At 67.8% G+C, this 55,092-nt stretch carries 61 protein-coding genes and 1 tRNA gene (1 of these 62 only partly in view); 32 read left to right on the forward strand and 30 right to left on the reverse strand.

The features are described 5' to 3' along the window. Window positions 1-707, forward strand: a 707-nt coding sequence (gene ypfJ, locus AX709_RS06390; RefSeq protein ID WP_066547999.1) for a KPN_02809 family neutral zinc metallopeptidase, incomplete at its 5' end; no start/stop codon positions are given. 132 nt (window positions 708-839) lie between these two features. Here ypfJ and AX709_RS06395 read toward each other — a convergent pair. Continuing rightward, window positions 840-1,829 carry an NADP-dependent oxidoreductase gene (locus AX709_RS06395; RefSeq protein WP_082731659.1) on the reverse strand — a complete coding sequence of 330 codons (990 nt, stop codon included), beginning with the start codon at window positions 1,827-1,829 and terminating at the stop codon, window positions 840-842. A 221-nt stretch (window positions 1,830-2,050) separates the two neighbouring features. On the opposite strand from AX709_RS06395, the gene AX709_RS06400 reads away from it, so the two are divergent. The 7 genes from AX709_RS06400 (at window position 2,051) to AX709_RS06430 (ending at window position 9,010) form a co-directional block, all read left to right on the forward strand. After that, window positions 2,051-2,126, forward strand: a tRNA-Ala gene (locus AX709_RS06400). Window positions 2,127-2,175: 49 nt separating this feature from the next. Continuing rightward, window positions 2,176-3,102, forward strand: a complete 927-nt coding sequence (locus AX709_RS06405; protein WP_066476692.1) for a hydrogen peroxide-inducible genes activator — start codon at window positions 2,176-2,178, stop codon at window positions 3,100-3,102. Window positions 3,103-3,239: 137 nt separating this feature from the next. Next, window positions 3,240-4,943: an ABC transporter ATP-binding protein gene (locus AX709_RS06410; RefSeq protein ID WP_066476689.1), complete on the forward strand. Its 1,704-nt coding sequence runs from the start codon at window positions 3,240-3,242 to the stop codon at window positions 4,941-4,943. Next, on the forward strand, window positions 4,927-6,003 hold the full coding sequence (locus tag AX709_RS06415; RefSeq protein ID WP_066476686.1) for an efflux RND transporter periplasmic adaptor subunit: 1,077 nt from the start codon (window positions 4,927-4,929) through the stop codon (window positions 6,001-6,003). Before AX709_RS06410 ends, AX709_RS06415 begins: the two co-directional genes overlap by 17 nt. After that, window positions 5,987-7,465 carry a TolC family protein gene (locus AX709_RS06420; protein ID WP_156437622.1) on the forward strand — a complete coding sequence of 493 codons (1,479 nt, stop codon included), beginning with the start codon at window positions 5,987-5,989 and terminating at the stop codon, window positions 7,463-7,465. The genes AX709_RS06415 and AX709_RS06420 overlap by 17 nt, the downstream gene beginning before the upstream one ends. Before the next feature lie 55 nt (window positions 7,466-7,520). Next, window positions 7,521-8,285 (forward strand): NUDIX hydrolase, encoded by a 765-nt coding sequence (locus AX709_RS06425; protein WP_066548002.1) that lies wholly within the window; start codon window positions 7,521-7,523, stop codon window positions 8,283-8,285. Continuing rightward, window positions 8,282-9,010, forward strand: a complete 729-nt coding sequence (locus AX709_RS06430; RefSeq protein WP_066548004.1) for an extensin-like domain-containing protein — start codon at window positions 8,282-8,284, stop codon at window positions 9,008-9,010. Before AX709_RS06425 ends, AX709_RS06430 begins: the two co-directional genes overlap by 4 nt. Before the next feature lie 24 nt (window positions 9,011-9,034). On the opposite strand, the gene AX709_RS06435 is transcribed toward AX709_RS06430, so the two are convergent. Then, a complete protein-coding gene (locus AX709_RS06435) occupies window positions 9,035-9,586 on the reverse strand; it encodes a hypothetical protein (protein WP_066476677.1) in 552 nt (183 codons plus the stop codon). A 362-nt stretch (window positions 9,587-9,948) separates the two neighbouring features. Here AX709_RS06435 and AX709_RS06440 point away from each other — a divergent pair, with 362 nt between their 5' ends. Next, window positions 9,949-10,476, forward strand: a complete 528-nt coding sequence (locus AX709_RS06440; protein ID WP_066548007.1) for a CHAP domain-containing protein — start codon at window positions 9,949-9,951, stop codon at window positions 10,474-10,476. 46 nt (window positions 10,477-10,522) lie between these two features. Here the strand turns inward: AX709_RS06440 and msrB are convergent, their stop codons facing one another. Continuing rightward, window positions 10,523-11,017, reverse strand: a complete 495-nt coding sequence (gene msrB / locus AX709_RS06445) for a peptide-methionine (R)-S-oxide reductase MsrB (RefSeq protein WP_066476711.1) — start codon at window positions 11,015-11,017, stop codon at window positions 10,523-10,525. A 137-nt stretch (window positions 11,018-11,154) separates the two neighbouring features. Between msrB and AX709_RS06450 the strand changes: the two genes are divergently transcribed. Beyond that, window positions 11,155-11,586, forward strand: coding sequence for a CoA-binding protein (locus AX709_RS06450; RefSeq protein WP_066476672.1), 432 nt, complete (start codon window positions 11,155-11,157; stop codon window positions 11,584-11,586). On the opposite strand, the gene AX709_RS06455 is transcribed toward AX709_RS06450, so the two are convergent. Further along, window positions 11,567-11,956 carry a PaaI family thioesterase gene (locus tag AX709_RS06455; RefSeq protein ID WP_066476669.1) on the reverse strand — a complete coding sequence of 130 codons (390 nt, stop codon included), beginning with the start codon at window positions 11,954-11,956 and terminating at the stop codon, window positions 11,567-11,569. The two genes, AX709_RS06450 and AX709_RS06455, sit on opposite strands and share 20 nt — an antisense overlap. Continuing rightward, the gene (locus AX709_RS06460; protein WP_231726047.1) at window positions 11,953-12,426 is read right to left on the reverse strand and encodes a PaaI family thioesterase; all 474 of its coding nucleotides are present in this window, start codon (window positions 12,424-12,426) and stop codon (window positions 11,953-11,955) included. The genes AX709_RS06455 and AX709_RS06460 overlap by 4 nt, the downstream gene beginning before the upstream one ends. A 130-nt stretch (window positions 12,427-12,556) precedes the next feature. Between AX709_RS06460 and AX709_RS18560 the strand changes: the two genes are divergently transcribed. Genes AX709_RS18560 through AX709_RS06475 form a run of 4 tightly spaced genes read left to right on the forward strand, consistent with a single transcriptional unit; the run spans window position 12,557 to window position 15,342 of the window. Then, a complete protein-coding gene (locus AX709_RS18560; RefSeq protein ID WP_156437621.1) occupies window positions 12,557-12,724 on the forward strand; it encodes a hypothetical protein in 168 nt (55 codons plus the stop codon). Beyond that, window positions 12,705-13,613, forward strand: a complete 909-nt coding sequence (locus AX709_RS06465; RefSeq protein WP_066548010.1) for a hypothetical protein — start codon at window positions 12,705-12,707, stop codon at window positions 13,611-13,613. Before AX709_RS18560 ends, AX709_RS06465 begins: the two co-directional genes overlap by 20 nt. Next, window positions 13,613-14,518, forward strand: a complete 906-nt coding sequence (locus AX709_RS06470; RefSeq protein ID WP_066548013.1) for a hypothetical protein — start codon at window positions 13,613-13,615, stop codon at window positions 14,516-14,518. The genes AX709_RS06465 and AX709_RS06470 overlap by 1 nt, the downstream gene beginning before the upstream one ends. Before the next feature lie 35 nt (window positions 14,519-14,553). Next, entirely contained in the window at window positions 14,554-15,342 is a 789-nt protein-coding gene (locus AX709_RS06475) for a crotonase/enoyl-CoA hydratase family protein (protein WP_443026153.1), read from the forward strand. Window positions 15,343-15,364: 22 nt separating this feature from the next. Here AX709_RS06475 and AX709_RS06480 read toward each other — a convergent pair whose 3' ends face one another. The 3 genes from AX709_RS06480 to AX709_RS06490 are packed head-to-tail and all read right to left on the reverse strand — an operon-like array spanning window position 15,365 to window position 18,789. Beyond that, window positions 15,365-16,600 carry a cytochrome P450 gene (locus tag AX709_RS06480; protein WP_066548015.1) on the reverse strand — a complete coding sequence of 412 codons (1,236 nt, stop codon included), beginning with the start codon at window positions 16,598-16,600 and terminating at the stop codon, window positions 15,365-15,367. A 45-nt stretch (window positions 16,601-16,645) separates the two neighbouring features. Further along, complete coding sequence (locus AX709_RS06485) at window positions 16,646-17,875, reverse strand: ABC transporter permease (RefSeq protein ID WP_066548017.1); 1,230 nt, start codon at window positions 17,873-17,875, stop codon at window positions 16,646-16,648. Then, window positions 17,872-18,789, reverse strand: a complete 918-nt coding sequence (locus tag AX709_RS06490; protein WP_066548018.1) for an ABC transporter ATP-binding protein — start codon at window positions 18,787-18,789, stop codon at window positions 17,872-17,874. The genes AX709_RS06485 and AX709_RS06490 overlap by 4 nt, the downstream gene beginning before the upstream one ends. 41 nt (window positions 18,790-18,830) lie before the next feature. On the opposite strand from AX709_RS06490, the gene queG reads away from it, so the two are divergent. Next, window positions 18,831-19,958 (forward strand): tRNA epoxyqueuosine(34) reductase QueG, encoded by a 1,128-nt coding sequence (gene queG, locus AX709_RS06495; RefSeq protein WP_066476651.1) that lies wholly within the window; start codon window positions 18,831-18,833, stop codon window positions 19,956-19,958. 125 nt (window positions 19,959-20,083) lie between these two features. On the opposite strand, the gene AX709_RS06500 is transcribed toward queG, so the two are convergent. Both AX709_RS06500 and AX709_RS06505 read right to left on the reverse strand, forming a co-directional pair. Then, on the reverse strand, window positions 20,084-20,455 hold the full coding sequence (locus tag AX709_RS06500; RefSeq protein ID WP_231727444.1) for a hypothetical protein: 372 nt from the start codon (window positions 20,453-20,455) through the stop codon (window positions 20,084-20,086). Beyond that, window positions 20,452-21,129, reverse strand: coding sequence for an EI24 domain-containing protein (locus tag AX709_RS06505; protein ID WP_066548020.1), 678 nt, complete (start codon window positions 21,127-21,129; stop codon window positions 20,452-20,454). The genes AX709_RS06500 and AX709_RS06505 overlap by 4 nt, the downstream gene beginning before the upstream one ends. 101 nt (window positions 21,130-21,230) lie before the next feature. Between AX709_RS06505 and AX709_RS06510 the strand changes: the two genes are divergently transcribed. After that, on the forward strand, window positions 21,231-22,229 hold the full coding sequence (locus AX709_RS06510; protein WP_066476647.1) for an adenosine kinase: 999 nt from the start codon (window positions 21,231-21,233) through the stop codon (window positions 22,227-22,229). A 221-nt stretch (window positions 22,230-22,450) separates the two neighbouring features. Here AX709_RS06510 and AX709_RS06515 read toward each other — a convergent pair whose 3' ends face one another. From AX709_RS06515 to hisB, 9 genes are all read right to left on the reverse strand, one after another. Beyond that, window positions 22,451-24,007 carry an amino acid permease gene (locus AX709_RS06515; RefSeq protein ID WP_066476645.1) on the reverse strand — a complete coding sequence of 519 codons (1,557 nt, stop codon included), beginning with the start codon at window positions 24,005-24,007 and terminating at the stop codon, window positions 22,451-22,453. A 105-nt stretch (window positions 24,008-24,112) separates the two neighbouring features. Then, entirely contained in the window at window positions 24,113-24,490 is a 378-nt protein-coding gene (locus AX709_RS06520) for an HIT domain-containing protein (protein ID WP_066476642.1), read from the reverse strand. A gap of 43 nt (window positions 24,491-24,533) precedes the next feature. Continuing rightward, a complete protein-coding gene (locus AX709_RS06525) occupies window positions 24,534-24,848 on the reverse strand; it encodes a phosphoribosyl-ATP diphosphatase (protein WP_066476639.1) in 315 nt (104 codons plus the stop codon). A gap of 33 nt (window positions 24,849-24,881) precedes the next feature. Beyond that, entirely contained in the window at window positions 24,882-25,076 is a 195-nt protein-coding gene (locus AX709_RS06530; protein ID WP_156454179.1) for a hypothetical protein, read from the reverse strand. A 36-nt stretch (window positions 25,077-25,112) separates the two neighbouring features. Next, window positions 25,113-25,361 carry a PEP-CTERM sorting domain-containing protein gene (locus AX709_RS06535; protein WP_066476636.1) on the reverse strand — a complete coding sequence of 83 codons (249 nt, stop codon included), beginning with the start codon at window positions 25,359-25,361 and terminating at the stop codon, window positions 25,113-25,115. 128 nt (window positions 25,362-25,489) lie between these two features. Then, window positions 25,490-26,260 (reverse strand): imidazole glycerol phosphate synthase subunit HisF, encoded by a 771-nt coding sequence (hisF, locus tag AX709_RS06540; protein ID WP_066548030.1) that lies wholly within the window; start codon window positions 26,258-26,260, stop codon window positions 25,490-25,492. Between the two features lie 67 nt (window positions 26,261-26,327). Further along, on the reverse strand, window positions 26,328-27,071 hold the full coding sequence (hisA, locus tag AX709_RS06545) for a 1-(5-phosphoribosyl)-5-[(5-phosphoribosylamino)methylideneamino]imidazole-4-carboxamide isomerase (RefSeq protein ID WP_066548031.1): 744 nt from the start codon (window positions 27,069-27,071) through the stop codon (window positions 26,328-26,330). Window positions 27,072-27,216: 145 nt separating this feature from the next. Further along, entirely contained in the window at window positions 27,217-27,819 is a 603-nt protein-coding gene (gene hisH / locus AX709_RS06550; protein ID WP_066548032.1) for an imidazole glycerol phosphate synthase subunit HisH, read from the reverse strand. Further along, complete coding sequence (hisB, locus tag AX709_RS06555) at window positions 27,816-28,403, reverse strand: imidazoleglycerol-phosphate dehydratase HisB (RefSeq protein WP_066476586.1); 588 nt, start codon at window positions 28,401-28,403, stop codon at window positions 27,816-27,818. Before hisB ends, hisH begins: the two co-directional genes overlap by 4 nt. Window positions 28,404-28,473: 70 nt before the next feature. On the opposite strand from hisB, the gene AX709_RS06560 reads away from it, so the two are divergent. From AX709_RS06560 to AX709_RS06575, 4 genes are all read left to right on the forward strand, one after another. Continuing rightward, entirely contained in the window at window positions 28,474-28,956 is a 483-nt protein-coding gene (locus AX709_RS06560) for an SspB family protein (protein ID WP_066476583.1), read from the forward strand. A 108-nt stretch (window positions 28,957-29,064) separates the two neighbouring features. Continuing rightward, window positions 29,065-30,555 (forward strand): circularly permuted type 2 ATP-grasp protein, encoded by a 1,491-nt coding sequence (locus AX709_RS06565; RefSeq protein WP_066476580.1) that lies wholly within the window; start codon window positions 29,065-29,067, stop codon window positions 30,553-30,555. A 22-nt stretch (window positions 30,556-30,577) separates the two neighbouring features. Beyond that, entirely contained in the window at window positions 30,578-31,513 is a 936-nt protein-coding gene (locus tag AX709_RS06570; RefSeq protein ID WP_197417088.1) for an alpha-E domain-containing protein, read from the forward strand. Continuing rightward, on the forward strand, window positions 31,513-32,328 hold the full coding sequence (locus AX709_RS06575; protein WP_066548034.1) for a transglutaminase family protein: 816 nt from the start codon (window positions 31,513-31,515) through the stop codon (window positions 32,326-32,328). Before AX709_RS06570 ends, AX709_RS06575 begins: the two co-directional genes overlap by 1 nt. A gap of 26 nt (window positions 32,329-32,354) precedes the next feature. On the opposite strand, the gene AX709_RS06580 is transcribed toward AX709_RS06575, so the two are convergent. Beyond that, window positions 32,355-33,131: an arginyltransferase gene (locus AX709_RS06580; protein ID WP_066548038.1), complete on the reverse strand. Its 777-nt coding sequence runs from the start codon at window positions 33,129-33,131 to the stop codon at window positions 32,355-32,357. Window positions 33,132-33,525: 394 nt separating this feature from the next. Here AX709_RS06580 and AX709_RS06585 point away from each other — a divergent pair, with 394 nt between their 5' ends. Further along, complete coding sequence (locus tag AX709_RS06585; RefSeq protein ID WP_156454180.1) at window positions 33,526-35,232, forward strand: hypothetical protein; 1,707 nt, start codon at window positions 33,526-33,528, stop codon at window positions 35,230-35,232. A gap of 6 nt (window positions 35,233-35,238) precedes the next feature. Here the strand turns inward: AX709_RS06585 and AX709_RS06590 are convergent, their stop codons facing one another. Beyond that, the gene (locus tag AX709_RS06590) at window positions 35,239-36,489 is read right to left on the reverse strand and encodes a threonine ammonia-lyase (RefSeq protein ID WP_066476567.1); all 1,251 of its coding nucleotides are present in this window, start codon (window positions 36,487-36,489) and stop codon (window positions 35,239-35,241) included. Window positions 36,490-36,548: 59 nt separating this feature from the next. Between AX709_RS06590 and AX709_RS06595 the strand changes: the two genes are divergently transcribed. Further along, complete coding sequence (locus AX709_RS06595) at window positions 36,549-37,415, forward strand: NAD(P)-dependent oxidoreductase (RefSeq protein ID WP_066548043.1); 867 nt, start codon at window positions 36,549-36,551, stop codon at window positions 37,413-37,415. Continuing rightward, entirely contained in the window at window positions 37,412-39,103 is a 1,692-nt protein-coding gene (locus AX709_RS06600) for an amidohydrolase (protein ID WP_066548046.1), read from the forward strand. The genes AX709_RS06595 and AX709_RS06600 overlap by 4 nt, the downstream gene beginning before the upstream one ends. Window positions 39,104-39,109: 6 nt before the next feature. Here AX709_RS06600 and AX709_RS06605 read toward each other — a convergent pair whose 3' ends face one another. Continuing rightward, on the reverse strand, window positions 39,110-39,667 hold the full coding sequence (locus AX709_RS06605) for a TetR/AcrR family transcriptional regulator (protein ID WP_066476561.1): 558 nt from the start codon (window positions 39,665-39,667) through the stop codon (window positions 39,110-39,112). A gap of 111 nt (window positions 39,668-39,778) precedes the next feature. Here AX709_RS06605 and AX709_RS06610 point away from each other — a divergent pair, with 111 nt between their 5' ends. The 9 genes from AX709_RS06610 to AX709_RS06650 all read left to right on the forward strand — a co-directional run bounded on the left by AX709_RS06610 (window position 39,779) and on the right by AX709_RS06650 (window position 46,281). After that, entirely contained in the window at window positions 39,779-40,261 is a 483-nt protein-coding gene (locus tag AX709_RS06610; RefSeq protein ID WP_066476559.1) for a hypothetical protein, read from the forward strand. A 36-nt stretch (window positions 40,262-40,297) separates the two neighbouring features. Further along, a complete protein-coding gene (locus AX709_RS06615) occupies window positions 40,298-40,642 on the forward strand; it encodes an ArsC family reductase (RefSeq protein WP_066548048.1) in 345 nt (114 codons plus the stop codon). Between the two features lie 46 nt (window positions 40,643-40,688). Then, window positions 40,689-41,129 carry a hypothetical protein gene (locus AX709_RS06620; protein ID WP_066548050.1) on the forward strand — a complete coding sequence of 147 codons (441 nt, stop codon included), beginning with the start codon at window positions 40,689-40,691 and terminating at the stop codon, window positions 41,127-41,129. Window positions 41,130-41,184: 55 nt separating this feature from the next. Further along, window positions 41,185-42,057 (forward strand): 3-methyl-2-oxobutanoate hydroxymethyltransferase, encoded by an 873-nt coding sequence (gene panB, locus AX709_RS06625; protein ID WP_066476546.1) that lies wholly within the window; start codon window positions 41,185-41,187, stop codon window positions 42,055-42,057. A gap of 89 nt (window positions 42,058-42,146) precedes the next feature. Beyond that, window positions 42,147-42,881, forward strand: a complete 735-nt coding sequence (locus tag AX709_RS06630; protein WP_066476545.1) for a tetratricopeptide repeat protein — start codon at window positions 42,147-42,149, stop codon at window positions 42,879-42,881. After that, window positions 42,878-44,200, forward strand: a complete 1,323-nt coding sequence (locus AX709_RS06635; protein WP_066476544.1) for an outer membrane protein assembly factor BamB family protein — start codon at window positions 42,878-42,880, stop codon at window positions 44,198-44,200. Before AX709_RS06630 ends, AX709_RS06635 begins: the two co-directional genes overlap by 4 nt. Before the next feature lie 26 nt (window positions 44,201-44,226). Beyond that, window positions 44,227-45,594, forward strand: coding sequence for a ribosome biogenesis GTPase Der (der, locus tag AX709_RS06640; protein WP_066548201.1), 1,368 nt, complete (start codon window positions 44,227-44,229; stop codon window positions 45,592-45,594). Beyond that, entirely contained in the window at window positions 45,591-45,797 is a 207-nt protein-coding gene (locus AX709_RS06645) for a sulfurtransferase TusA family protein (RefSeq protein WP_066476536.1), read from the forward strand. Before der ends, AX709_RS06645 begins: the two co-directional genes overlap by 4 nt. Before the next feature lie 70 nt (window positions 45,798-45,867). Further along, complete coding sequence (locus AX709_RS06650; RefSeq protein WP_066476534.1) at window positions 45,868-46,281, forward strand: Hpt domain-containing protein; 414 nt, start codon at window positions 45,868-45,870, stop codon at window positions 46,279-46,281. Window positions 46,282-46,464: 183 nt separating this feature from the next. Here the strand turns inward: AX709_RS06650 and bfr are convergent, their stop codons facing one another. The 8 genes from bfr to AX709_RS06690 all read right to left on the reverse strand — a co-directional run. Then, a complete protein-coding gene (gene bfr, locus AX709_RS06655) occupies window positions 46,465-46,950 on the reverse strand; it encodes a bacterioferritin (protein WP_066548052.1) in 486 nt (161 codons plus the stop codon). Window positions 46,951-47,053: 103 nt separating this feature from the next. Then, on the reverse strand, window positions 47,054-47,224 hold the full coding sequence (locus AX709_RS06660; RefSeq protein ID WP_066476532.1) for a (2Fe-2S)-binding protein: 171 nt from the start codon (window positions 47,222-47,224) through the stop codon (window positions 47,054-47,056). An 85-nt stretch (window positions 47,225-47,309) separates the two neighbouring features. After that, window positions 47,310-48,545 (reverse strand): DUF418 domain-containing protein, encoded by a 1,236-nt coding sequence (locus AX709_RS06665; protein ID WP_066548054.1) that lies wholly within the window; start codon window positions 48,543-48,545, stop codon window positions 47,310-47,312. A gap of 70 nt (window positions 48,546-48,615) precedes the next feature. Then, window positions 48,616-49,290, reverse strand: coding sequence for a nitroreductase family protein (locus AX709_RS06670; RefSeq protein ID WP_066476527.1), 675 nt, complete (start codon window positions 49,288-49,290; stop codon window positions 48,616-48,618). A gap of 150 nt (window positions 49,291-49,440) precedes the next feature. Further along, window positions 49,441-50,028: a peroxiredoxin family protein gene (locus AX709_RS06675; protein WP_066476525.1), complete on the reverse strand. Its 588-nt coding sequence runs from the start codon at window positions 50,026-50,028 to the stop codon at window positions 49,441-49,443. A 58-nt stretch (window positions 50,029-50,086) separates the two neighbouring features. Then, window positions 50,087-52,318: a phosphoribosylformylglycinamidine synthase subunit PurL gene (gene purL, locus AX709_RS06680; protein ID WP_066548056.1), complete on the reverse strand. Its 2,232-nt coding sequence runs from the start codon at window positions 52,316-52,318 to the stop codon at window positions 50,087-50,089. A 373-nt stretch (window positions 52,319-52,691) separates the two neighbouring features. After that, window positions 52,692-54,161 (reverse strand): phospholipase D-like domain-containing protein, encoded by a 1,470-nt coding sequence (locus AX709_RS06685; RefSeq protein WP_066548203.1) that lies wholly within the window; start codon window positions 54,159-54,161, stop codon window positions 52,692-52,694. A 22-nt stretch (window positions 54,162-54,183) separates the two neighbouring features. Next, on the reverse strand, window positions 54,184-55,092 hold the 3' portion of the coding sequence (locus AX709_RS06690) for an alpha/beta fold hydrolase (protein ID WP_231727445.1). It continues 54 nt past the right edge of the window; only the last 909 of its 963 coding nucleotides appear in the window; the start codon falls outside the window, past its right edge — the gene reads right to left on this strand; it ends in the stop codon at window positions 54,184-54,186.

Consider the following 55,092-nt stretch of genomic DNA (forward strand, 5'->3'; position numbering starts at 1 on the left):
TCCCCGCACAGAATGTCGGGCAGGGCGCCCGCCAGCCACAGGTCGCGCAGGGCGGCGCGGGCGGCGCGGTGTGCAACACGGCCGAGCGGCTGTTCGCGTGCCGCGTGCTCGAATCGACCGAACAGACCTGGGAACCGATCTTCGCCGCACAGGGATCGCGCTATCAGGCGCCGACGCTCAATTTCTATCAGGGCGGGGCGCAATCGGGCTGCGGTGCCGCGTCATCGGCGGCGGGGCCCTTCTACTGCCCGCCCGATCAGGGGATCTATCTCGACACCAGCTTTTTCGACGAGCTCGCCAGCCGCTTCGGCGCGCGCGGCGACTTTGCCCAGGCCTATGTGATCGCGCATGAGGTCGGCCACCACATTCAGAACCTGACGGGCCAGGCGGCCGAAGTCAGCCGCGCGCAGGCGCGGCTCGGCCGCGCGGAGGGCAACGCCATGTCGGTACGGCTCGAGCTCCAGGCCGACTGCTATGCGGGCGTATGGGCGGCGCGCAACCGGTCGCGACTGGAACAGGGCGATATCGAGGAGGGTCTGACCGCGGCCAATGCGATCGGCGACGACACGCTGCAACGCCAGAGCCAGGGGACCGTAGTGCCCGACAGCTTCACCCACGGCAGCTCGGCGCAACGCGTGAAATGGCTGCGCATCGGCCTGCAATCGGGCGATCCGGCGGCGTGCGATACGTTCAGCGGCGCGATTTGAGCTGAGCGTCCTTGGTTTGGTCTGACCGAGCACCCGGTCGTCACCCCAGCGAAGGCTGGGGTCTCACGCCACTGGTGCGCTCGGTCGGCCCGAGGTGCCAGCTTTCGCTGGCACGACGGCACGCTGGAACGCCTAGACCCTGACCAGCATCTTGCCCATGTTCTGGCCGCTGAACAGGCCCAGGAACGCGTCGGGCATGTGTTCCAGTCCTTCGACCACCGTTTCCTCGCGCTGCAGCTTGCCCGCGGCGTGCCAGCCGGCCATGTCGCGGTAGAATTCGCCGGCGCGCGGCAGGAAGTCGCTGACCAGAAACCCCTGAATGCGGATGCGCGCCGCGATGGTGCGGGCGATGTAGCGCAGCTCGGTCGCCGCGCCGCTGTTGTAGATGTCGATCATCCCGCAGATCGCGAAGCGCGCGTTCAGCCGCGCATGGGCGAATGCGGCGTCGAGATGTTCGCCGCCGACATTGTCGAAATACACGTCGATGCCGTCGGGCGCGGCCTGGCCGAGCGCCTTTGCGACCGGCACGCCGGCCTTGTAATCGATGACGTGATCCGCGCCGAGTTCGCGCACCCACGCGCACTTGTCGGCGCCACCGGCCGACCCGATCACCGTCATGCCGCGCGCCTTGGCGATCTGGACGACGGTCGATCCGACCGCGCCGGCGGCCGCGGAAACGAACACCGTGTCGCTCGGCTCCGCGCTCGCCACCGCAAGCAGGCCGAAATAGGCGGTCAGCCCGGGCATGCCGAACTGGCCGAGAAACGCCTGCGGCGGAACGTCGATCGCCGGCAGCTTCTGGACCTCGCGCGCGTCGAGCACCGCTTCGTCGCGCCAGCCCGCCATGTGCTGAACCCAGTCGCCGACCGCGATGCCGTCGGCCGCGGACTCGACGACTTCGCCCACCGCGCCGCCCGTCATCGGCTCGCCCAGCGCATAGGGCGCGGCATAGCTCTTCACGTCGTTCATCCGCCCGCGCATGTACGGATCGACCGACAGCCAGCGATTGGCAACGCGGACCTGGCCCGGCGCGAGCGCGGGCAGCGTCACGTCGCGCAGGGCGAAATCCGCCATGACCGGCATTCCGGCGGGGCGGCGTTCAAGGTGCCAGGCTTGCGCCATTTCATTCTCTCCCAGTTCCGATGATCTTGTTCCCGCGGCTTTGGCCGTGGCCCGTCCGAAAAGCAATGCGATGCGGCATTCGCGATACGGTTCCGGGTCGCCATCTCGGGGGAAAAGCGAGGGAAACGGATCGCGCGGCGGGACGACGCGAAACCCCGTTGCGCGGCGGTCAAACTGTCGCTAGAGGGTGCGGCCTTCCGGCGTACCGGAAGGCGAGGGGCGGGGCTGTAGCTCAGATGGGAGAGCGCTGCAATCGCACTGCAGAGGTCAGGGGTTCGATTCCCCTCAGCTCCACCACCCCGCCGCACCGCGCGCCGACGTGCCCGCATTTCGATCCGGTGCGCGGGTGAGTGAATCGCCGCGCATCACGCTGCGGCAGCTCCGTTATTTCGTCACGCTGGCCGAAACGCTGCACTTCCGCCGTGCTGCCGAGCGGGAGAGCATTTCACAACCGTCGCTGTCGCTCCAGATCCAGCGGCTGGAAAGCGTCCTCGGGACGACGCTGGTCGAACGGGGCAACGGCCCCGTCGTGCTGACTCCCGTGGGGCGCGAGGTGCTCGAGCGCGCGCGCCGCGTCCTCGCCGATGCCAGCGAGATCGAGCAATTGCCGATGCAGTCCGACGACGGGCTCGGCGGGGTGCTGCGCCTGGGCGTCTCGCCGACCCTCGGCGCCTACCTTATGCCCCAGACGGTGGCTCAGCTTCACCGCGAGCATCGCAGCCTGCGCCTGCACGTCCGCGAGGGGCTGCCCGAAGACCTGATCGCGGCGCTGGTCGTCGGCGATCACGACATGGTGCTGGCGCAGCTCCCCGTCGCGGATGCGCGCGTCCAGGTCGAGCGGCTGTTCCGCGAACCGCTGCTCGTCGCGATGGCCGCTGACGATCCGCTGGCGCGCGCCGACCGGCTGGAGCCGTCAGACCTGGCGGGGCGCGGGCTGCTCACGCTTTCGCCGCAATACCGGCTGAGCGATCAGGTCCGCGCGATCGCCAACGCCGCGGGCGCGATCGTGCTGCGCGATTATGAAGGCACCAGCCTGGACGCGATCCGCCAGATGGCGGGCATGGGCATGGGGCTGGCGCTGCTGCCCGAGCTCTATGTCCGCCAGGAAATCCGGGGCGGGGAAGGGGAGGATGTCGTCGTGCGCCCGATCCGCGGCGGGCGATGGTATCGCGAGATCGGGCTGATCTGGCGTGTCGGCTCGGGACGCGCGCCAGCCTATCGGCGGATCGGCGCGGTCATTCAGCAGATCGTCGCGAATGCAGGGGTGCGGTGATGCGGATCGGCCTCGATAAGGGGACTGCGCAATAGGTTAATCCTATCGACAGGATAGTGGTATCGTGGTTGTCCCAATCATATAATGCGCGCATGTGCTGACGAGAGCGCAATATTTCACCAACCCGGGGAGACGGCATGGCGGCAAATGATGCACCCAAGCGCACGCTCGGCCTGAACGAGGTCTTTCGCTGGACCAACGAGATTCTGGCGCCCGACGGTGCCTATTTCCGGCTGGCGCTCATCTATGGCCTGGCGATCAGTCTCCTGACGCTTGCGACGCCAATCTCGGTCCAGCTGCTGATCAACAGTGTCGCGAACACCGCGCTGCCCGCACCGCTGTTCACGCTGGCGGGCGTCCTGCTGCTGCTGCTGTTGATCTCGGGCATCCTGTCGGCGTTCCGCACGCATCTGATGGCGCTGTTCGAGCGCCGGCTGTTCGCGCGGCTCGTGGCAGAGATCACCGTGCGCGCGGTTCACGCCCAGAACCCGTTCTTTGGTGACTCGCGTCGCGCCGATCTGTTCAACCGCTATTTCGACCTGGTCGTCATCCAGAAATCGGTGCCCAGCCTGCTGATCGGCGGCTTCACGATCATCCTGCAATCGGGCGTGGGGCTGGCGGTGACGTCGTTCTACCACCCGTTCTTCCTCGCCTTCAACGTCCTGCTGGTGTTCCTGGTCTTCGCGATTTTCCAGCTCTGGTCGGGCCGCGCGATGCGGACGGCGGTCAATCTCAGCCATTCCAAGCACAATACCGCCAAGTGGCTGGAAAGCGTCGGCGCCTCCAACGGCTTCTATAAATCCAGCCGGCACCTGTCGTTCGCGATGGACCGTTCGGAAAGCTTCACCGCGACGTGGATCGCCGACCATCGCCGGCATTTCCGCTACAGCTTCATTCAGACGGTCGCGCTGCTGCTGCTCTATGCGTTCGCCAGCGCGACGCTGCTCGCGCTCGGCGGCTGGCTGATCATCCAGGGGCAGTTGTCGATCGGCCAGCTGGTCGCGGCCGAACTCATCCTTTCGGGCGTGTTCTACGGGATCAGCCAGCTCGGCACCTATCTCGAGACCTTTTACGACCTCGTGGCGGGTCTTGAGGAAGTCTCGCTGCTCTACGCGATCCCGCAGGAAAAGATCATCGCCAACGCCGCAGCGCCCGAAAGCGGGGCGATCCGCCTGCGCGACGTCGAATTTGGCGGTGCGCGCTTCGACCTGGCCGTCGAAAGCGGCCAGCGGCTGGTGGTCATCGCCGAAGCGGGGGCCGACCATGCGATCGCGCGCCTGCTCAAGCGCCACGTCCAGCCCGATCGCGGCATCGTGTCGGTCGGCGGTGCCGACCTCGCCGCGCTCGACATGTACCTGCTGCGCTCCGACATCGTCGTTTATGAGCGCCCCACCATCGTCGAGGTCAGCATCCGCGAATATCTCAACCTCGCTTCGGCGACGGCGAGCGCCAGCGACACACTGGATGCGCTGGCGGTGGTCGGGCTCGACCAGCGGGTCGCGCAGCTGCCCGACGGGCTCGACACCGTGCTGTCCAGCTCCGGCTGGCCGCTGTCGATCAGCGAGGTGATGGCGCTCAAGCTCGCGGCGGGGCTGTTGATTCAGCCCAAGCTGATGATGCTGTCGTCGCTCTACGACGTGTTGCCGCCCGATCGCCTCGCGCGCGCGCTCGACCTGTTGCGCCCGGCCGGCACGACCGTGCTGCTGTTCACCAAGCGGCCCGAGGCGGTGAAGCTCGACGGTTATCTGTGGCTGGGCAACGAGCGCCAGCTGCGCTTCGCCACGCTTGACGATCTCCAGGAATATCTCGCTTCGGAGGCGGCCCATGCCCTTCCGCTCTGAACATATCGTCCATTTCAAGACGCTGGCGTCGCTCCATCCGCCACGCGTCACCCGCGCGCTGGCGATCATGATCGTGACGACGATTATCGTCACCACGCTGATCCTATGGCTCGTGCCGTGGGTCCAGACCGCGCCGGGGACGGGGCAGGTGATCGCGCTCGACCCGCGCGATCGTGTCCAGTCGATCACCGCCTTTGTCGGCGGCCGGGTCGATCGCTGGTATGTCCAGGACGGCAGCCAGGTGAAGGAAGGCGATCCCGTCGCGCGCGTCGTCGATCTCGATCCATTGCTGCTCAGCCGGCTGGCGGCCGAGCGCGCGCAGGTCGAGGCAGAGATCGCGGCGGCGGAACAGGCGATGAAGGTCGCGCAGCTCGACGTCGCCCGGTCGCGCGAACTGTTGGGCGAGGGCCTGATCGCGCGGCGCGACTATGAACTCGCGCAGATCAAGGTTGCCGAGATGCGCGCCAAGATCGCCAGCGTCAGCGCCAAGCTCAATCAGATCGACGTGTCGATCAACCGGCAGTCGGCCCAGATCGTCCGCGCCCCGCGCGCCGGCCGCATCCAGCAGATCAATCCGGCGGCGGGCGCGACGCTGGTCAAATCGGGCGACGTCCTCGCGACTTTCGCGGCGGAAACGCCTGACCGGGTGATCGAGCTGTATGTCGATGGTCGCGACATCGCGCTCATCCACCCGGGCCGGAATGTCCGTATCGAGTTCGAGGGCTTCCCCGCCTTTCAATTCTCCGGCTGGCCGACGCTCGCCCAGGGGTTGTTCGAGGGCCGCGTGCGCTCGATCGACCCTTCCGCTTCCGTCAACGGGCTGTTCCGCATCCTGATCGAGCAAAAGCCTGGCGCGGTGCGCTGGCCCGACGCGCGCTATATCCGCTTGGGCGCGAAGGTGCAGGGCTGGGTCCAGATGGAAACCGTGCCGGTCGGCTACGAGCTGTGGCGCCAGCTCAACGACTTCCCGCTCGAATTCCGCCGCCCGGCCGACGAACCGACCGGGAGCGCGGCCAAGGGCGATGCGGCGACAAAGAGTGGCAATGCCCCGGCTTATTGAGGCGAGCGGGCGCGGCGCGCTGGCGGCGGCGGCGGCGACGGCGCTGCTCCTCGCGACATCCGCCGCGCTGGCCCAGACGATCGCCCCGCTCCCCGCCACCGTCGCGCCCGCCGCGCCATTGCCGCCGGTGGCGGGCGTGCTGACGCTCGACCGCGTACTCGCCGGCTCCGCGCGCTTCGCCCCGCAGATCGTCGAGGCGTTGCAGCGCGCACGCGCCGCCGACGGGCGCTCGCTCGCGGCCGAAGGCGCGTTCGACACGGTGTTCTCCGCCGAAGGGCGAAGCCGCGTCGCGGGCTTTTATGACGGCACCTTTGTCGAAGGGAAGGTCTATCGCCCGCTGACCAGCAATGGCGGCCAGCTCTATGGCAGCTATCGCCTCTCCCAGGGCGATTTCCCGATCTATGAGGATCAATATTACACCAATAGCCTCGGCGAGGTGAAGGTCGGGGCGCTGTTCGCGCTGATGCGCGACCGGTTCATCGACGACCGCCGTTTCGGTGTCGATGTCGCCCGGCGCGAGGCTGACGCCGTGGCGCTGGAAGGGCGGATGGTCGCGATCGGCGTGCAGCGCCGGGCCATCGCCGCCTATCAGAACTGGGTGGCCGCCGGGCTGCGTCTCGCGGTCTATCGCGAGCTGCTGGCAGTCGCGAGCGAGCGGCAGGAAAATCTGGAGGGCCAGGTCGCGCGTGGGCTCCGCCCGGCGATCCTCGCGGTGGAAAACCGCCAGAACATCGTCCGCCGCCGGACGCTGGTGACGCAGACCGAGCAGCAGCTCGCCAACGCCGCCAACGCGCTGTCGCTCTACGTCCGCGATGCCGAGGGCAAGGCGGTGGTGCCGACCGCGGCGCAGCTGCCGTCCACGCTTCCCGCCATCCCCGCGACCCCGGCGATGACCGCGATCAGCGATCGTCCCGACATCCAGGCATTGGAGAACCGGCTGCAGCAGGCCGAACGCAAGCTGGCGCTCGAACGCAACAGTCTGCGTCCGCGCCTCGACGTTCGGGTCGAAGCGGGCAAGGACCTGGGCAACGTGGCCGAGGGTGGCCGGTCGCGCACCGCGGCGGAGGGGATTGTCGGCGTCACCTTCTCGGTCCCGCTCGAACAGCGCGGCGCGCGCGGCCGCATTGCCCAGGCCGAGGCCGAGATCGAGGCGGTTCGCGCCCGGCGACAACTGCTCGAGGATCAGATTCGCATCGAATTGAACGGGTTGGGCATCGATGTTCGCGGTGCGGGCGAACTGCTGTCGCTCGCGACGCAGGAAGCCGAGCTCGCCGAGCGGCTGGCGGCTGCGGAACGGCGCCGCTTTGCGCTGGGGGCGAGCGACCTGTTCCTGGTCAATCAGCGCGAGGAAACCGCCAACGACGCGCGGCTGCGGCGGGTGGAGGCCGAGTTCCGGCTGGCGGCTGCGCGCGCCGAGCTGGCGGCGGCGAGCGCCGACCTCGACGTGCTGGGGCTGCGCTGAGCCTTTGGCCGGATCACGGTTTTCGCTTCGCGTGGAGTGACGCTATGTCGCCACGATGACGTCGCCCGTTGCCCAGCCTCCGATTCCCGCCGCGACGCTGATCCTGTTTCGCGATCGCGCCGGCGCGCCGCCCGAACTGCTGTTCGTCGAACGATCGCCGGCGATGCGCTTTGCCGGCGGGGCGATCGTCTTTCCCGGCGGCCGGATCGACGCGGCGGACTATGCGCTCGCGCGCCTGCAGACAGACGACCATGCCGCGATGGTCGAGCGCGCCGCGCGCATCGCCGCGATCCGGGAGACGGCGGAAGAGGCGGGCGTCGCGGTCGGACTGACCGGCGAGGGCGATTTGTCGCGACTGCGCCGCGACCTGGCGGGCGGCATGGCGACGGGTGCGGCGCTGCATGACGCGGGATATGCGCTGGCGACCGACCGTCTGACCCCATTCGCGCGCTGGTGCCCCGATTTTCCGCATGCGCGCGTCTTCGACACCCGCTTCTACCTGGCGCGCGCACCCGATGACATGGCGATGCCGGAGGTCGACGGCACGGAAAATGTCCGCGTTTTCTGGGCGAGCGCGGCCGACATTCTGGACCAGGCCGACCGGGACGAGGTCCGTCTGATCTTCCCGACGCGCCGGACGCTGGAGCGACTGGCCGGCTATGCGTGCTTCGCCGATGCGTTGGCCGACGCCGCCGCATGGCCGATCCGCAAGATCACGCCCTGGGTCGAGCGGCGCGACGGGGTCGACATGCTCTGCATCCCCGACGATCTGGGCTACCCGGTGACCGCGTCGCCCGCCGATGCGGCGTTCCGGGCATGAAGGCGCTGCGCCGCGCCGCGCAGGCGGCGGTGGTCGCGGCGATCGTGCTGGGCGTGTTGTTCGCCGCCTATGCCTGGCTGCGCAGCCGGCCGCAGGACCTGCCATGGACGCCGCTCGACCTGGCGCAGCCGATCGGCATCGCGACCGGCGGCAAGCTGACCGCGCTCACGCGTGATTTCGCGCAATGCCGCGCGTTGCTCGACCAGGCAGGGGTGCGCTTTCAGCCGCTCGCTGCGGTGATGGAGGGTGCGTGCGGCTATGCCGACGGGGTCGAGCTGAAGCCGGGGGGCGCCCGCCGCATCGCTTTTCGCCCCGCGCGGCTGGGTATGGCTTGCCCCGTCGCCGCGTCGCTGGCGTTGTGGGAATGGCAGGTCGTTCAGCCCGCCGCCGAGCGCCACTTCGGAAGCAAGGTGACCGAGTTTCTTCACCTGGGCAGCTATAATTGCCGGCGGATGTACAGTCGGGAGACGGGACCGCTCAGCGAACACGCCACCGCAGACGCGGTCGACATCGCGGGTTTCGTCCTGGCCGATGGGCGCAGGATCACCCTGCTGGCGGACTGGGGTGATGCGGGGCCGGCGGGCGCATTTCTGCGCGATGTGCGGGATGGCGCGTGCGACCTGTTCGCGACGACGCTGTCACCCGAATACAATGCGGCGCATCGCGACCATTTCCACCTCGATCACGCCGATCGTGGCGCGATGCGCTGGCGGGCGTGCCGCTGACGACCGGCGGCAGGGTACCCGCGCTCAGTTCGGCAATGCGGTCGCGTCGATCTTTTCGACCCAGGCGGGATAAAAGGACGGCTGGCGCGTCGACCAGCCCGATGCAGTCGCCGCCGCTTCGCTGATCGACTGCAGCAGCCGCCGGCGAAGGTCGGGATGCAGGTGCGGCAGCGCCGCCGCCGAGCAGAAGGCCGCCGGCAGCCACGGACGCACTTCCGCACCGATCAGCCGTTCATAGAGGAAGCGATAGGCCGAGAAGTTGGTCAGGCGACCTTGGCCCAGATCGAAGGCCGAAATCGTGACCAAAGGCGCCATGAAGCTTTCGACCGCGTCGAGGCCACTGTCATCGGGCACCATCGCGCGAATGTCGGGAAGGCGTTCGTAAACGCGCGCCTGTGCGCGGATGCTTGCCGCCTCAACGACGTCGCGCGACCACAGGGTCATCGCATCGTCGCGATCGAGCCCGATGTCGAGCGAACGCCGCACGTAACGCTGCGTCCCCGCCGCGAACCCGGCAAATTCCTTCATTTCCGCCAGCGTCATTGCGCCTTGTGCTGGCTTGGACCGTGCACCCATTGCCTGCTCCACCCGCTCAAAATCCAACGGCATCAACATGCGCCCGAATGGTTAACCATGTCCTTAACCACTCTGACAGCCGTCATTCACTATCGAATCATACAAACTGCTGCGTTGCAACAAAATTTGCCCGTTGCGATGACGGGCGATCCAAAATGTCTGTGGATATTCGTGCTGCGCAACAAATTCGCAGGGGGTCGAACGGCTGGTCTTTCAACTCGGCGCGGGTCCGCGCGGGGTTCCATCCGGTCGTCGCCGGTTTCACACCGCTCGCCCGATAAGCAGGCCGCGCCCCCTTTTCCGGGGCCGCGCCGCCTGCTCAGATCGCGACGTCCAGGGATGGAACAGGCCGGGGGGTTTGAATGCAGCCGACGAAGATCCTTTCGCGCATGGTTCTGGTCGTGATGTGCACGATCGGCACGATCAGTCCCGCGGCCGCCCAGTTCTGGCAGTGCGCACCCTATGCGCGCGAGATTTCCGGCATCGAGATTTACGGCAACGCCGAAAGCTGGTGGGATCAGGCCGCCGGGCGCTACGATCGCGGCAACCGGCCGGTCGAAGGCGCGGTGCTCAGCTTTGCGCCGACGAAGCGGATGCGGCTGGGGCATGTGGCGATGGTCTCGCGCGTGATCAGCGACCGCGAAGTGCTGCTCACCCATGCCAACTGGTCGCGTCGCGGCGGTATCGAACGTGACGTGCGCGCGATCGACGTCTCGGCGGCGGGCGACTGGAGCGAGGTGCGCGTCTGGTATGCTCCGATGGGTGATCTGGGCATCAGCGCCTATCCGACCAATGGCTTCATCTACGCCCGGGCGCCGGGCGCGGATGCGATCCCGCAGGGCCTGGCGTCGGGCGGCGCGGAACGCGGTCAGGTACTCACTTTCGACTGAACGCACGCCGCGCCAGCGCGCTGCGTGCGTCCGGCGACCTCCGGTCTCAGGCTGCCTTGCCGGGCGCGAAGTTCAACGCCACGCCGTTCATGCAATAGCGCTGGCCCGTCGGGGCCGGCCCGTCGTTGAACACATGGCCGAGGTGCCCGCCGCACCGGCGGCAGACCACTTCGGTCCGCGGAAAGCCGAGCGAGAAGTCGCGCCGCGTCTTCACCGCATTGTTGAGCGGCGCCCAGAAGCTCGGCCACCCGGTGCCGCTCTCGAACTTGGTCGAGGAGGAGAAGAGCGGCAGCGCGCAGCCGGCGCAAGTGAACACGCCGGCGCGCTTTTCCTTGTTCAGCGGGCTGGTGAACGGACGTTCGGTGCCTTCCTGGCGCAGCACATAGAATTGCTGCGGGGTCAGCCGCTTCTTCCACTCGCCCTCGGTCAGGCTGACCTCGAAACGCTCGGTGCCCGAGCCCTCCGCCGCGGTGCAGCCCACCGCGAGCGCGGCTGCGCTGGTCCCGGTGATCTTCAGAAACTGGCGACGCAGAAAATTCATCATGGGTGTCCCTAACCGGATTGATGCCTCATATTCGTCGGGCGACGCAAAAAGGTTTCACGGCGTCGGATGCAACGCGTCGCGTTCGGCCGCGTTGGCGGGGCAGGGCGAAAATCGAACATCGGAAAGGCGGCACCATGCCACTGACACGCGACGAGGACATCCGCGCATTGCTCGAATCGGCACGCACCATCGCCATGGTCGGCGCCTCCGACCGGCCTGAGCGTGCATCGAACGGCGTGATGAAATTCCTCCAGGACCAGGGCTATCGCGTGATCCCGGTAAATCCGCAGATCACCGGCGAGCATGTCCATGGCGAGTTCGTATTTCGCGAGCTTGCCCAGATCGGCGTGCCGATCGACATCGTCGACATTTTTCGCAACTCGGCGGCGGCGGGCGAGGCGGTCGATGACGCGATCGCTGTCGGCGCGAAGGCGGTGTGGATGCAGCTTGGCGTCGTCAACGCGGATGCGGCGCAGCGTGCCGAGGCGGCCGGGTTGAAGGTCGTGATGGACCGCTGCCCGATGCAGGAGATTCCGAGGCTCGACGTCAGGCCGGTCGCTGGATGAGATAGTTCATCCGCGCGGATGCGATCGGACGGTCGCGATCGTCCTGCCACGCGATCGCCTCGACATTGGCGATTCGGGTGCCGACCCGGGTGACGATGCCGATTGCACGAGTCGGCTTGTCGCGGCCGCCGCGCATGAAATCGACGGTTACGTTGATCGGCTTCACCCGCGCGGGGTCGTCGCCGAGCGCGTGATAGAGTGCGACAATCGCCGCCATCTCGAGCAGGCCGCCAATTGCTCCACCATGGAGGAAACCCGGACGCCCGATCACGTCGCGGGTGAACGGCATGACGAGCACGGGCGCGCCGTCCGCAGCGACCGGCGCGTCGAACGTCAGGCCGAGCAGGTCGGCATAGGGCGGCAGCTTCATGACGGCATGTCCAGCAGCATGAAGGTGCCGGCGACATGCGCGATCGGATCGGCGCTGTCGCCGTCATGCGCCTGGCCGCGGACGAACGCGATCGACCGCGTCAGCCGATAGCATTCGCCGCGTCCGATCACGCTGTGGCCGGGGCGCGCGGCGCGCAGATAGTCGATGCGCAGGTCCATCGTCGCCTGCGGCGCGAACCTGCCCTGCTTCAACCACGCACCGATGCTCGTCGCCATGTCCATCAGCGTCAGGATCGGCCCCGATGCGATCACGCCCGTCGCGACATCGCCGATCAGCCGCGGATCATAGGGCAATGCCAGCTCGCACCAGTCGGCGCCGTGCGCGCGATATTCGATGCCGAGCGTGCGCCCGTGCCCGTCCGAACGCGCGGCAAAGAACCGGGCGGGGTCGAAATGGCGATCGGCGAGCGGCGGCGTTTCCATCATCCGGGCTGCTAGTGCGCCGGGCATTTGCGATCAAGCGGCGCGCACACCGTTCCGAAACGGACCAGTCGGCTGTGGCGGTGGGATGGCCGCAACGGCAGCGTCCCGCACGCCGCAGCCGGCTGCTGCGGCAGGCTGAAATCAAGGGGGAAATATCATGACCGACGCCGGAACTCGCCGGATCATCCGGGCGTGCGACATCGCCGACCTGGCGATGCCCGTCGCGACGCTGGGGGCGATCCGCACGTGCGAACGGATCGGCGACGACGTGTTCGAATCGACGATCAGCATTGCCGAGATCGTCTATGAGCTTCACCCGGACTGAGCCGAGCGCGACCCAGTGGCGCGACGGCGCGGCGCGTTCGCGCGAATGGGCCGCGTCCTGGGCGGCGGACGCTGAATGGCGGCAGCTGATCGCGCCCATCGACGCCGCTGGCACGCTGGCCGACCTTATGCCGGCGGCGCTGGCGCTGCTGCATGAACCTGGCTGGTTCGAGGCAATGGTCGCGCAATGGCTGGCGATCATCGTCGCCACGCCGCTCGCCGAGCCGCCGGTGCGATCGAGCCGCGACGCCGCGCGCCGAACGCTGCTGCTCCACGATGGCGCGACCGCCACGATCACCGCGACCGTGCTGCCCGACGGGGTCGCGCCGCCCGCCCGAGCGGGCGCGGGGCGCGTGGTGCGATCGGGGCGCTGGTCGGCGACCTGCTATCTGCGCGCTGGCGGCGTGCGCATCGAACGCTGGCGGCTTCGCTCCGATGTCCCGTGCCTCGTGCGAGAACCCGACCTGTTGCCCGCCGATCGTTCGGTCGTCGTCACCGACGGTCGAACCATGGCGCAACGCCTGGTGCAGCCGGTGCCGCAACCGACCGTCATGCTGTCGGTCAGCGCGCGTTTGGGGGCGGCGGCCAGTGTCCACGAGCATGATGCCGGTGACGGCAGCCTGATCCGCGTCGCGACCGCCGACGACGGGGCTGCGCGCAGCCAGATGCTGCTTCGGCTGCTGCGCGCGCTCGATCATCGTGGTGCGGCGGCGCAGTTCGACGCCGCCAGCCGAGGCGGGACCGCGTTTCTGCGGTGGGAGGCGATGCGCGAATGGCTGATGCTGGGTGATGCGACTGCGGTGACGCGCCTGGGCGAGGTGGCGGCTGACGACCCTGACCCCGATGTCCGCGCTGCCGCCGCCGCTACGCTGGCCCGCCTGCACGCCTGATGCCGCTCGTTCTGCCCCCGGGCGCGGGCGATCCGATCGGCCTGGAGGCGCTGGGCGACGCGCTGGCGACCGCGCGCCTCGACCCCCGCGACGACGATGCATTCGCGTCGCTCGGCCCCTTGCTTGCGCAGCTGGGGCGCAACCGCACCTTTATGGGCGATCTGGCGGTTGCCGAGCTGTCGGCGCGCGGCCGGGCGGCGGTGCCGCGCGGTGCGGGCTACGGCCCCCAGGTCATGATACTCCGTCCGTCCGATGGCCGCTTCCTGGTCCGCGCCAATTTCTGGCCCGCCGCCGAGGACGCGGTGCTGCGCGCCAGCGGCCCCGAAGCGTTCTTCTACGGCTTTCCCCATGATCACGACTTCGCGTTCCTGACCTATGGCTATCTGGGCCCGGGCTATTGGAGCGACTATTACGAGGCCGATCCGGCGCGGATCACGGGCGTCCCCGGCGCACCGGCGCACCTGCGCTTTGTCGAGCGTGCCCGGCTCGAACCGGGGCGGCTGATGCTTTATCGCGCGCACCGCGACGTGCATGTTCAGGCGCCGCCGGATGCATTCTCGCTCTCGCTCAACATCCTGCGCCACGATCCCGGCCAGCCCTGGCGCGACCAGTACCGCTTCGACATCGCCGGCAATCGGGTCGCCGCCAATCTGAGCATGACGAGTGCCGAGGCGCTGGTTGCGATCGCCGCACAGCTGGGCGGTAATGGCACCGATATCGCGGCGTATCTGTTCCGCACGCATCCATGCGCGCGGATGCGGGTGACCGCGCTCGACGCGCTGATCGCGGCGTCGGGCGGTGAGGACGCGCTCGCCTGGGCCGAAGCCGGCGCGCGCGCGACCGACGCCCGCGTCGCCGGCCACGCCGAACGATGGATCGCGCGGGCCTTGCAACGCAACGGTTGACGACGCATCGTCGGCCCGGCTGCACGGGGAGCGGGATGATGAGCGAACAGCGCGTGACGATCGATCTGGTGGACGGCGTCGCCGATGTGCGGCTGGCCCGGCCCGACAAGATGAACGCGATCGATCCGGCGATGTTCACCGGCATTTGCGACGCGATCGACCGGCTGGGGACGATGGCGGGCGTGCGCGCGGTGGTGCTGTCGGGCGAGGGGCGCGCGTTCTGCGCGGGGCTCGACATGGCCAGCATGGCGACCGGCGGCTCGGGCATCGACCTGGATCGTCGCCCCTGGGGCGATGCCAATATCGTGCAGCAGGTCGCGTGGGGGTGGCGGACGCTGGCCGTGCCGGTGATCGCTGCCGTCCACGGCCTTGCGTTCGGCGGCGGGTTCCAGATCCTGTCGGGTGCCGATATCCGCATCGCGGCGCCGGGCACGCGGCTGTCGATCATGGAGATGAAATGGGGGATCGTGCCCGACATGGCGGGCTTCGCGCTGTGGCGCACCACCGTCGCCGACGATGTCCTGCGCGAGCTTACCTACACCGCGCGTGAATTCAGCGCGGAGGAAGCGGTGGCCATGCGTTTCGTTACCCGCATCGCCGATGATCCGCATGGCGAGGCGATGGCGCTGGCACGGGCGATTGCGGCGCGCAATCCGCTGGCGATCCGCGCGGCCAAGCGGCTCGCCAATCTGGCCGCGGATGCCGATGCTCCGACGATCCTGAAGGCCGAAAGCGACGAACAGCGCCGGCTGATGCGCTCACCCAATCAGGTCGAGGCGGTGATGGCCAACATGCAGAAGCGCGCGCCGGTGTTCGCCGACTGACCCTGGCGCTGGCGGATCGGGCTCAGTAGCGGCTGAGCTCGACCGGCAGCTTGCGATAGCCGTGGACGAAGCAGGCACCGATCCGTTCGGGCGCGCCGACGACGTTGACGCGCAGCCGGCGCTTGGCCATTTCCTCCATCAAAATGCCGATCTGCAGCTCGGCCAGCCGCGCACCGACGCAGCGATGGATGCCGTGCCCGAACGCCAGATGCCGGCGCGCATTGGGGCGATCGACGCGGATCGAATCGGCGTCCTCGAACACGCTTTCGTCGCGATTGGCCGAGACGTACCACAGCGCGATCTTGTCCCCGGCCTTGATCTGTTGCCCTGCCAGCACCGTGTCCTGCGTCGCGGTGCGGCGCATGTGGCTGAGCGGCGTCTGCCAGCGGATGATTTCCTGCACCGCGTTGGGGATCAGCGCCGGATCGGCCTCCAGCTTGGCGCGCTCGTCGGGGAATTGATCGAGACCATAGGCAAAGGCAGTCATCGAGTTGCGCGTCGTGTCGTTGCCGCCGACGATCAGCAGGATCAGGTTGCCCAGAAACTCGTTGGGCTCCATTTCCGCCATCGCGTCGGAATGCAGCATCATCGAAATCAGGTCGGGCGTCGGATCCTTGCCGATCTTCGATTGCCACAGCTGGCCGAAATAGGCGGCGCATTCATACAGGTGCTTCAGTCGCTCCTGGCGCTTTTCCGCATCCTTGACGATTTCGATGTCGCCTGCCCAATCGGACCAGAAGGTCAGCTTGCGCCGGTCCTCCCACGGAAAGTCGAACAGGATCGCCAGCATTTGGGTGGTGAGCTCGATCGAGACGTTGTCGACCCAGTCGAACGTCTCGCCCACCGGCAGCGCGTCGAGGATCTCGGCGGTGCGCTGGCGGACGTTGGGATTGAGGCGGATCATCTCGCTCGGGGTGAAGGCCGGGGCCACCGTGCGCCGCTGGCCGGTATGCTTGGGCCGATCCATGGCGATGAACATCGGCATCCGCACGTCACCCTCCTGCAGGTCGGCGACGGTGATCCCGGCGACCTCGGAGGAATAAAGGTCGGGCAGCGATTCCACCTCGACGATATATTTGTAGTTCGACACCGACCAGTAGGGCCCGAAGTCGCTGCTCGCGCAATAATGGACGGGCGCATCAGCGCGCAGCTTGCGGAACGGTGCATGCCAGGTGTCGTCGCGATACAGCTCGGGCCGCGTCACGTCGAACGGGTCCGCCGCTGTCCCGGCTTCAGTCTCGGTCGCAATCGTCGCCATGCTGCCTCTCCTCTGTGCGAAGAGAAGGGCTAGCTGACACGAATGTCAATAGCGCCGCTTCCCGAACCAGCGGATTTTCGGCCCGGCCGACTGCAATACCCCGCGACGGAACAGCGACGCGCCCAGCCAGATCGTCAGCGACACCCACAGCAGCTGCCATGCCAGCGCGGCGAAATGCGGCCACAATTGCGCCGACGCCGCTGCCTTGCCGGCCATGGCAAAGGGCGAGCTGAACGGGAACACCTCCGCCAGGGTAGCGAACCACGCGTCGGGATTGGAAACCGCCGCCGCCGACAGTCCGAACATCGCGACCTGGAAAATCGTGATCGGCAGCGACAGCATCTGGATTTCCCGCTGCGTCGACGCCTGCGCGCCGATGCTCAGGAACACCGCGCCCAGCAGCATATAGGCCATGGTGAAATAGCCGAAGAACAGCAATGCGAACGGGACGATGCCGATCGCCGGGGTCAGGTCGGCGATCCGTCGCGCCGCATCGGGCGGAACGAAACCGACGATATTCGCGCCGATCACGCCCCAGAAGCCCAGAAAGAGCACCGCCACGCCGAACATGCCGATCAGCTTGCCCAGGAACACACTCTCCAGCGGCACCGCGGCCGCCAGCACCTCGATCACCTTGTTCGACCGCTCCTCCGCCATCGTCCCGACCGCCTGGCCGGCGAGCAGCAGGGTGATGAAGAACAGCCCGAACACCGCAAAGAATGCACTGCCGTTGCGCCCGACCAGCGACGGCGTGTCGCGTTCGACCGCGCGGATCACCGGCCGCGACAGCGCGGCCTGCGTGCCGAGCCGCCGGGCGGACAGCACTTCGTCGGCCAGCCGCGCGAGATACCGGCCGTGGCGGATACTGGGCGGATTATAGAACACCGTCGGCCGCGCGAGCGGGCCGCTCATCGTCGCGGTGACGGCGGAGTTCTTCGCGCGGAACATGGCGGTTGCCTGAGCGACCGGATCGCGCGCGGGCGTCGCAAAGGTCAGCTCGGGCGGCAGCTCGTCGGTGCGGAACAGCGTGCGCAACGCCCGGTCGGCGGCGCGCAGCTCGGCCTGGTCGGCCGGGCTGACGATCGCGACGAGCCGCAATTTGCTGCCCGCCGAATCGGCGACCGTCGCCGCACCCAGCCCGCCGATCGCGGCAAAGCCGGTCATGATAAGCGGCGCCATCAGAAAGAGCAGGAAGGTGGGGGTGACGACGGTGGCGACGAAGTCGCGCCGCGCGACGGTCAGCGTCTGGCGGGCCAGCCGGCGAAACTTGCTCATCGCACGTCTCCCGCGGCTTCGGCCCCGACGATGCGGACGAACGCCTCATGCAGGCCGGGCCGTTCGATCGACAACCCGGAAATGCCGAAGCCCGCATCGATCAGCCTGACCAGCGGTGCCTCGATCCCCTCGTCGGGCAAGGTGAAGCGCCATCCCTCGCCCTCGCGCTCGGCATCGGCGGGCAGCAGCGCGGCGATCGCATCGGACGGGCGGTGGGGCACATAATGCGCGCGCATCGGCAACATGCCGCGTGCCTCGGCGACGGTGCCCTCGAAACGCCGCTTGCCGCCGGCGATGATCGCCAGCCGATCGCACAGCCGTTCGGCATGTGCCATGACATGCGTCGAGAACAGGACGGTCGCGCCGCGGTCGCGCTCGGCAAGGATCAGCTTTTCCAGCCGTTCCTGGTTGACGGGATCGAGACCGGAAAAGGGTTCGTCGAGCACCAGGAACCGGGGCCGGTGCACCACCGCCCCCAGCAGTTGGACGAATTGGGCCATGCCCTTGGACAGCTTGCGGATCTTGCTGTCGACGGCGTGGCCCAGCCCCGCACCCTCCATCAGCTCGACCGCGCGCTTGCGCCCCGTGGCCCAGTCGAGCCCGCGCAGCGCGCCCATGAACGCGATCGCCTCCTTGGCCTTCATGCCGGGATACAGCCCGCGCTCCTCGGGCAGGTAGCCGATCAGGTCGCTGGCATCGCGCGGGCTGTCATGGCCCAGCAGCGTGCGGTGCCCCTCGTCCGGCTCGATGATGCCCAGCAGCATGCGCAGCGTCGTGGTCTTGCCCGCGCCGTTGGGCCCCAGCACGCCATAAATGGAGCCGAGCGGCACCTGGATGTCGACCCCGTCGACCACCCGCCGGCCCGCGAAACGCTTCACCAGCCCCGATGCGCTGAGCGCAAGATGATCGTTCAAGCCATTCCCCCTTCACGCCAAGGCTGTGGTAGCGGGGGGATGTGTCCGAACACAAGCCACTGGAAGCACGAATCAGGGCGAAAGCCGCCGAACTGGGCTTTGTCGCGTGCGGAATCGCGCCGGCCGACGCCGCACCGCGCGCCGGCGAACGCCTGCGCCGCTGGCTGACGGACGGTTGTCACGGGTCGATGATCTGGATGGAGGAACGCGCCGACCAGCGCTCCAGCCCCGCGGGCCTATGGCCGGACGTCCGATCGGTCATCGCGCTTGGCATGAGCTATGCCCCGGCGACCGATCCGCTGGCATTGGCGGGGGCGGGGGATCGCGGCCGGATCTCGGTCTATGCCCAGGGCGCGGACTATCACGACGTGGTCAAGCGCGCGCTCAAGGCGCTGGGCCGCTGGCTGGCGGATACGGCGGGCGCACCGCTCAAGATATTCGTCGACACCGCGCCCGTCATGGAAAAGCCGCTCGCCGAAGCCGCGGGCCTGGGATGGCAGGGCAAGCATACCAATCTGGTCAGCCGCGACCATGGCAGCTGGCTGTTCCTGGGCGCAATCTACACGACGCTCGATCTTGCGCCCGACTCGCCGGGCGCCGACCGCTGCGGCTCGTGCAGCGCCTGTCACGCGGCCTGTCCGACGGATGCGTTTCCCGCCTCCTATCGCCTCGATGCGCGACGTTGCATCTCCTATTTAACCATCGAGCATAAGGGACCGATTCCCCACGAATTTCGTGCCGCGATCGGCAATCGTATCTATGGCTGCGACGATTGTCTGGCGGTGTGCCCGTGGAACAAGTTCGCGCACGCCGCCGCCGCCAACCGCGCCTTTGCGCCGCGTGCCGAGCTTGCCGCGCCCATGCTCGGCGACCTGCTCGCGCTCGACGACGCCGGCTTTCGCCAGGTGTTCGCCGGGTCGCCGATCAAGCGGATCGGCCGCGACCGCATGGCGCGCAACTGTCTGATCGCGCTGGGCAACAGCGGCGATGCGGCATCCCAGGGGGTGGCGGTGGCGCTGCTCGACGATCCCGCGCCGGTCGTACGCGGTGCGGCCGTGTGGGCGTTGGCGCAGCTCGATCCGGCGCGCGCGGCGGCGGAGCGTGCGGTCCGAGCGGGGGCGGAGATGGATGCGGATGTGTTGGCGGAGTGGAATGCACTTGGTTCCTGAAACCAATCGGCGTCATGCCAGCGAAGGCTGGCATCTCGCGCGAACGACAGTGCGCCGGCGCGGCGGGAAGCCCCAGCCTTCGCTGGGGCGACGGGATTGGGGCGAAGGATGCGCCGAATATACCCCTACCGCCGGGTCAGTGCCGCGACGCAACTTGCCCGGTCGATCGGGCCGCCGCTGCGCTGGCGCGCGTCGATGTGCTTGACCACCGGTACGCCGCTGCCGTCGGCGTTGGGGGGATAGAGATAGGTGTCGAGCACGCACAGCCCGCTGCCGAACTGCAGCTTGCGGCCCACGCCCTCGCTCGTCTCCAGGATCGGCTTGCCGAACGCGCGGACCAGCGCGGCTTCGTTCTGGCCCAGCACCCGCTCAAGCCCGGCGGTGCGGTAGGTCGGCGGCGGGACCGCGCGCGGCGCAGTGGCGGGCGGGGGCACCGCCGCGCATCCGCTCATCAGCAACGCGGTGGCGATCAGGACGGAGCGGGGCGGATAATTCACGATTTCCTCCGGTGAAACAGATGCGTGGCCATCGCCGCGCCCAGGATCGGCGCTGCGAGATTGAGAATCGGGACGAGGAACAGCGCGGTGCCGATTGCGCCCAGGACCAGCCGCTCCCCGCGGGTGCGCGCCCGCCAGTCGGGCAATGCATCGAGGGGCAGGTGACGTGCCGCGACCATGTCGCCCAGGTCGCGGCCAAGCAGCCAGCTGTTGACCGCGAAGAACGCGATGGCCGGGCCGATCGCGGTGAACAGCAGGATCAGATAGACTGGCGCGAGCAACAGGTTGACGCCGATCGCGCGCGCCGCGGATGCGATCGCCATGCGCAGCGAGGGCAGGAACGCGACGTCGCGGGCGCTCGCCAGCCGGTCGGGATAATGCCGGGCCTCGACCGCGCGCACGATCTGGTCGCCGAACATGCCGATGACCGCGACCGCAACCGCCCGGAACAGCAACCACGCACCCAGCACCACCGCCAGCACCGCGACGGCGCCGGCCAGCTCCTGCCACCACCCGGTGCCGCCCGCCCAGCCGGCCGCGCGCCGTGCAAGCCACCAGCATAGCGGACCGAGTGCCGCGAACAGCGCGACCGTTACCGCGAACGACTTGAGCATCACGCTCCACACGGGACGATCGTCGAGCTGGCGCAGCGACAGGATGAGTGCGTTCAGCATCGCGCACCGTTTGGACTGGGCCGGCGGCGCGCGTCAACGCGGTTGCGCGACGCCGGCCCACTGGCTACGGCGCCGCCAACCCGAACCGACCGGAGACCCGAGTGACCGAAGCCGCCTATGATGTTGTCGCCATCGGCAATGCGATCGTCGACATCCTTGCCCAGGCCGATGACGCCTTCATCGTCCAGGAGGGGATGACCAAGGGATCCATGCAACTGGTGTTCTCGCCGGAGGAGGCCGACGCGCTCTATGCCAAGATGGGCCCCGGTCGCGAGGTATCGGGCGGTTCGGCCGCGAACACCATCGCCGGCATCGCGACGCTCGGCGGCAAGTGCGGTTTCATCGGCCAGGTCGCCGACGACCAGCTCGGCCAGGTCTTTGCCCATGACATCCGCGCGTCGGGCATCCGCTACGACACCCCGGTCCGGTCCGGCGCGCCGACCACCGCGCGCTGCCTGATCTTCGTCACTCCCGATGGCCAGCGGACGATGAACACGTTTCTGGGCGCGTCCCAATTCCTGCCCGAGGCGGCATTGGACCGCGACCTGATCGCCAACGCGGCGATCCTGTATCTTGAGGGCTATTTGTGGGACCCCGAAGAGCCGCGCCGGGCGATGCGTGCCGGGATCGACATTGCCCGAACCGCGGGGCGCCGCGTCGCGTTCACGCTTTCGGACGTGTTCTGCATCAGCCGCCACGGCGACGATTTCCGCGCGCTGATGGCCGACGGGTTGATCGACATCCTGTTCGCCAATGAAAACGAGCTGCTCGCACTGTGTCGGACCGACGATTTCGACGCCGCCGTTGCCAGCGCGGCGGCGCAGGTGCCTACCCTGGTCGTGACCCGTAGCGAGAAGGGCGCGATCGCGGTCCAGGACGGCGCGCGCGTGGAGGTTGCTGCCGAGCCGATCGACCGGGTCGTCGACACGACGGGCGCGGGCGACCTGTTCGCGGCGGGCTTCCTTCATGGTCAGGCCCAGGGGCGCGATGTGGCCACGTCGCTGCGCATGGGCGCGATCTGCGCGGCAGAGATCATCAGCCACTATGGCGCCCGGCCCGAGGTCGATTTGAAGGCGCTGGTGGCGCAGAAGCTGGGCTGAACTGGCAGGCGCGTTTTGTCACCAACTTGGCCCGGTTAAGCCCCTCCCCTGAAGGGGAGGGGTGAGCCAGGGTGATCTGGTTCTCAACAACCAAAAAGGCCGGGGGGCGCTCCCCGGCCTTTTCGCTGTCTAGAAAATTTCGTCCTTAGTCCCAACCCGCTCCTCCTGAGTAGGGGTTGAGCCTGGCGAAGACCCGTATCGAAGGACTGCAACTGCCAGCATCACACGTTGGGCACATGCTCCTTCACGTCGTCCAGGTCGACGACGGTGATGATCCCCTTGCCGACATGGCTCGCCTTGTAGCTGTACGCGTAATAGATCACGAGACCGATCGCGCCCCAGGCGGGCAGCACGAGCATCGCTTCGAACGGGAGGTTGAGGAACAGGAAGATGCAGCCGGCGATCGTCAGCGGTCCGATCAGCCACAGCATCGGCGTCTTGAACCGGCGCTCGCGATTGGGTTCGGTCCGGCGCAGCATCATCACCGCGATCGCGACCATCATGAAGGCATAGAGCGTGCCGGCATTGGCGATGTCGGCAAGCTGGCCGACCGGCAGAAACGCCGCGGCGAATGCGACCACGCCGCCGGTCAGCGCGGTGACGACATAGGGCGTCTTCCACTTGGGGTGAATCTTCGACAGCCCCTCCGGCAGAAGACCGTCGCGCGACATGACGAAGAAGATGCGCGTCTGGCCGAACAGCAGGATCAGGATGACCGACGGCAGCGCGACGAAGGCGGCAATGCCCAGCATGTTGCCGATCGACGAGAAGCCGATCTGGCGCAGCACATGCGCCAGCGCTTCGTTCGAGCAGACCAGCGCCTCGGCATATTGCGGGAGTGCACATTGGCGCGCCAGTTCCTCCGAACCGGCGGGGAAGGGGATGCCGTTGGGCCCGACGATCGGCTGGCCGCCGATGGTGCCGATCGCCCCGGCCGCGACCAGAATGTAGAAAACGGTGCAGAAGCCGAGCGACCCGATCAGCCCGATCGGTACGTTGCGCTGCGGGTTCTTGGTTTCCTCGGCCGCGGTCGACACCGCGTCGAAGCCGACATAGGCGAAGAAGATCGTCGCCGCCGCACCCACGGCACCGATGCCGGAGCCAAAGCCGCCGAACACGCCGGCGGGCAGGAACGGGTTGAAATTGGCCATTTCCGACTTGGGCAGCGTCAGGATGATGAACACGGTCAGCGCGGTCACCTTGATCGCGACCAGGATCGCGTTGACGCGCGCCGATTCATTGGTGCCGATCATCAGCAGCCAGGTGACGAGCAGCGCGATGACGACGGCCGGCAGGTTGATCAAACCGCCCTCGACACCACCCAGCGCGAGCGGTCCGCCCGCCAGCCAGGCCGGCAGCTGTATCCCGAAAAACTGGTTCAATATCGTCCCGGTGAAATAGCCCGACCAGCCGACCGACACCGCGCTGGCCGCCACCGCATATTCAAGCACCAGCGCCCAGCCGACCGTCCAGGCGAGCAATTCGCCCATCACCGAATAGGTATAGGTATAGGCGGAACCCGCCACCGGGATCATGGCGGCAATTTCCGCGTAGCAGAGCGCGGCGACGATGCAGATCGCGCCGGCAATGGCGAAGGCGAGCATCAGGCCGGGTCCCGCCTTCTGCGCACCGGCGGAGGTGAGCACGAAAATCCCGGTCCCGATGACGCAGCCGATGCCGAACAGGGTCAGCTGGAACCAGCCCAGTGTCGGCTCGAGCGATTTCGCCTTGGCGGTCGCCAGGATGGCGTCGAGTGGCTTGACGCGCGCAAACTTCATTCAGTCAAATCCCCTTGGGTCGCGGGCGGCTCTTGCCGTCCCGTGAAATGTTGAATTGGCGAAGCCTAGACGCAAACCGCGCCCGTGCAATCCTTTTCGCGCCATTTACCGCGCCAGCATCGGCCCAAGCGGTTGCCCGGCAAAGATGTGGACGTGCAGGTGCGGGACTTCCTGATGCGCATCGCGCCCGATATTGGCGAGCAGGCGATAGCCCGGCGCAACCAGCCCGGCGGCGCGCGCCACCGCGCCGACCGCGCGGATGAACCCGGCGATCTCCGCGTCGCTCGCCCGGGCGCTGAAATCGTCCCAGCTGACGTACCGGCCCTTGGGGATCACCAGCACATGCGTCGGCGCCTGCGGGTTGATGTCGTTGAAGGCGAGCGCGTGGTCGTCCTCGTACACCCGCGTGGCCGGTATCTCGCCGCGCAGGATGCGCGCAAAGATGTTGGCGTCGTCATAGGGCTGGGTGGCATCGATCGGCATGGGCGGCGAGTCCTCGAACTTTACGCGCTGGAGCAGGCGGCGGTCACGTTCGCGCGGCCTTTTCGACCAGGCCCGACACGCCCTCGCGCCGGGCGAGCTCGGCGCGGACATCGTCGAGGCCGAGCCCCGCATCGGCAAGCAGCACGATCAGGTGGAACATCAGGTCGGCGGCTTCGGACGTCAGGGCCGCGCGATCGTCGGCAATCGCTGCGATCACGGTCTCGACCGCTTCCTCGCCGACCTTCTGCGCGATCTTCGCCCGGCCCGCGGCGTGCAGGCGCGCGACATAGGACGTCGCCGGATCACCGCTCATCCGGCTGCGGATCATCGATTCCAACAGGTTCAGGCGATCGTCCATGCGCGCGGCTTTGCCCGCTGCGCCGCGCCGGCGTCAATCCCGCTCGGTTTCCGACGCCCTGTCGCGACGAAAGCGATGCCGCAGCGCCCGGCGCGCGACCCAAAGGCCGATCGCCACGAAGCCGAACGTCGCCGCGTCCGAGGCCTCGAAGCCGTCTGCCGGGGTGGCGGCGTTCAGCGCGAACCAGAGCGCGAGCACCGGAATGGGGTGGCGAACCATGCTTGGCATGCCCGCCACCCTGCAACGCGGGCAGTTAAGGAAGCGTCAGCCCTGCGCCTTGCGGCGCCGCCCGATCCAGCGACCGGCGACCAGGCCGGCGATGCCCATGCCGAACAGCGCCATCTCCGCCGGCTCCGGCACGGCTACGGGCTTGCCGCCCGAGGACCCTCCGGTCGATCCGCCCGATGATCCGGTGCGGGGAGGATGCGAGGGCGGCTTGTCATAGGCGCTCGCGAGTCCCGCGGGCAGCGCCAGCGCGGCGACGATGATGGCGGTTTGAACGAGTGGCTTCATTGATCTCTCCCTGGTCAACGGTCCATCCGCATCATGCTTAATCAAGAACGGTGCCGATTCTCGCAAAGTCGCCGAAGCCGGGCGAAGCATTGGTTAATCGCTGCGGCTTGATTGCGTGAAGTGTAAGCTCAGCCGACAATCGGCCGTCGCACGGCGATGCCTGCGGCCGCGAGCGCGGCATGGGCGTCGCCCACCGTCGCCTCGCCGAAATGGAAGATCGACGCGGCAAGCACCGCGCTCGCATGGCCGTCGCGAATGCCGGCGACCAGATCGTCGAGCTTGCCGACCCCGCCGCTGGCGATCACCGGCACCGTCACCGCATCGGCGATCGCGCGGGTCAGCGCCAAGTCATAGCCGTCACGGGTGCCGTCGCGGTCCATCGACGTGACCAGCAGCTCGCCCGCGCCCAGGCTGGCGAGGCGCACGGCATGTTCGACCACATCGATGCCCGTCGGCTTGCGTCCGCCATGAGTGAAGACCTCCCACCCGTCGCCATTCCTTCGCGCGTCGATCGCGCCGACGACGCATTGCGCGCCGAACCGGTCGGCGATGTCGGCAACCAGTTCGGGCCTGGCAACCGCGGCGGAATTGACCGCGACCTTGTCTGCGCCCGCGAGCAGCAGGGCGCGCGCGTCCTCGGGCGCGCGCACGCCGCCGCCGACCGTCACCGGCATGAAGCAGACCTGCGCCACCCGGCGCACGACGTCGACCATCGTGCCGCGCGCCTCGTGGCTGGCGGTGATGTCGAGGAAGCAGAGCTCGTCCGCACCCGCTGCGTCATAGGCGCGCGCCTGCTCGACCGGATCGCCCGCGTCGCGCAACGCGACGAAATTGACGCCCTTGACCACGCGCCCGCCGGCGACGTCGAGACAGGGGATGACGCGCGCCCGGACGGTCATCCGGGGAACTCGACGCGTAGCAAGATCGACGAACGGATGTGGGAGCCGAAGTCAGTTGCAGTGCCGCTCATGCTCCCTGCCCCCGCGCCACCGCAATCGCCTCGGCCAGATCGAGCCGGCCGTCATAGAGCGCGCGGCCGGTGATGACGCCTTCGACGCCGTTGCCGACATGGCGGACCAGCGCGTGGATGTCGGCCATTCCCGCAACGCCGCCGCTGGCGATCACCGGAATCGACACCGCGCGGGCGAGCGCCACCGTCGCCTCGACATTGCACCCCTTGAGCAGCCCGTCGCGACCGACATCGGTGAACAGCAGGGCCGCGACGCCCGCATCCTCGAACCGCCGGGCCAGGTCGACCGCGGCGACATCGGACACGTCGGCCCAACCCTCGGTCGCGACCATGCCGTCGCGCGCATCGACACCGACGACGATCCGGCCGGGATACGCACGCGCCGCGGCTTTCACGAAATCGGGGTCCTTCAACGCAGCGGTCCCGATCACCACGCGTGCCACGCCCAGCGCCAGCCAGCGCTCGACCCCGGCCATGTCGCGGATGCCGCCGCCGAGCTGAACCTTGCCGGGGAACGCCTCGATCGCGCCTGCTACCGCTTCGCCGTTGACCGATCGTCCGGCAAAGGCGCCGTCGAGATCGACCATGTGCAGCCAGTCCGCGCCCGCTTCGGCAAACAGCCGCGCCTGGGCGGCCGGATCGTCGCCATAAACGGTCGCGCGCGCCATGTCCCCTTCGGCCAGGCGCACGACCTGCCCGCCTTTCAGGTCGATGGCGGGAAAGAGGATGAGGGGGGTCATCATTCCTCCCCGAGCTTGCTCGGGGAGGGGGACCATTCGCGCAGCGAATGGGGGAGGGGTATTCCCTCGCCGCCCGGCCCCTCCACCCCGCGCCTTTGGCGCGCGGTCCCCCTCCCCGAGCGCAGCTCGGGGAGGATCAGGTGGTTCACGGCCGCCATTCAAGAAACCTTTCCAGCAGCGCGATGCCGTAGCGCTGGCTCTTTTCCGGGTGGAACTGCACGCCCAGCACATTGTCGCGGCCGATCGCGGCGGTGACTGGCCCGCCATGATCGGTGGTTGCCACCACCTCGTCGCCGTCGAACGCGAAGCTGTGCAGGAAATAGGCTTCGCCCGGCTGGATCAGCGCGTGCGGCGCGACCGGCACGACGTCGTTCCAGCCCATATGCGGCACGCGAAGCTCAGGCGACGGCGTGAGCGCGCGCACGCGCCCGCGCACCCAGCCGAGCCCGCGATGCGCGCCGAACTCCTCGCCGATGTCGGCCATCAGCTGCATGCCGACGCATACGCCCAAAAAGGGCGCGCCGCCTTTGATGACACGCGCCTGCAGCGCGTCGATCATGCCGGGCAACGCCGCCAGCCCGTCCATGCACGCCCGGAACGCACCGACGCCGGGCAGGACGATGCGATCGGCCGCCAGCACGGCATCTGGATCGGCGGTGACCGCGACGTCGCGCGCACCCGCCGCGATCAGGGCGTTGTGGACCGAATGGAGATTGCCCGCGCCGTAATCGATCAGCGCGACGCTCACAGCGTACCTTTGGTCGACGGGATCGCGTCGGCCTTGCGTGCGTCGATCTCGACCGCCTGGCGCAGCGCGCGGGCCAGCCCCTTGAAGGCGCTTTCGGCGATGTGATGGTTGTTCTGGCCGTACAGTGTCTCGACATGCAGCGTCACGCCCGCGCTTTGCGCGAAACTGTGGAAGAAGTGCTCGAACATCTCGGTGTCCATCTCGCCCAGCCGCTTCTGGGTGAACTCGGTCTTGAAGACGAGCCAGGGTCGCCCGGAAATGTCGATCGCGACGCGGGTCAGCGTCTCGTCCATCGGCGACAGCGCGTCGCCATAGCGGCGGATGCCCTTCTTGTCGCCCAGCGCCTGCGCGACCGCCGCGCCGATCGCCAGCGCGGTATCCTCGACCGTGTGATGCTGGTCGATATGCAGGTCGCCGACCGTCTTGACCTTGAGGTCGATGAGCGAATGCCGGGAAAGCTGTTCGAGCATATGGTCGAAAAAGCCGATCCCGGTGGAAATTTCATAACTGCCCGACCCGTCGAGATCGACGGTCACGTCGATCTGCGTTTCCTGGGTCGATCGGTTGAGGGTGGCGGTGCGCATGAGGTCCACATAGCGTGCGTTCGCGCCGGTGCAATCTTGACCCACACGCTGGGACGGGTAGCTAGACGCAATGTCATCCAACGTACCCGACAGCCTGATTCCCTATGACGAGATCGTCCAGGAGGCATTGCGCGCGGTCGTCGGGCGCGTGCTGGGTTCGGTCGCCGAACAGGGCGGGCTGCCCGGTCAGCACCATTTCTACATCACCTTCAAGACCGGCGCGCCGGGCGTCGACATCCCCCAGCGGCTGACCGAGCGTTTCCCCGACGAAATGACGATCGTGCTCCAGAATCGCTTCTGGGATCTCAAGGTCGACGACGGGCGTTTTTCGGTCGGGCTCAGCTTCAACCAGGTTCCGTCGACGCTGACGATTCCGTTTTCGGCGGTGACCGGGTTCCATGATCCCGCGGTCAATTTCGAGCTGCGCTTTCACGTGTCTGACGGTCCCGAGGGCCCCGGCCCGCACGAGGAAGCGGAAAATGACGGCCCCGCGGTCAAGCCCGCCGACGACGGGTCGAACGTCGTCGCGGTGGATTTCAAGCGCAAGAAATAGGCCGGCGCGCGGCACGGCGTGCCGCCGACCCGCGCATTAGGCCTTGTGCGTTGCAACAGACGCGGGCAGCATGGTCACTCGATCCAAATCCGGCCGGCGGGAGAGCGGATGGCAGCGCGCGCAGCGTTCGACGAAATCTGGGGGACCAGCGGCCCGAACGCGCCGCGGTCCGAGCTTTCCGAACTCGCCGCATGGATGCACGAAACGCCGCCCGGCGAGCTTGAACGGCGGCTGGCGGCCGCAGAGACGATGTTCCGCCAGCTTGGCATCACCTTCGCCGTTTATGGCGATCGCGACGCATCCGAACGCATCATCCCGTTCGACATGATTCCGCGTGTCTTTCTGGCGGACGAATGGGCGCGGCTGTCGGATGGGCTGGTTCAGCGGGTCGAGGCGATCAACGCTTTCCTCGACGACATCTATGGCGCGCGGCGCATCCTGGCCGAAGGCGTGCTGCCGCCCGAGCTGATCTTCTGCAACGCCCAGTTTCGACCCGAAGTGGTCGGCATCCGCCCGCCGCGCGGCATCTGGGCGCATATCTGCGGCATCGACCTGGTGCGTACCGGCCCCGACCAGTTCTTCGTGCTGGAGGACAATGCGCGCACCCCCTCGGGCGTCTCCTACATGCTGGAAAATCGCGAGGCGATGATCCGGCTGTGCCCGGAGCTGTTCCGCAGTTTCCGGGTCGCGGCGGTCGACAGCTATCCCGACCGGCTGCTGGAAACCATGCGTTCGGTCGCGCCGCCGGGATGCAGGGGGGAACCGGCCTGCGTCGTGCTGACGCCGGGCCATTTCAACTCTGCCTATTACGAGCACAGCTTCCTGGCCGATTCGATGGGCGTCCCGCTGGTCGAGGCCGCCGACCTGATCGTCGACGACGACCGCGTGTTCATGCAGACGATCGCCGGGCCCGTGCAGGTCGACGTCATCTATCGCCGCATCGACGACGACTTTCTCGATCCACTGGTCTTCCGTCCCGATTCGATGCTGGGCGTGCCCGGCATCATGGCGGCCTATCGCGCGGGCAACGTCACGCTGCTCAACGCGCCGGGCAACGGCATCGCGGACGACAAGGCGATCTACAGCTACATGCCCGACATCGTGCGCTTTTATTCGGGGGGCGAGGCCAAGCTGCCCAATGTCGAAACCTGGCGCTGCCGCGAACCCGACGCGCTCAAATATGTGCTCGACCATCTCGACGAAGTGGTGGTCAAGCTGGTCGACGGGTCGGGCGGCTACGGCATGCTGGTCGGCCCCACCGCCAGCAAGGCGGAGATCGAGACGTTCCGCGCCGCGCTGATCGCCGAGCCGCAACGCTACATCGCCCAGCCGACACTGGCGCTGTCGACCGTGCCGACCTTTACCGATCAGGGCATCGCGCCGCGTCATGTCGACTTCCGTCCGTTCGTGCTGACCGGCAGCGGCGGGGTTCAGGTCGTGCCCGGCGGACTGACCCGCGTCGCGCTGAAACCGGGTTCGCTGGTGGTCAATTCCAGCCAGGGCGGCGGGACCAAGGACAGCTTCGTGCTGCTGCCCGATCGCGCGCCCGCCGACGCGGTCCAGGCGCAGTTCCAGTTCCAGCAGGGGGGCGGGGCGTGACCGTGCGGCGTGCGCCATGCTGATGCTGTCGCGCGCCGCGGCCTCGCTCTACTGGCTGGGGCGCTATGTCGAGCGCGCCGACTTCATCGCCCGGCTGGTCGAGGCGACGATCCGGCTCGACGCGCTGTCCGCACGGCCCGCGGGCGAGGCGGCGTGGCAGAGCGCGCTGACCGTCACCTATTGCGAGGAATCGTTCGCCGCGACCGATCACACGCTGACGCCCCAGAATGTCGCCCGCTTCCTGACGCTGGACGCCAGCCACCCCGGGTCGATCATCCGATGCCTGGAGGCCGCGCGCAACAACGCCCGCGCGGTGCGCACCGCGCTGACCCGCGACGCGTGGACCGCGATCAACCGCGCCTGGCTGATCTTTCACAACCGCTCCAGCCCCGGCGGATCGGCCGCGACGCTCAATCTGGTCGAGGCGGTCAAGGCGGAGACGCGCGGGTTCGACGGTGCGGTGACGCGGATGATGCGCAACGAGGCGACGTGGTTCATCCGCCTTGGCGCAGCGATCGAGCGCGCCGACAACACCGCGCGGCTGATCGACGTCAAATACCACCTGCTCCTGCCCGCGGGCGAGCCGGTCGGCGGCGTGATCGATCGTGACCAGTGGACGACGATCCTGCAGACGGTGTCGGCGGTGACCGCCTATCGCTGGGTCTATACCGAGGGGCTGAGGCCCGAGCTGGTCATCGACCTGCTGCTCACCCGGCGCGAGCTGCCGCGGTCGCTGGCGGCAAGCGCGGAGGAGGCGCTGGAGATGCTGAGCCTGCTCGCCAAGGAAACCGGGCTTCAGGGCGAGGCGGGGCGCATGGCGCGCGCGCGGATGAACCGGATGCAGAAGACGCGCGGGTCCGAAGTGATCCTGAGCGGCCTTCACGAGTATCTCGAAAACTTCATCCGCGAAAACGACCTGATCGGCGACGCGATCGCGCGGCAGTTCCGGTTTCCCTGATGCGCCTGTCGCTCGCCCACCACAGCGTCCGCCGCTTCGACCAGCCGCAGAACCGGCTGATCCAGCTGCTGCGGCTGATGCCGGGCGATACCGACCACCAATCGGTCGTGGCCTGGCATCTCGACGTCAGCTGCGATGCGCGCCTGCGTCACGGTATCGACGGTTTCGGCAATCAGGTGACGATGCTCTATGCGACCGGGCCGGTCGACGCGGTCGAGCTGACCGTCACCGGCGACGTGCTGACGACGCCGTTCTCGGGCGCGGTGACCGGATCGGCCGAGCCGCTCCCGCCGATCTTCTATCTGCGCACGACGGAGGCGACGCGCTGCACCGCGCGGCTGGGCGAACTTGCCCGCGATCTGGCGGGCGAAGGCGACCCGCTCGATCGTGCGTACCGCCTGAATGGTGCGATCCATGCCGGATTCACCTTCGCGGCGGTCGACGGGCGCGCCCACGCGCGTCCCGCCAGCGAAACGGTCGAAGGCATGAGCGGAAGCACGCGGGAGGCGGCGCAGCTCTTCATCGCCGCGGCAATCTGCCTGGGCCTGCCCGCGCGCTTCGTGTCGGGCTATCGCGCGATCGGCGGTGGCGGCGCGACGTTGTACCCCCATGCCTGGGCGGAGGCGCATGTCGCCGGCATCGGCTGGATCGGCTTCGACCCGGAAGCCGGCGAGTCACCCGCCGAGACGCATGTTCGCGGCGCGATCGGCCTCGATGCCCATGGCGCGGCCTTCATCGCGGAGGCGCGCAGCGGCGATCATGGCACTGCCAGCGATGTGGAGCTTACCGAAGGCGACGTGGACGGCCAGGGCTGAACGACTGCGGCGATGCCGCGCGCGACTCAGGCCGGCTGGTGGGCGCGCGGCTGCACGGCGGGATCGACCGGATCGTTGAGCGCCATCCAGCCCATCGGGCCCAGCGTCTCGAGCGGACGGAAGCGCGCCTTGTACGCCATGCGCTGCGACCCCTTCACCCAATAGCCCAGATACACATAGGGCAGGCCGGCCGCACGGGCACGCAGGATGTGGTCGAGGATGATGTAATTGCCCAGCCCCTGGCGCCGTTCGTCGTCGGCCAGGAAGAAGCTGTAGATCATCGACAGCCCGTCGCCCTGCTGGTCGGTGATGCACGCGCCGACCAGCCGGCCCGGCGTGCCGCCCACGGGCGGCTCGCGATATTCGATGACGAAGCTGCGGACCGGGCTCTGTTCGACCATGTCGGCATAATCATGCTCGTCCATCTGGGTCATGCCGCCGCCGGGGTGGCGCGCCGACAGATAACGGCGCAGCAACTCGAACTGCTCGCCGGTCGCCCATGGGCGGCAGGCGGTGACTTCCAGATCGCCGTGACGCTTGAGCAGCTTGCGCTGGGTGGCATTGGGCTTGAACTGGCCGGTGACGACGCGGACCGAGACACAGGCGGAACAGCCCGCACAGGACGGACGATAGGCGACCGACTGGCTGCGGCGGAAGCCGATCCGGCCGAGCGCGTCGTTCAGTTCGCCGGCGTGCGGTCCGTTCAGCTCGGTGAAGACCTTTCGCTCCTGCCGGCCCGGCAGATAGGGGCAGGGCGTCGGGCTGGTCACGAAAAACCGGGGAAATCTGAACGGTGCGCTCACCCGTCAACCCTTCTGCTCAACCCCGGACGATGCCGGGCCTGCTACGCGTCGAAAGCGAATATGCGGTGAACAAAGCTTCGTGAAAAGCGTGTTTACCAATAATGATGGTTAACGCGCCCGCCGCACCCGTCCACGCGGTACCGGGGCCGAGGTCGACGCCTTCGGTTTCGCGATATTGCGCCTTATCACCCGGTAAGCAGTTTTCGTAAGCTGCGGTTACCGACGATTGCGGCTATGTATCCGTGCAGCTGCACCCCGGGGGGTCAGCATCGCAAGCCCGTGTCGAATCACGCTTTTTGTGAGGGGTCATATGCCGATGTCGGTTTCCGGGGGCGCGCGTCGCGCCGCATTTCGCCTGCGCTTGTCCTTCGCGCCTGTCCTCCTTGCATGCCTGGTGGCCGGCTGCTTCGAGGAGGGCGATCCGGGCGTCCTCACGACCGTCGTCGAGACACCCCAGGGCACACGTCAGGTCAGCTTCCGGACCGATGGCGAGACGACGCCCGACGATTATGCAGCAGCACTCGCGATGTGGCGCAAGGTGCGGGAGAAGGACAGCTGCGTCGCGTGTCACGGTGCCGACTTCTTCGACCTCGCCCGGATCGGGACGAGCGATTCCGAGATCGTCCGCCGCGCGATGATCGACGGCGCCAGTGAAGTCGAGGCGCGGGCGCTGGTACGCGGCGTCAAGTTCGTGCGCACCCAGTTCAGTCTGCCCGCCGAGAACCCCCGCACATTCCGCCTGCTCCAGCCCGGGGGTGCGGTGCTGCCCGGCGCGACCAGTGCCGAACGCGACCTCGCGCTCGCCGGCGAGCTGGCCCGCTTCATGCCGGTGACGACCGGTGCCGCGCCGGTCCGCACGCTGGCCGACGCCCATCGCGCCCGCGACGAATTCCTGGCGATCGACTTCGACAAGCTCCGGGTCGGTGTGCCGTTCCCGCTGTGGTCCGCCGACATCGCGCATGGCCCCGGCGAAGGCACGATGGACGACTGGATTTCAGACGTGCCGCGCATCGCCATCCCCGCGCGCGCGGCCGAATGGGAGGCGCTTCAGAACGCGTATCTCGCCGACCCGAGCGACTTCAATTTCTGGAAACTCTATTTCGGCGTCGAGACGCTGACCCAGCCCTTTGCGGGGCTCAATCCTTACGATCCGGCCGATCGCTGGCGCGTCGAGCGGATCAGCGCGCTCAAATACCGCAACGCGCTGATCGGCCAGCACTTGATGCGCAGCCAGGCGATGGGACGCACGACGTTCATGCGCGGCCAGATTGCCTTTGCCTATCTCGCCAAGGAGGCACCATTCCGCGCGGCCTTTGCCGGCAAGCGCGCCACGCTGCCGGACAGCGGCAACGGCCGTCTGCCCGAGATGCTGCCCAACACCATCTGGGAACTGGGCGACACCGCGCGCTTCGGCTTCGACCCGTCGGAGGCGAGCCGGGGGCTACCGGGCAATGTCGGCGGCAAGGATGCGATGCGCGACCGGTTGCGCCTGCTCGGCTTTCCCCAGTTCGTCATCGACAGCGTCCGTCCCGATGCGACCTTGCGCGACGAAACCGATGCGATGCAGCTCAGCTGGTTCATGCTCGGCCTGCGTTTCGATCCGGCGCTGCAGCGCGTCAACGGCTCAAATTCGACCAAGGTCGGCGAGTATCTGCTGAGCCAGCTGACCTTCAACGACTATTTCCTGCATCGCACCTTCCAGACCGGCCTCAGGCTCGTCACCCGCAGCTACCATCCCGATGCCGACCCCAAGGGGGCGACGCAGCCGTTCAACCTCAAGTTCAACTACTTCACCGCGTATAACCGCCACGTGCCGACCCGCTGGAACCGCAAGGACAATCAGGCGCTGTCGGCGACGGTGCGCGACGCGCAGCTCGCCGAATACAAGCGGATCACCGCCAACTTCTTCCGCATGAGCCTGTTGCTGCATGAGGAAGCGCTCGATCGCGGCCAGATCAAACCCTATGGCGTGTCGAACCAGGATGGCGATTATCAGGTGCTGAAGCAGTTCTTCGACTATGCCGGCCAGCCCGGCTATGCCGAGGACATCGCGCTGATCCGCCGCGTCGCCGCGAAATCAGGGACGCCGCTGAACTTCTGAGCCCGGTCAGGCCAGCTCGACCTGGCTGACCTCGTAATTGGCCAGCCTGAGCGCGTCGATCAGCCGGTCGAGATGCGCACGGTCGCGCGTCTCGCATTCGATGTCGGTGATCAGGCCCTTGGCCGGCAGCGTGGTGAACACCCGCTGGTGATAGACCTCGATGATGTTGACGCCCTGCTCGTGAAAGGTCCGCGCAACCTGATAGAGCGCGCCCGGCCTGTCCTGCAGCCGCACGCGCAGCCGGGCGAGCCGGCCCGACCGGGCCAGGTCGCGCAGCAGGACGTTGGCGAGGAGGCGCGTGTCGATGTTGCCGCCGCACAGCACGATACCGACCGTCCGCCCGGCAAAGCGGCCGGGGCGGGCGAGCAGCGCGGCGAGCCCGGCGGCACCCGCGCCCTCGACGACCGTCTTCTCGATCTGGACGAGCAGGCTGACCGCTTCCTCCAGATGGCGTTCGCCGACCAGCAGCACGTCGTCGACCAGCGCCTCGACCATCCGCGCGGTCAGCGTGCCCGGTTCCTTGACCGCGATGCCCTCGGCCAGCGTATCGCCCGCGCAGGGCAGGGTGGTGCCGTTCAGGCGGTTGTACATCGACGGGAACAGCTCGGCCTCGACGCCGACCACCTCGATCGGTCGGCCCGCGGCGCGCGCGACGGTCGCCATGCCCGAAATCAGCCCGCCGCCGCCGATCGGCACGACCAGCGTGTCGATGTCGGGCGCGTCCTCCAGCATTTCGATCGCGACGGTGCCCTGGCCCGCAATCACCCGCGCATCGTCAAAGGGGTGGACGAAGGTATAGCCGCGCTCGGCCTCCAGCTTGCGGCTGTGCGCATAGGCGGCGTCGAACGTCTCGCCCTCCAGCACGATCGTCGCGCCATGGCCCTCGGTCTGGGTCACCTTCACCGTCGGCGTCGGCTTGGGCATGACGATCGTCGCCGGAATGCCCAGCCGGCTGGCGTGATAGGCCAGGCCCTGGGCATGATTGCCCGCCGACGCGGCGATCACGCCCTTGGCGCGCTGCGTCTCGGTGAGCTGGAGCAGCGTGTTGAGCGCGCCGCGTTCCTTATAGGCGGCGGTGAACTGAAGGTTTTCGAACTTCAGATAGACGGTAGCGCCCGTCAGCTCCGACAGCGTGCGCGAAATCAGCGTCGGGGTCCGCACGATCGCGTCGACGATTCGCGCATGCGCGGTGCGGACATCGTCGATCGATACGGGCAGCGGCGCGGCGGCTGCGGCGGACGTGGGTTGGGTAGCCATAGACCATGGCACCTAACCCATCTGGCGCGGGCACGGAACACCGCTTATGCGGGCAGCCTATGGCAAAAATCGCATTTATCGGCGTGGGCGTGATGGGCGGGCCGATGGCCGGGCACCTGGCGGCCGCCGGGCACGAGGTGACCGTCTATAACCGCACCCGCGCGCGTGCCGAGGCGTGGGTGACCCGGCATGGCGGCGCGGTCGCCGCCACCCCGGCGCAAGCGGCGACGGACCGGGACGCGGTCATCACCTGCGTCGGGAACGACGACGATCTGGCGGCGGTGACTCTCGGGTCGGACGGCGCGTTCGATGCGATGCGCGCGGGCGCGGTATTCATCGATCATACCACGGTGTCCGCCGACATCGCCCGGCGACTGGCGGCGGAGGCCGAAGCGCGCGGACTGCACGCGGTCGATGCGCCTGTTTCGGGGGGGCAGGCAGGCGCGGAAAACGGCAAGCTGTCGATCATGTGCGGCGGCACGGCGGCGGCGATGGCCGCGGCGGAGCCGGTCATGTCGGCCTATGCCGCGCGCATCGTCCATGTCGGCGCGGCGGGCGCGGGCCAGACGACGAAGATGGTCAACCAGATCGCGATCGCCGGCGTGCTTCAGGGCCTGGCCGAAGCACTGCGCTTTGCCCAGAAATCGGGCCTCGACCTCGACCGCGTGTTTGAAGCGGTCTCGGGCGGCGCGGCGCAGAGCTGGCAGATGGTGAATCGCTGGCAGTCGATGGCCGAGGACCGCTTCGACTTCGGTTTCGCGATCGACTGGATGCGGAAGGACCTGGGCCTCGCCCTCGACGAGGCGCGTCGCAACGGCGCGACATTGCCGATGACCGCAATGGTCGATCAATTCTATGCGGAGGTACAGGCGATGGGCGGCAATCGGCAGGATACGAGCGCGCTGGTGCGCAGGATCGCGAAATGAGGCGCTGGCTGCGCCCCTTCGCCGCGCTGCTCGCGCTGGTCGCCGCGCCCGTCGCGCTGGCCGATGCGTTGGTCGACAATGTCAACGGCGTCGCGCTCGACACCGAAGGCCGGGTGGTCCGCTTTACCGGCATCCTGATCGACCGCGAGGGCAAGGTGACGCGGCTGCTGCGCGAAGGTGAAAAGCGGCCCGCGCGCCCCGACTGGCGCACCGACATGAAGGGGCGCTTCGTCATGCCCGGCATGATCGACGCGCACGGTCATGTCATGGGGCTCGGGTTCCAGGCGGGGTCGCTCGACCTGAGCGGCACCGCCAGCCTCGAGGAGGCAAAGGCGAAGATCGTGGCCTATGCCGCGGCCAATCCCAATCGCCCGTGGATCATCGGGCGCGGCTGGAATCAGGAACGCTGGGGGCTGGGCCGCTTTCCGACGGCGGCCGATCTGGATGCGATCGTGCCCGGTCGCCCGGTCTGGCTGGAGCGCGTCGACGGCCATGCCGGCTGGGCGAACAGCGCGGCGATGAAGGCGGCCGGGATCACCCCGCGCACGGCCGCGCCCAACGGCGGAAGAATTGAAAAGGACGCGAAGGGCCAGCCGACCGGCATCTTCGTCGACGCGGCGTCGCAGCTGATCGACGACAAGGTGCCGGCCCCCACCCCGCGCGAGCGCAACCAGGCGTTCCTGGATGCCCAGCGCATCCTGCTGTCCAACGGCATCACCGCCACCGCCGACATGGGCACCAGCGTCGACGACTGGCTGACCTATCGCCGCATGGGCGACCAGGGCCTGCTGCGCGTGCGCATCATGGCCTATTCCGCCGGCATCGAGCCCGCGCTCCGCGTCGGCGGCAACGGCCCGACGCCGTGGCTTTACGCCGACAGGCTGCGCATGGGCGGGATCAAGCTCTATGTCGACGGCGCGCTCGGCTCGCGCGGCGCGCTGCTCAAGGCACCTTATGCCGACGCCCCGGGACAGCAGGGGCTGGCGATCACCAGCGATACCCAGCTGCGCAACCTGATGAGCCGGGGCACGATGGATGGGTTCCAGATCGCGATCCACGCGATCGGCGACCGCGCCAATGCCGGGGTGCTCGACGCGATCGAGGAACTGGCCGGGTCCTATCCCGGCGACCGGCGCTGGCGGATCGAGCATGCCCAGATCGTCGACCCGGCCGACCTCCCGCGGTTCGGTCGCCACGGCACGATCGCGTCGATGCAGCCGGTGCATCAGACCAGCGATCGCACGATGGCGGAGGCGCGACTGGGCGAGGGGCGGCTGGGCGGTGCCTATGCGTGGAAATCGATGCTCGGGGTCGGATCGCGCCTCGCCTTCGGTTCCGACTATCCGGTCGAACATCCCAACCCGTTCGTAGGCTGGGCGGCCGCCTTCACCCGCCAGGACGAGAAGGGTGAGCCGATCGGCGGCTGGCGCGCGGAGGAAGCGGTGACGCGCGAGCAGGCGTGGCGCGCCTTTTCGATCGACGCGGCCTATGCGGGCTTTGCCGAAACGCGCTTCGGCACGCTGGCACCGGGGCTGCGCGCCGACTTCATCGTCGTCGATCGCGATCCGGTGACCGCCGACGCGGCGGCGTTGCGCCAGCTCCAGGTGCTCGAAACCTGGGTCGGTGGCGAACAGGTTTGGAAGCGCGGCGATCCGGTCATGGACTCGGCCGGGGCGGCTGCGCGCTGATCCGCCCTACGGCGCGTCCAGCGCCGTTCGGCACACGTCGTCGAGTCCGATGCTGGTCAACAGCGCCAGCCCCTCGATCGTCACGAGCAGCTTCGCGCCCTCGATCGCGCGGGCCTCGGGCGTCGGGGAGTCGAGCTGCGCCGTTCCCCATTCCAGGAAGCCGCGCCCGATCTGTTCGCCGACCGCGCGGAACACCGGGTCGCCCAGCGCCGACAGGCTCGCAAGTTCGAGCCACAGCCGCATGTACGGCCACGCCTGCGGGTTGAGCAGCGACGTGCTCAGTTCCCTGACCAGGATGGCGTAGGGCCGGGGTTCGGGCGCGCGCTGCGCCTCCATCATCGCCACCAGCCGCGCGGCGATCACCTCCAGCGTCGCGCCGACCAGTTCGGTCTTGTCGCGGAAATAATAGAGCAGCATCCGGTCGCTCGTGCCGACCGCGCGGGCCATTGCGCGCAGGCTCGATCCGGACAGGCCCGCCGCCAGCATGTGGTCCGCCAGCTTCTCCAGGATCTCGGCGCGACGAAGGTCGGGCTTGGTCGCGGATTGAGTCGATGCATGCGCCATGATTCAGGTTTGCATCATCCGCAGAGATTTGAAAGATTTATGTCCAGCGCGCGGATCGATGGCCGGGCGTCGCCATTTGACCGATCGTGGCGGCGGGCTAAGAGGGGCGGCATGACCCCTTCGTCCTGCGCGCACGCGGCGCTTCGCCTCATCGCCCTTGCGGCTGTCGGTCTGTCGGTCGGCTGTGACCGCGCCGCGCCCGACGACGTTCCGGCGGATAACGTGTCGGCGAATGTCGCATCGCCGGCACCGCCCACCGCGCCGGACTCCCGGGAGCCGGCGGGCGACCCCGGCACCGCCGCGACGATTCCCACGCCTTATCTCGGCACATGGGATCGCGATGCGTCGGCCTGCGCCGCACCCTTCAGCGAGATGCGGTTGGTGATCGATTCGGCACGGCTGCGCTTCTACGAAAGCGTGGCGGAGGTTCAGCGCGTGACCCCGGTGGCGGCCGGCGGCGGCATCGACGTCGCGGCAGTTGTCAGCGGCGAGGGGATGACCAACGAAACCACCTATCGCCTCGCGCGCGGGGCGGGCGACGTGCTGACCGTCACGGTCGACGACGTGCGCACGCCGCGCGTGCGCTGCGGCTAGGGCGTCGATCCACTCCCGATTGCGAGCATCCTTTCCATGACCACCGTCTACGGCATCAAGAACTGCGACACGATGAAGAAGGCGCGCGCCTGGCTCGATTCCGCCGGCGTCACCTATGATTTCCACGACTACAAGTCGCGGGGTATCGACGCGGCGAAGCTGCGCGAGTGGACGCGGCAGGCCGGCTGGGAGCGGCTGATCAACCGGTCCGGCACCACCTTTCGCAAGCTGCCCGAGGGCGAGCGGCAGGGGCTGGACGAGGCGCGCGCGATCGCGCTGATGGTCGCGCAACCCTCGATGATCCGCCGCCCGATCGTCGAACATGCCGGCCATCTCGTGATCGGGTTCGATCCGGACCAATATGCGGCGCAATTTGGATGAAACTGCGCTAAACGCCCTCGTGGGAACGAACGATGAGGGGGCTCATATGGTGGGGGACGCGCGGGCGAAGCTGCCGACCTGGTACTGGACGGCGGCGATTTTGATCACCTTGTGGGGTGCGACGGGCATCCTTGCATTCTACATGGACGTGGCGATGAGCGATGCGGCGCGCGCGGCGCTGCCCGACTACGACCGCCAGCTGCTTGCCCAGCGGCCGCGCTGGGTGACCTGGCTGTACGGCCTGGCGACCTGGGGCGGATTTTTCGGCGGGCTGGCGCTGCTCGCGCGGCGGCGGCTCGCGACCTATTTCTTCGCGCTGTCGCTGATCGCGGCGATCGTCCAGTTCGCCTGGGTGTTCGGCGCGACCGATCTGATCGCGGTCAAGGGCGCGGCGGCGACGGTGCCGTTTCCGATCTTCATCATCGTTGTCGCGGTGGTCCAGCTGTGGCTGGCGCGCACGGCGGCCGGGCGGGGCTGGCTGCGCTGAGCGCGGTCACGGCCGGGGTGGCGCTTCCTCGCGCATCGGGCTAACAGCGGGGCACATGTCGACCACCTTCACGCTTGATACCGCGACCAGCCGCGCCAATCCGACGCCGGCGCCGATGAAGCGGCTGACCGTGCCGGCGATCCGCGCGCGCAAGGCGGACGGCACGACTGCCGAGCCGGTGGTGATGCTGACCGCCTATACGGTGCGGATGGCGCAGCTGCTCGATCCGCACTGCGACATGCTGCTCGTCGGCGACAGTCTGGGCCAGGTGGTCTACGGCCTGCCGTCGACGGTGCCCGTCACGCTGGAGATGATGGCGGCGCACGGTGCCGCGGTGGTGCGCGGCAGCTATCATGCGCTGGTCGTCATCGACATGCCGTTCGGCAGCTACGAAGCCTCCCCCGAACAGGCGTTTGCAAGCGCATCGCGGCTGATGAAGGAAACGGGCGCCGCGGCAGTGAAGCTGGAGGGCGGCGTCGCGATGGCGCCGACGGTGCGCTTCCTGTCGGAACGGGGCGTGCCGGTCATGGGTCATGTCGGCCTGACACCCCAGGCGGTCAACCTGCTCGGCGGCTATGGCGCGCGCGGGCGCAGCCAGGCCGAAGCCGACAAGATCGTCGGCGACGCACGCGCCATAGCCGATGCCGGCGCCTTCGCTATGGTCATAGAGGGTGTGATGGAGCCGATCGCGATCGACATCACCCGCGCGGTTGCCTGTCCCACCATCGGCATCGGCGCGTCGGCGCAGTGCGACGGCCAGGTGCTGGTGGCGGAGGACATGCTGGGCCTGTTCGAGCGGACACCCCGCTTCGTCAAACGCTTTGACGACCTCGCCGGCCGCATTTCTGCCGCGGTTGAAACCTATGCCGCCGACGTGCGGGCACGGCGCTTTCCCGGCGCGGAACAAATCTACGTCCCCAAGGGCTGAGCCACCTTGTCTTCGCCCGCTTTGCTTTGCGATTTGGCGCGGCTAATGTCCGCCACCTTTTGACCGACCCCACCCGACGGAGCCCGAACTTGGCGTTACCCCCTGAGACCAGCGACGCATTCCTCCGCGAGGTGGATGAGGAGCTGCGCCGTGACCAGATGATCGGCCTGTGGCGGCGCTGGGGCATCGCCATCGTCGGCATCGTCCTGGTCGCGCTCGCCGCGTTCGGCGGCTGGCTTTACTGGCAGCACCGCCAGGCCGAAGCTGCCGGCGCGGAGGGTGAGCGTTTCAGCCGTGCACTGGAGGCGCTGGGCGCGGAGAAACCGGCCGAAGCGCAGCCGATCCTCGCCGAACTCGCCAAGTCGGACCGGCCGGGGTATCGCGCGTCGGCGCTGTTCACCGAAGCCGACATCCTGCTGACCAAGGACGACCTGAAGGGTGCGGCCGCCAAGTTCGCTCAGGTCGCCAAGGACGAAGGCGTTGCCAAGCCCTTTCGCGACCTGGCGTTAATCCGCCAGACATCGGCCGAATACGATATGCTGGCGCCCCAGGCGGTGATCGATCGGCTGCGCGGCCTGGCGGTAAAGGACAGCCCGTGGTTCGGGACTGCGGGCGAAATGGTCGCCGTCGCCTATCTGCGGCTCAACCAGCCGGGACCGGCGGGCAAGCTGTTCGGCCAGATCGCGCAGACCGAGCGCGTGCCGGCGACGATCCGCCAGCGCGCGGTGCAGATGGCGGGCGTGCTGGGCGTCGATGCGATTGATCAGACGCCGGCGGCGTCCAAGGCCGCAGCGGCGCAAGGTGAGGAAAAGAATACCCAATGAAGTCAACCGTACGGGCCACCACGGCGATCGTCCTGCTCGCGGCGCTCAGCGCGTGCGGCGTGTTCAAGGGCGGGCCGAAGCGCACCCCGGTGGTCGGCCAGCGCGTGCCGATCCTGGTCACCGAAAACGAAATCAAGGCCGATCCGACGATCGCGTCGATCCAGGTCATTCCCCCCGTCCCGGTCGCCAACCCGACCTGGACGCAGCCGGGCGGCAATGCGGCGAAATCGATGGGTCATCTCGGGCTCGGCGATCCGATCGCGCCGGCCTGGTCGGTGCGGATTCCCGGCGGCACCACGCGCGTGCGGCTGGCTGCGTCGCCGGTGGTGGCGGACGGTCGCATCTACCTGATCGACAGCAACGCGACGGTCCATGCGCTGTCGGCGGACAATGGCGCCACGCTGTGGAAGCGGGCGACCGCGGGCGACGAAAATCGTGGCGCACGCTTTGGCGGCGGGGTCAGCATTGAGGGGAACCGCGTGTTCGCCGCCAACGGGCTGGGCGATGTCGTCGCGCTGAATGCCGACGACGGCGCGGAATTGTGGCGCGCAAAGCCCGGCGGGCCGCTGCGCGGTTCGCCGACGCTGGCGAGCGGCAACCTCTATGTGCTGAGCCAGGACAACCAGCTCTTCGCGCTGTCTCAGGCCGACGGGTCGGTGCTGTGGTCGCAATCCGGGTCGATCGAGCCGCAGGGCGTGTTCGGGGTGGCGGCGCCCGCCTATGCGCAGGGCACCGTCGTCGCGGGCTATTCGTCCGGCGAACTCAACGCCTATCGCTATGAAAATGGCCGTTCGGTGTGGGCCGACACGCTGTCGCGCACGAGCATCACGACGTCGGTTTCGGCGCTGGCCGATATCGATGCCGAACCCGTGATCGATCAGGGCCGCGTCTATGCCGTCGGCGAGGGCGGGCGGATGGTTGCGGTCGAGGTGGTGAGCGGCCAGCGGTTGTGGGAGCAGAATCTGGGCGGGGTCGCGACCCCGTGGCTGGCCGGCGAATGGCTGTTCGTGGTGACCGACGACGCCCGGCTGGTCTGCATCGCGCGCGCCAGCGGCAAGATCCGCTGGATCAGCCAGCTGCCGCGCTACCGCAAGGAAAAGAGCAAGAAGGGGCCGATCACCTGGCGTGGTCCGGTGCTCGCGGGCGGCCGATTGCTGCTGGTCAATTCCCAAGGCGACATCGTGTCCGCCGCGGTAACGGACGGCAGCATCACCACGACGATGAAGCGCGCAGTCGGGCCGACCACCCTGTCGCCGGTGGTCGCCAACAACATGCTCCTCATCCTCGATGACAGCGGTCGGTTGACCGCGTTCCGCTGAGCGGGGCGGGGGCGCGCGCCATGCCGATGAGCTTACCCGTGGTCGCCATCATCGGCAGGCCCAATGTCGGCAAGTCGACGCTGTTCAACCGTCTGGTCGGCAAGCGGCTGGCGCTGGTCGACGATCAGCCCGGCGTCACGCGCGACCGGCGCGAGGGCGAAGCCAATCTGCTCGGCCTCGAATTCCTGGTGATGGATACCGCCGGTTACGAGGACGAGGACGCCGCCACGCTGCCCGGCCGCATGCGCGCCCAGACCGAGGCGGCGGTCCGCGACGCCGATGTCGCCCTGTTCATGGTCGATGCACGGGCGGGGGTGACGCCGCTCGATGCCGAAATCGCACGCTGGTTGCGCACCGCCGATACCCCGATCGTGCTGGTCGCCAACAAGGCCGAAGGGCGCGCCGGGGAACCGGGCATCTACGAAGCGATGGCGCTCGGGCTCGGCGATCCCATCCCGTTGTCGGCCGAACATGGCGAGGGCGTCGTCGACCTGTTCGAGGCGCTGCGCCCCTATGTCGAGCTTCCCGAGGATGTCGATGCCGCGCCGGTCGACCCGGAGTCGCCCGATGCCCCGCTCAAGCTCGCGATCGTCGGCCGGCCCAATGCGGGCAAGTCGACGCTGATCAACAAGCTGCTCGGCCAGGACCGGCTGATCACCGGGCCGGAGGCGGGGATCACCCGCGATTCGATCGCGGTCGACTGGCAATGGACCGATGGCGACGGCCAGCCGCGCGCGGTGCGGCTGATCGATACCGCCGGGATGCGCAAGCGCGCCAAGGTGCAGGAGAAGCTGGAGAAGCTGTCGGTCGCTGACGCGCTGCGCGCGATCGACTTCGCCGAGGTCGTCGTCCTGCTGCTCGATGCGACCAAGGGGCTCGAGGTCCAGGACCTCAAGATCGCCGACCGCGCCCTGCAGGAGGGCCGCGCGCTCATCATCGCGCTCAACAAATGGGATGTCGCGGAAAACCCCTCCAGCCTGTTCAACGGCGTCAAGGGCGCGCTGGACGAGGGGTTGGCACAGGTAAAGGGCGTGCCGCTGCTGACCGTTTCGGGCGCGACGGGCAAGGGGCTCGATACGCTGATCCGCGTCGGCTTCGAAACGCGCGAGGCGTGGTCGCGCCGCGTGTCGACCGGGGCGCTCAACCGCTGGTTCGAGCGTGCGATCGAAACCAATCCGCCGCCCGCGCCTGGCGGCAAACGGATCAAACCGCGCTACATCACCCAGAACAACACGCGCCCGCCCAGCTTCGTGCTGTTCGGTACGCGCGTCGACCTGTTGCCCGAAAGCTATCGCCGCTACCTGATCAACGGCATCCGGCGCGAGTTCGATTTCGGTGCGGTGCCGGTGCGCCTCAACCTGCGCGCGTCCAAGAATCCGTTCGACCACGGATGACGCGGATCGACGCGCGGGGCCTGCGTTGTCCGTGGCCGGCGATCCGGCTCGCGCGTGCGCTCCGCGACGGCGCTGCGCTGCCCATTCACCTCATCGCCGACGATCCCGCCGCCGCTGCCGAGGTCGCAGCAGCGGCGGCGCATGCGGGGTTGCACCTCGAACATCCTGACGACCATGTGTTTATCCTGACGCAAGGGCGCTGACATCAACATCCTGTTTACCGGTTTCCGATAAGCCCGGGACGGGGTGCCAGACGGCGTTTTGGAGATCGTTATGAACGGGTCGGAGGGGGCTGCGCTGGTCGACTGGACCGCGTTTGCACAAGCGCGGACCGAGCTGGGTGCCAGCTTCGTGCGCATCCTCGGCTATTTTCGTGAAGACGGCGTCAAGTCGGTGGCGGCGATCGAGCACGCGATGCGCAACCAGAACGCCACCGCGATGGTCATTCCCGCGCACACCCTGAAGGGCGAATCGCGTCAGTTCGGCGCGGAGCCGCTGTCGGAGCTTGCGGAGACGATCGAGATGATCGCGCGCGCCTGCGTCGAGCGCCAGGACGCGCCGACCGAGGCGCTGCAATATGTCGTCCAGCTGCGCCCGCTGTTTGAAAAGACGCTGAACATGCTGGAGGCGGAAGCCAATCCGCTGGTCGCGCGCCGTCCGCAATTCGGGCGCCGCGCCGCGTTGTAAGCGCGCGGGTATCGTAGCGACCCGTTCAACCCGAAACGCCCGAGCCGAATCGTCGGTGGAAATCTCCGGGTTACCCTTGGGCTCGACCCGGGGTCCCGCAATTTCTTGCGTCGGATCAGGCAGCGAGACCCCGGATCAAGCCCGGGGTGACGGCGGGAAAATGGTCGTGCGCGGCGACGATGGTCAGTCCTCCTCCTTTTCGGGCCTGGAGTTGAGCTGGATATAGTTTTCCAGCCCCATCCGTTCGATCATCTCAAACTGACGTTCGAGCGTGTCGACATGCTCCTCTTCGCTGTCCAGGATCCTGCGGAACAGGTCGCGGCTGACATAGTCGCGAACCGCCTCGCTATGCGCGATCGCGTCGCGCAGCGTGACGAGCGCATCGTGCTCGAGCGCCAGATCGGCTTTGAGCACCTCCTCGACCGTCTCGCCGATGCGCAGCCGGCCGAGCAGCTGGAAATTGGGCAGGCCGTCGAGGAACAGGATGCGTTCCGACACCCAGTCGGCATGCTTCATTTCATCGATCGATTCGTGCCGTTCGAATTCGGCCAGGCGGCGGACGCCCCAGTGATCGAGCAGGCGGTAGTGCAACCAATATTGGTTGATCGCCGTCAGCTCGTTCTTGAGCACCTGATTGAGATATTCGATGACGCCTTCGTCGCCCTTCATGGAACCGGTCCTCGATCGTTTCGACGGTGAGTCTACGCGCGCAGGCGGCTGGGGAACAGGCTAAAAATCGCAGATTTGCGGCACTTTCGCGCAAATGCGAGTGTCAAGCAGTCGCGCGTTCGGCCTCGATGATGCTGCGCGCGAACGGGACGCATTGGCCGCATTTCGCCTGGCGCCCGAGCGCACGATAGGCCTGCGCCGCGCTCATCGCGCCGCCGCGTACCGCATCACGCAGCTCGCGTTCCCGAATTGCATTGCAGACGCAGACGACCATGGCGCTCTCTTGCTTCGACGAAGTATATGTAGAGCTAATGAGACTGGCTCGCAACGTCTATTGCATCGCGTTCGCAAAAATCTGGTCAGGCCGGGCTGGGGCGCTGCATCGGCTGAAGCTGGAGCCGCGTGAGCGACCGCCACATCCATTCGAGCGGCCCGTACTGGAAGCGATCGAGCCACGGCTTGGACCAGGCCAGCATCAGCGCCCACATTCCCAGCATGGGCAGGTAGAGCGTCGCCCGGCTCAGTTCGCCGTACAGCCCGAATCCATAGCCGTAGAACAGCGTCGTCATCAGGATCGATGTCATCAGATAGTTGGTGAACGCCATCCGCCCGGTCGCCGCGATCCGTTCGACCCACGCGCCGCCGTTGCGGGTGGCCAGGATGATCAGCGCCGCCCAGCCGACGATCATCAACGGCCGCACCGGCGTCGCCAACGCCATCACGCCCAGCGTCACGCTCAGGATCGAGAAATTCGCCGCGACCATCATCGCGGCGATCGCGGCATAGGCGGGGATGCCGATCCCGAAACCGATCGCCAGCCACTTGCGATAGCGTGCCAGCGGCCACGCGCCGGTCAGCATGCCCGATCGCAGCGCGGCCATGCCGAACAACATATAGGCGAGCGTCTCCCACCCGACAAACAGCACGGTGTTGATCGGCGTGCCGGCATGCTTGGCGACCCGCTTGGCAAGAATGTCGGCATAGGTGCCGCGATAATTGGCCAGGTCGGCCGCGATATAGTCGGCGGGAGGCACGCCGAACCCCTTCTCGAACCCCGCCAGCGCCTTCGCCATTTCGGCTGGCGCGCCCGGCTGCTGCGCGGCGAAGATGAAGGCGGGAAGCGACCCCGTCACCAGCATCTCGACCACGATCAACCCGATACCGACCGCGATCATCCGGCGGACCGACAGGTTGCGCATCAGATACGCGATCGACCCCATGATCGCATAGTGATGGAGGATGTCGCCCCACCAGATCAGATACAGGTGGGCGAGGCCGAAGACGAACAGCCAGAACATCCGGGCGAAGTGGATCCGCGCCGGGCTTTCGCCCTTTGCGGTCGCCCGATCGATCACCAGCAGCATTGAAGCGCCGAACAGGAACGAGAACAGCCCGCGCATCTTGCCGTCGAACAGCACGAAATTGAACAGATAGGCGACGAGGTCGATGCCGGTCGCGCCGCCATAGGCGCGCGGATTCATATAGGCGGTGTCGACCATCGACATGCCGACGATGTTCATGGTCAGGATGCCCATCACCGCTACCCCGCGGACGATGTCGAGCGTCCCGATTCGATCGGTCGCGTTGCCGTTCATCTTTGCCCCCCTGTATTGCGCCACCGATACACCGATCGCCCGGCAGCGAAAAGGGGCGCAAGCAGTCAGCTCACAGCCAGGACGTGATCTCCTCGATCGACTTGCGCTGGATGGCATGGAGCGGAATGGTCGCGTCGGCGGCGGCATGGCCGACGGTCACGATCATCAGCGGCTTCTCGTTCGCCGGACGCGCGCAGATCGTGTTCAGGAATCGCATGGGATTGGGGGTGTGCGTAAGCGTCGCCAGCCCCGCCTGATGCAGCGCGGCGAGCAGCAGGCCACAGGCGATGCCGACGCTCTCGGTCACATAATAATTCTGGCGGTCGTCCCCCGGCTGCGGGCCGCCGCGGCGCTGGCCGAACACCACGATCAGCCAGGGTGCCACTTCCAGATAGCTTTTGTCCGCGTCGGTCCCCAACGGGGCCAGCGCCTCCAGCCATTCCTGTCCCGCCTTGCCGGCATAGAATTCGCGTTCCTCGGCCTCCGCGCCCTCGCGGATGGCGCGCTTGGCCGCGGCCGATCCGACCACCGCGAAATGCCAGGGCTGGTGATTGGCCCCGCTCGGCGCGCTGCCCGCCGCCAGGATCGCCGCCTCGATCACCTCGCGCGCCACCGGCGTCGGTGCGAAGGCGCGGCACGTGCGGCGCGTCGCCATTGCGGCATGAAAGGCACGCGCGGCGTCCGCGCGCTCGACGTCGGTCATGTCGGGATAGGGTTGCCAGGGGATGAGGACGGGCTGGGTCATGGGCGAATTGAGCGCCGATCTAAACATCCACAACGTCCCCGTTCGTATCGAGCGAAGTCGAGATACGTGTCTCGACGATGCTCGACACGAGCGGTTTTCATAGGGTTTGGTCTCAATGGTTTCCCTTTCGTCCGGCCCACAATGCTCGCGTCACGCCTTTGCCAGCATCGCCAGCAGGTCGGCGGTGCTCGGCCGCTTCTTGTAATCGGTTTCGACCGATTTCGCCTTCACCCGTCCCTTGGCATCGAGGACGAGGACGGTGGGATAGGGGACGCCATAGGCGAAATTGCCCTCCGGATAGCGCGGGTCGCGCAGGCCCCAGGCGTTGGCCATCGCGCCACCGGCATCGCTCAGCAGCGGGAACGCGATGTTCTGCTTCGCAGCGAAATCGGCGAGCACCGCGGGATCGTCATAGCTGACCGCGACGAAGCGCACGCCCTTCGCGCGCGCCTGCGCGGCGATGTCGCCCAGCCCCTTCAGCTGCGTCTGGCAATAGGGGCACCATTTCGCCGACCTGAACAGCACGACCATGATCGGCTTGCCCGCCGCCTGTCGCTGCAAAGTCGTCGGCTTGCCGTCCTGGCCGCGCAGCGCGTGGCCGAGCGCGAGCTTGCCGCCGACCGCCGGACCCGGCACCGACTGGGCCAGCGCCGGCGCGGACGGGCTGGTCGCAAGCACGGCGATGCCCGCGGGTGCCAGCAGCAGGGCGGAGAGCGTCGGGCCGATCAGTCGGGACATGATGTTTCCTTGCAGGTTGAACGGGTCTCGTCCCGGTTCGCGGCGACGACCGTGCGGGTTACAGCGCCGCGGCGTCGCCCATCAGCGTGGGAAAGAAGCCTTCGTGCGCGGCGCGCAGTTCCTCGATCGTCACCGCCCAGTCGCCATCCTCGGTCTCGAACAGGATGCGGTCGCGGATCGTGCGGCCCAACGGATCGACCGGCACGTCGGCCGCGTGCGCCGCCGCCATGAAGTCGGCGAGACAGGTGTCGCACACGGTCACGACGTACAGCCCCTGGTCCTCGCCAAAGAAGGAGCCGGCATTGCCGAACGGCTGGGGCGAATCGATCAGCGCGCCGATGCCGCTGGCCAGCGCCATTTCGGCGACCGCGACCGCGACGCCGCCGTCGGACACGTCATGGCACGCCTTGATCGCGCCGCAGCCGATCTGGCCGCGGATGAAGTCGCCGGTCCGCCGCTCGGCCTTCAGGTCGACGAACGGCGGCGGCCCATCCTCGCGCCCGTGCAGTTCGCGCAGCCACAGCGACTGGCCCAGATGCCCCTCGCGCTCGCCGACCAGCAGGATGATGTCGCCCAGCCCCTTGAACCCGATCGTCGCCGATCGCTCCCAGTCCTGGAGGATGCCGACCCCGCCGATCGCCGGTGTGGGCAGGATGGCGGAGCCACCGCCCGTCGCCTTCGATTCGTTGTAGAGCGACACATTGCCGCTCACGATCGGAAAATCGAGCGCGCGGCACGCCTGGGCCATGCCGTCCAGGCACCCGACGATCTGGCCCATGATCTCGGGCCGCTGCGGATTGGCGAAGTTCAGGCAGTTGGTGATGGCGAGCGGGGTCGCGCCGACACAGGTCAGGTTGCGCCACGCCTCCGCCACCGCCTGCTTGCCGCCCGCGACCGGGTCGGCGAAGCAATAGCGCGGCGTGCAGTCGGTGGTCATCGCCAGCGCCTTGGCCGTCCCGTGGACGCGCACCACCGCCGCGTCGCCGCCGGGGCGCTGCACCGTGTCGGCGCCGACTTGGGTGTCATACTGCTCCCAGATCCAGCGCCGGCTGGCGAGATCGGGTGTCGCCATCAGCTTGAGCAGATCGACCGCGACGTTCGCGCTTTCCGGCGCGTCGGTCAGATCGGCGGGCGGAGGCGTCGGCACCCACGGCCGGTCATAGAGCGGCGCTTCGTCGGCCAGCGGCCCGAGCGGGATGTCGGCAACGGTCTCGCCCCGCCATTTGAGCACCATGCGGCCCCCAAGAACCGGATCCGGCTCGGTGACGGTGCCGATCACCGCGAAGTCGAGCTCCCATTTTCGGAAGATCGCCTCCGCCTCGGCCTCGCGGCCGGGCTTGAGCACCATCAGCATCCGTTCCTGCGATTCGGACAGCATCATTTCATAGGGCGTCATGCCGGTTTCGCGCTGCGGCACCGCGTCCATGATCAGTTCGATGCCGACTCCACCCTTCGACGCCATTTCGACGCTGGAGGAGGTCAGGCCGGCTGCGCCCATATCCTGGATCGCCACAATGGCGTCTGACGCCATCAGCTCCAGACACGCCTCGATCAGCAGCTTCTCCGTGAAGGGATCGCCGACCTGAACGGTCGGGCGCTTCTCGTCCGACTTCTCGTCGAAATCGGCGCTCGCCATCGTCGCGCCATGGATACCGTCGCGCCCGGTCTTCGACCCGACATAGACGACCGGATTGCCGATGCCGGCGGCGGCGCTGTAGAAGATCTTGTCCTGCTGGGCGATGCCGACGGTCATCGCGTTGACCAGGATGTTGCCATCGTAAGCGGGGTGGAAATTGACCTCGCCCCCCACCGTCGGGACGCCGACGCAATTGCCATAGCCGCCGATGCCGTGGACGACGCCGGCGATCAGGTGGCGCATCTTCGGATGATCGGGCCGGCCGAAGCGCAGCGCGTTCAGGTTCGCGATCGGCCGCGCGCCCATGGTGAACACGTCGCGCAGGATGCCGCCCACCCCGGTCGCCGCGCCCTGATAGGGCTCGATATAGGACGGGTGGTTGTGGCTCTCCATCTTGAAGATCGCCGCCTGGCCGTCGCCGATGTCGATGACGCCCGCATTCTCGCCGGGGCCGCAGATCACCCAGGGTGCCTCGGTCGGCAGCTGCTTCAGGTGGATGCGGCTGGATTTGTAGCTGCAATGCTCCGACCACATGACCGAGAAGATGCCGAGCTCGGTCAGGTTGGGCACCCGTCCCAGCGCCGCCAGCACGCGATCATATTCTTCGGGCGACAGGCCGTGCTCGGCGACGATTTCGGGCGTGATCTCGGTCATGCGCCGCGCTTTAGGGGGATGCGGCGAAGGGCGCAATTGCGCGTGCTGTGCGACGTCTGGTTTCGACCTGCCCGTGCGCGTTTGATCGGGATGCGGAGCGGGACGACAGGTGCGCCATGCCGGCAGGGTGGCATGCGGCCGCCTGATTGGCCCGAGACACGTATCTGGAATGGAGTATCCAGCGAATGCCAGCCGCAAATCCTCTGTCACCCCGGCCTTGCGCCGGGGTCCACGGTGCGGCGAGGCGTCGGCCTCCGGTTCGTGAGGGCAAAGCGGGCTGCAAAGAGGGCTCCGGCACAATGCCGGGGTGACGGGGCAGGTGGCGGCGTGAGGCCAATCGATCGCTGCCGCTCTGGTTATCGTTCCTATAGAATCAGTTACGCCGGCGCCCCCGTCGTCTCAGGCGCCTGAGCAGATCGCGCTTGGCCAGGCTTTCAAACATCTCCTCGGGGCCTTCGGGATCAAGGATCTTGTTGTCGGCCAGCCATTCCTCGACCGCCGTCAGGTCCGGGATCTCGTAATCGATCAGCGTTCGCCCCGGGCGGCGCAGGGCGTCGATCGTGGCAATCAGCGATCCCGTGGCCATCACCGTGCGCGCGACCGTCACCGGGTCGCAGCCCAGATGTTCGGCGATCAGGTCATTGCGGATGCCCGCGATCGTCACTTCCTCGTCCGCATTGCCGGGCAATGTCGCGTCGATCGTCACGTCGCATTCGGTGTCGAGCCGCATCGAGCGGTTGTTGAAATTGGATGAACCGACGCGCAGCACGCTGTCGTCGATGATCGTCACCTTGGCATGGACATAGATCGGCGTGCCCGCCGTGGTGACCGGGTGATAGATGCGCAGCCGGTTGGCATGGTCGCGCTGCTTCAACGCCTGGAACAGGCGCGCGCGTGCGGTGTCCATCGCAATCGGCTCGAGCCAGCCGTCGGCCTTGACCGGGTTGACGATGACGAACTCGGGCGGATCGGGTTCGTCCAGCCGGCGCGCGATCGCCTCGGCCACCTTGCGTGAGGCGAAATACTGGCTCTCGGCATAGACATGGCGTTCGGCGCGCGCGATCAGGTCGACATAGAGCGCCTCGATCTCGGTCACCGCGTCCAGATCGGGCATGGTCGGGGAAGAGCGCGAAATCGCGACATCGGCATCGGTGAACATCGTCGCCAGACCCTCGGGCCAGCATTCTTCCGCCGTTTCCGGCGCCGCCATCGGCGCGCCGCCCGCGCGCGCCCAGCGATCGCGGCACAATTCGCCCAGCGCGCCCGCGACCGGCCCCGACAGCGCGGTGGTCGCATCGTGCCACGGGCCATAGGGCGTGCCGTCGGGCTCGCGCCGGCGCGGCTCGTCGTCGCGATGATCGCGCGTGTCCCAGCGGTCGACCGTCATGTCGATGCCGCCGCAAAAGGCGAGGCGATCGTCGATCACCACGATCTTCTGGTGGTGCGACGCACCTGCGGGGTGAAAGGCGTCGAGCTTCACATGGATGCGCGGGTGCCGCCACCAGCGGATCAGCGTCATCAGCGTGGTCGGCTGAAAGAAGCTCTTCAGCGCGCCGGTGTCCCAGCGCAGAATATGCACCTGAAGCGCGGGATTGCGGGCGACCAGCCAGTCGATGAACGGCCCGACTTCGGCCGGGGCATCGTCGTCATGTTCGTGGACCAGCTTGATCCGCGCGTCGAAATCCCATCCGACCAGCAGAATCTGTTGCCGGGCCTGACGCATCGCAGAGCGAACGTGGCGGAAATACTGCTCGGCATCGACGATCACGGTTGCGCGCGTCGCGCGCGCGATCCGCCAGCAGTTGCGGCCGGGATCGAGCGCATGGGGGTCGTTTTCGGCCACGCGCGCCTCCTCCATGCCGCCGTCAGCTACCCGAATGATCCGGAGGCGCAACGGTTCCGTCGAGGAATCGCGCTGCGTCAGCGGCGCTGCGATCGGCCGCCTCCTCCATCGGGATGTGGCCAATGCCGGGATAGACGATCAGCTTCGCCTTCGGGATGCGCGCCGCCAGCCACCGCCCGGACGACGCGGGGATCAACCGATCCTGCGCGCCCCACAGGATCAGCGTCGGCGCGGCGACGCGGGCGAGCGCCGCGTCGGTGGCATCGTCGGGCGGGATCGCAAACCGCTCGATCGTTGCGGCCCGGTTGCCGGGATAGCGTAGCAGCTCCCAATAACGATCGATCAGCTCGTCGGTCGCGCGCCGCGGGTCGGCATAGGCCGCAGGCAGGCTGTCGGCGATCAGGCTGCGCGGCGTGATCGAAGTCGCCAGATTGCGAATCACCGGCATGCGCGCGACGCGAAAGGCGATCGGGGCCTCGCCGCCCTGCGGGTCGGGCTGGCCGACCGAATCGACCAGGATCAGCGCGCTCACCCGGTCGGGATGCGCGAGCGCATAGCGCCACGCGACGCCGCCGCCCATCGAATTGCCCGCCACCGCCATATGCGCGATGCCGAGCGTGCGGCGCACCCGCTCGACCGTGTCGACAAAGGCGGCGGGCGCATAGTCACCGGCAGGATTGGGGCCGGTCAGGCCATGGCCGATCTGGTCGAAGCGGATGACGCGATAGCGCGCCTGCAGCCGCGTCGCCCAGGGTTCCCAGGTGTGGAGCGACGCGTTCGATCCGTGCAGCAGCATCAGCACAGGGGCGTCGCGCGGCCCGGTATCGCGCAGATGGACGGTCAGCCCGCCGCCGACATCGACGAAACGCGACGGCGCGGGCGCGTATTTCGCGCGCATTGCCGCCGGGTCGGTATCGGGGGTGTAGCCGAT

This window comes from Sphingomonas sp. CCH15-F11, assembly GCF_001557005.1.
Lineage (GTDB): Bacteria > Pseudomonadota > Alphaproteobacteria > Sphingomonadales > Sphingomonadaceae > Sphingomonas.

Bases quoted from the DNA above. Each gene is read 5' to 3' on its own strand.
- AX709_RS06395 (WP_082731659.1), bottom strand. From the start codon at position 1,829: ATGGCGCAAGCCTGGCACCTTGAACGCCGCCCCGCCGGAATGCCGGTC.
- AX709_RS06410 (WP_066476689.1), top strand. From the start codon at position 3,240: ATGGCGGCAAATGATGCACCCAAGCGCACGCTCGGCCTGAACGAGGTC.
- AX709_RS06415 (WP_066476686.1), top strand. From the start codon at position 4,927: ATGCCCTTCCGCTCTGAACATATCGTCCATTTCAAGACGCTGGCGTCG.
- AX709_RS06420 (WP_156437622.1), top strand. From the start codon at position 5,987: ATGCCCCGGCTTATTGAGGCGAGCGGGCGCGGCGCGCTGGCGGCGGCG.
- AX709_RS06425 (WP_066548002.1), top strand. From the start codon at position 7,521: ATGACGTCGCCCGTTGCCCAGCCTCCGATTCCCGCCGCGACGCTGATC.
- AX709_RS06430 (WP_066548004.1), top strand. From the start codon at position 8,282: ATGAAGGCGCTGCGCCGCGCCGCGCAGGCGGCGGTGGTCGCGGCGATC.
- AX709_RS06435 (WP_066476677.1), bottom strand. From the start codon at position 9,586: ATGGGTGCACGGTCCAAGCCAGCACAAGGCGCAATGACGCTGGCGGAA.
- AX709_RS06440 (WP_066548007.1), top strand. From the start codon at position 9,949: ATGCAGCCGACGAAGATCCTTTCGCGCATGGTTCTGGTCGTGATGTGC.
- msrB (WP_066476711.1), bottom strand. From the start codon at position 11,017: ATGAATTTTCTGCGTCGCCAGTTTCTGAAGATCACCGGGACCAGCGCA.
- AX709_RS06450 (WP_066476672.1), top strand. From the start codon at position 11,155: ATGCCACTGACACGCGACGAGGACATCCGCGCATTGCTCGAATCGGCA.
- AX709_RS06455 (WP_066476669.1), bottom strand. From the start codon at position 11,956: ATGAAGCTGCCGCCCTATGCCGACCTGCTCGGCCTGACGTTCGACGCG.
- AX709_RS06460 (WP_231726047.1), bottom strand. From the start codon at position 12,426: ATGCCCGGCGCACTAGCAGCCCGGATGATGGAAACGCCGCCGCTCGCC.
- AX709_RS18560 (WP_156437621.1), top strand. From the start codon at position 12,557: ATGACCGACGCCGGAACTCGCCGGATCATCCGGGCGTGCGACATCGCC.
- AX709_RS06465 (WP_066548010.1), top strand. From the start codon at position 12,705: ATGAGCTTCACCCGGACTGAGCCGAGCGCGACCCAGTGGCGCGACGGC.
- AX709_RS06470 (WP_066548013.1), top strand. From the start codon at position 13,613: ATGCCGCTCGTTCTGCCCCCGGGCGCGGGCGATCCGATCGGCCTGGAG.
- AX709_RS06475 (WP_443026153.1), top strand. From the start codon at position 14,554: ATGATGAGCGAACAGCGCGTGACGATCGATCTGGTGGACGGCGTCGCC.
- AX709_RS06480 (WP_066548015.1), bottom strand. From the start codon at position 16,600: ATGGCGACGATTGCGACCGAGACTGAAGCCGGGACAGCGGCGGACCCG.
- AX709_RS06485 (WP_066548017.1), bottom strand. From the start codon at position 17,875: ATGAGCAAGTTTCGCCGGCTGGCCCGCCAGACGCTGACCGTCGCGCGG.
- AX709_RS06505 (WP_066548020.1), bottom strand. From the start codon at position 21,129: ATGCTGAACGCACTCATCCTGTCGCTGCGCCAGCTCGACGATCGTCCC.
- AX709_RS06515 (WP_066476645.1), bottom strand. From the start codon at position 24,007: ATGAAGTTTGCGCGCGTCAAGCCACTCGACGCCATCCTGGCGACCGCC.
- AX709_RS06520 (WP_066476642.1), bottom strand. From the start codon at position 24,490: ATGCCGATCGATGCCACCCAGCCCTATGACGACGCCAACATCTTTGCG.
- AX709_RS06525 (WP_066476639.1), bottom strand. From the start codon at position 24,848: ATGGACGATCGCCTGAACCTGTTGGAATCGATGATCCGCAGCCGGATG.
- AX709_RS06530 (WP_156454179.1), bottom strand. From the start codon at position 25,076: ATGCCAAGCATGGTTCGCCACCCCATTCCGGTGCTCGCGCTCTGGTTC.
- AX709_RS06535 (WP_066476636.1), bottom strand. From the start codon at position 25,361: ATGAAGCCACTCGTTCAAACCGCCATCATCGTCGCCGCGCTGGCGCTG.
- hisF (WP_066548030.1), bottom strand. From the start codon at position 26,260: ATGACCGTCCGGGCGCGCGTCATCCCCTGTCTCGACGTCGCCGGCGGG.
- hisA (WP_066548031.1), bottom strand. From the start codon at position 27,071: ATGACCCCCCTCATCCTCTTTCCCGCCATCGACCTGAAAGGCGGGCAG.
- hisB (WP_066476586.1), bottom strand. From the start codon at position 28,403: ATGCGCACCGCCACCCTCAACCGATCGACCCAGGAAACGCAGATCGAC.
- AX709_RS06560 (WP_066476583.1), top strand. From the start codon at position 28,474: ATGTCATCCAACGTACCCGACAGCCTGATTCCCTATGACGAGATCGTC.
- AX709_RS06565 (WP_066476580.1), top strand. From the start codon at position 29,065: ATGGCAGCGCGCGCAGCGTTCGACGAAATCTGGGGGACCAGCGGCCCG.
- AX709_RS06570 (WP_197417088.1), top strand. From the start codon at position 30,578: ATGCTGTCGCGCGCCGCGGCCTCGCTCTACTGGCTGGGGCGCTATGTC.
- AX709_RS06575 (WP_066548034.1), top strand. From the start codon at position 31,513: ATGCGCCTGTCGCTCGCCCACCACAGCGTCCGCCGCTTCGACCAGCCG.
- AX709_RS06590 (WP_066476567.1), bottom strand. From the start codon at position 36,489: ATGGCTACCCAACCCACGTCCGCCGCAGCCGCCGCGCCGCTGCCCGTA.
- AX709_RS06595 (WP_066548043.1), top strand. From the start codon at position 36,549: ATGGCAAAAATCGCATTTATCGGCGTGGGCGTGATGGGCGGGCCGATG.
- AX709_RS06600 (WP_066548046.1), top strand. From the start codon at position 37,412: ATGAGGCGCTGGCTGCGCCCCTTCGCCGCGCTGCTCGCGCTGGTCGCC.
- AX709_RS06605 (WP_066476561.1), bottom strand. From the start codon at position 39,667: ATGGCGCATGCATCGACTCAATCCGCGACCAAGCCCGACCTTCGTCGC.
- AX709_RS06610 (WP_066476559.1), top strand. From the start codon at position 39,779: ATGACCCCTTCGTCCTGCGCGCACGCGGCGCTTCGCCTCATCGCCCTT.
- AX709_RS06615 (WP_066548048.1), top strand. From the start codon at position 40,298: ATGACCACCGTCTACGGCATCAAGAACTGCGACACGATGAAGAAGGCG.
- AX709_RS06620 (WP_066548050.1), top strand. From the start codon at position 40,689: ATGGTGGGGGACGCGCGGGCGAAGCTGCCGACCTGGTACTGGACGGCG.
- panB (WP_066476546.1), top strand. From the start codon at position 41,185: ATGTCGACCACCTTCACGCTTGATACCGCGACCAGCCGCGCCAATCCG.
- AX709_RS06635 (WP_066476544.1), top strand. From the start codon at position 42,878: ATGAAGTCAACCGTACGGGCCACCACGGCGATCGTCCTGCTCGCGGCG.
- der (WP_066548201.1), top strand. From the start codon at position 44,227: ATGAGCTTACCCGTGGTCGCCATCATCGGCAGGCCCAATGTCGGCAAG.
- AX709_RS06645 (WP_066476536.1), top strand. From the start codon at position 45,591: ATGACGCGGATCGACGCGCGGGGCCTGCGTTGTCCGTGGCCGGCGATC.
- AX709_RS06650 (WP_066476534.1), top strand. From the start codon at position 45,868: ATGAACGGGTCGGAGGGGGCTGCGCTGGTCGACTGGACCGCGTTTGCA.
- bfr (WP_066548052.1), bottom strand. From the start codon at position 46,950: ATGAAGGGCGACGAAGGCGTCATCGAATATCTCAATCAGGTGCTCAAG.
- AX709_RS06660 (WP_066476532.1), bottom strand. From the start codon at position 47,224: ATGGTCGTCTGCGTCTGCAATGCAATTCGGGAACGCGAGCTGCGTGAT.
- AX709_RS06665 (WP_066548054.1), bottom strand. From the start codon at position 48,545: ATGAACGGCAACGCGACCGATCGAATCGGGACGCTCGACATCGTCCGC.
- AX709_RS06670 (WP_066476527.1), bottom strand. From the start codon at position 49,290: ATGACCCAGCCCGTCCTCATCCCCTGGCAACCCTATCCCGACATGACC.
- AX709_RS06675 (WP_066476525.1), bottom strand. From the start codon at position 50,028: ATGTCCCGACTGATCGGCCCGACGCTCTCCGCCCTGCTGCTGGCACCC.
- purL (WP_066548056.1), bottom strand. From the start codon at position 52,318: ATGACCGAGATCACGCCCGAAATCGTCGCCGAGCACGGCCTGTCGCCC.